The 56,418-nt window shown below is 70.0% G+C and carries 53 protein-coding genes (2 of these 53 cut by a window edge); 37 read left to right on the top strand and 16 right to left on the bottom strand.

The features are described 5' to 3' along the window. From ACIP6U_RS06000 to ACIP6U_RS05975, 6 genes are all read left to right on the top strand, one after another. Window positions 1-663, top strand: partial view of a hypothetical protein gene (locus tag ACIP6U_RS06000; protein WP_401713583.1) — the 3' portion only. 72 nt of this gene lie to the left of the window's left edge; 663 of the gene's 735 nt are visible here — the last part of the coding sequence; the start codon falls outside the window, past its left edge; its stop codon occupies window positions 661-663. Window positions 664-693: 30 nt separating this feature from the next. Beyond that, entirely contained in the window at window positions 694-2,727 is a 2,034-nt protein-coding gene (locus ACIP6U_RS05995) for a thioredoxin domain-containing protein (RefSeq protein WP_401713581.1), read from the top strand. A 191-nt stretch (window positions 2,728-2,918) separates the two neighbouring features. Next, window positions 2,919-4,196, top strand: coding sequence for a glycosyltransferase (locus ACIP6U_RS05990; protein ID WP_401713579.1), 1,278 nt, complete (start codon window positions 2,919-2,921; stop codon window positions 4,194-4,196). Next, window positions 4,193-5,842, top strand: a complete 1,650-nt coding sequence (locus ACIP6U_RS05985) for an ArnT family glycosyltransferase (RefSeq protein WP_401713577.1) — start codon at window positions 4,193-4,195, stop codon at window positions 5,840-5,842. Before ACIP6U_RS05990 ends, ACIP6U_RS05985 begins: the two co-directional genes overlap by 4 nt. After that, window positions 5,839-7,032 carry a glycosyltransferase gene (locus tag ACIP6U_RS05980; protein WP_401713575.1) on the top strand — a complete coding sequence of 398 codons (1,194 nt, stop codon included), beginning with the start codon at window positions 5,839-5,841 and terminating at the stop codon, window positions 7,030-7,032. The genes ACIP6U_RS05985 and ACIP6U_RS05980 overlap by 4 nt, the downstream gene beginning before the upstream one ends. Then, window positions 7,029-9,482: a galactose oxidase-like domain-containing protein gene (locus ACIP6U_RS05975; RefSeq protein WP_401713573.1), complete on the top strand. Its 2,454-nt coding sequence runs from the start codon at window positions 7,029-7,031 to the stop codon at window positions 9,480-9,482. Before ACIP6U_RS05980 ends, ACIP6U_RS05975 begins: the two co-directional genes overlap by 4 nt. Window positions 9,483-9,518: 36 nt before the next feature. On the opposite strand, the gene ACIP6U_RS05970 is transcribed toward ACIP6U_RS05975, so the two are convergent. The 3 genes from ACIP6U_RS05970 to ACIP6U_RS05960 form a co-directional block, all read right to left on the bottom strand. Beyond that, window positions 9,519-10,151 (bottom strand): TetR/AcrR family transcriptional regulator, encoded by a 633-nt coding sequence (locus ACIP6U_RS05970; RefSeq protein ID WP_401713571.1) that lies wholly within the window; start codon window positions 10,149-10,151, stop codon window positions 9,519-9,521. Next, a complete protein-coding gene (locus ACIP6U_RS05965; protein WP_401714401.1) occupies window positions 10,148-11,698 on the bottom strand; it encodes a DHA2 family efflux MFS transporter permease subunit in 1,551 nt (516 codons plus the stop codon). The genes ACIP6U_RS05970 and ACIP6U_RS05965 overlap by 4 nt, the downstream gene beginning before the upstream one ends. Window positions 11,699-11,853: 155 nt before the next feature. Next, window positions 11,854-12,567: a hemolysin III family protein gene (locus ACIP6U_RS05960; protein ID WP_401713569.1), complete on the bottom strand. Its 714-nt coding sequence runs from the start codon at window positions 12,565-12,567 to the stop codon at window positions 11,854-11,856. Between the two features lie 340 nt (window positions 12,568-12,907). Between ACIP6U_RS05960 and ACIP6U_RS05955 the strand changes: the two genes are divergently transcribed. The 7 genes from ACIP6U_RS05955 to ACIP6U_RS05925 all read left to right on the top strand — a co-directional run bounded on the left by ACIP6U_RS05955 (window position 12,908) and on the right by ACIP6U_RS05925 (window position 20,283). Continuing rightward, window positions 12,908-14,740 (top strand): phosphoenolpyruvate carboxykinase (GTP), encoded by a 1,833-nt coding sequence (locus tag ACIP6U_RS05955; protein WP_401713567.1) that lies wholly within the window; start codon window positions 12,908-12,910, stop codon window positions 14,738-14,740. A 307-nt stretch (window positions 14,741-15,047) separates the two neighbouring features. Beyond that, window positions 15,048-16,034: a serine/threonine-protein kinase gene (locus tag ACIP6U_RS05950; RefSeq protein WP_401713565.1), complete on the top strand. Its 987-nt coding sequence runs from the start codon at window positions 15,048-15,050 to the stop codon at window positions 16,032-16,034. Then, a complete protein-coding gene (locus ACIP6U_RS05945) occupies window positions 16,021-16,476 on the top strand; it encodes a hypothetical protein (RefSeq protein ID WP_401713564.1) in 456 nt (151 codons plus the stop codon). Before ACIP6U_RS05950 ends, ACIP6U_RS05945 begins: the two co-directional genes overlap by 14 nt. A 92-nt stretch (window positions 16,477-16,568) precedes the next feature. Next, window positions 16,569-17,522 (top strand): hypothetical protein, encoded by a 954-nt coding sequence (locus ACIP6U_RS05940; protein WP_401713562.1) that lies wholly within the window; start codon window positions 16,569-16,571, stop codon window positions 17,520-17,522. A gap of 26 nt (window positions 17,523-17,548) precedes the next feature. After that, a complete protein-coding gene (locus tag ACIP6U_RS05935; protein ID WP_401713560.1) occupies window positions 17,549-18,310 on the top strand; it encodes a hypothetical protein in 762 nt (253 codons plus the stop codon). A 3-nt stretch (window positions 18,311-18,313) separates the two neighbouring features. After that, complete coding sequence (locus tag ACIP6U_RS05930) at window positions 18,314-19,114, top strand: PP2C family serine/threonine-protein phosphatase (RefSeq protein ID WP_401713559.1); 801 nt, start codon at window positions 18,314-18,316, stop codon at window positions 19,112-19,114. Beyond that, window positions 19,111-20,283, top strand: coding sequence for a hypothetical protein (locus ACIP6U_RS05925; protein ID WP_401713557.1), 1,173 nt, complete (start codon window positions 19,111-19,113; stop codon window positions 20,281-20,283). The genes ACIP6U_RS05930 and ACIP6U_RS05925 overlap by 4 nt, the downstream gene beginning before the upstream one ends. A gap of 8 nt (window positions 20,284-20,291) precedes the next feature. Here the strand turns inward: ACIP6U_RS05925 and ACIP6U_RS05920 are convergent, their stop codons facing one another. The 6 genes from ACIP6U_RS05920 to ACIP6U_RS05895 all read right to left on the bottom strand — a co-directional run bounded on the left by ACIP6U_RS05920 (window position 20,292) and on the right by ACIP6U_RS05895 (window position 26,876). Next, window positions 20,292-20,900 carry a hypothetical protein gene (locus ACIP6U_RS05920; protein ID WP_401713555.1) on the bottom strand — a complete coding sequence of 203 codons (609 nt, stop codon included), beginning with the start codon at window positions 20,898-20,900 and terminating at the stop codon, window positions 20,292-20,294. Continuing rightward, complete coding sequence (locus ACIP6U_RS05915; RefSeq protein WP_401713553.1) at window positions 20,887-22,428, bottom strand: substrate-binding domain-containing protein; 1,542 nt, start codon at window positions 22,426-22,428, stop codon at window positions 20,887-20,889. The genes ACIP6U_RS05920 and ACIP6U_RS05915 overlap by 14 nt, the downstream gene beginning before the upstream one ends. Continuing rightward, window positions 22,425-23,624 (bottom strand): toxic anion resistance protein, encoded by a 1,200-nt coding sequence (locus ACIP6U_RS05910; protein WP_401713551.1) that lies wholly within the window; start codon window positions 23,622-23,624, stop codon window positions 22,425-22,427. Before ACIP6U_RS05910 ends, ACIP6U_RS05915 begins: the two co-directional genes overlap by 4 nt. 13 nt (window positions 23,625-23,637) lie before the next feature. Then, complete coding sequence (locus ACIP6U_RS05905; protein WP_401713549.1) at window positions 23,638-24,702, bottom strand: hypothetical protein; 1,065 nt, start codon at window positions 24,700-24,702, stop codon at window positions 23,638-23,640. Window positions 24,703-25,194: 492 nt separating this feature from the next. Further along, complete coding sequence (locus ACIP6U_RS05900) at window positions 25,195-25,608, bottom strand: hypothetical protein (protein ID WP_401713548.1); 414 nt, start codon at window positions 25,606-25,608, stop codon at window positions 25,195-25,197. Window positions 25,609-25,664: 56 nt separating this feature from the next. Further along, window positions 25,665-26,876 carry a pyridoxal phosphate-dependent aminotransferase gene (locus ACIP6U_RS05895; RefSeq protein ID WP_401713547.1) on the bottom strand — a complete coding sequence of 404 codons (1,212 nt, stop codon included), beginning with the start codon at window positions 26,874-26,876 and terminating at the stop codon, window positions 25,665-25,667. A gap of 206 nt (window positions 26,877-27,082) precedes the next feature. Here ACIP6U_RS05895 and ACIP6U_RS05890 point away from each other — a divergent pair, with 206 nt between their 5' ends. Further along, window positions 27,083-27,949: a serine protease gene (locus tag ACIP6U_RS05890; protein WP_401713545.1), complete on the top strand. Its 867-nt coding sequence runs from the start codon at window positions 27,083-27,085 to the stop codon at window positions 27,947-27,949. A gap of 32 nt (window positions 27,950-27,981) precedes the next feature. Here the strand turns inward: ACIP6U_RS05890 and ACIP6U_RS05885 are convergent, their stop codons facing one another. Beyond that, complete coding sequence (locus ACIP6U_RS05885) at window positions 27,982-29,610, bottom strand: amidohydrolase family protein (RefSeq protein ID WP_401713543.1); 1,629 nt, start codon at window positions 29,608-29,610, stop codon at window positions 27,982-27,984. 8 nt (window positions 29,611-29,618) lie between these two features. Beyond that, window positions 29,619-30,884 (bottom strand): amino acid deaminase, encoded by a 1,266-nt coding sequence (locus ACIP6U_RS05880; RefSeq protein ID WP_401713541.1) that lies wholly within the window; start codon window positions 30,882-30,884, stop codon window positions 29,619-29,621. Between the two features lie 134 nt (window positions 30,885-31,018). Between ACIP6U_RS05880 and ACIP6U_RS05875 the strand changes: the two genes are divergently transcribed. From ACIP6U_RS05875 to ACIP6U_RS05855, 5 genes are all read left to right on the top strand, one after another. After that, entirely contained in the window at window positions 31,019-32,062 is a 1,044-nt protein-coding gene (locus tag ACIP6U_RS05875) for a sugar kinase (RefSeq protein WP_401713539.1), read from the top strand. Further along, on the top strand, window positions 32,059-32,844 hold the full coding sequence (locus ACIP6U_RS05870; RefSeq protein WP_401713538.1) for an IclR family transcriptional regulator: 786 nt from the start codon (window positions 32,059-32,061) through the stop codon (window positions 32,842-32,844). The genes ACIP6U_RS05875 and ACIP6U_RS05870 overlap by 4 nt, the downstream gene beginning before the upstream one ends. Next, window positions 32,841-33,251, top strand: coding sequence for a RidA family protein (locus tag ACIP6U_RS05865; protein ID WP_401713536.1), 411 nt, complete (start codon window positions 32,841-32,843; stop codon window positions 33,249-33,251). The genes ACIP6U_RS05870 and ACIP6U_RS05865 overlap by 4 nt, the downstream gene beginning before the upstream one ends. A gap of 110 nt (window positions 33,252-33,361) precedes the next feature. Then, window positions 33,362-34,837: a GntP family permease gene (locus tag ACIP6U_RS05860; protein WP_401713534.1), complete on the top strand. Its 1,476-nt coding sequence runs from the start codon at window positions 33,362-33,364 to the stop codon at window positions 34,835-34,837. Between the two features lie 217 nt (window positions 34,838-35,054). Beyond that, complete coding sequence (locus tag ACIP6U_RS05855; protein ID WP_401713532.1) at window positions 35,055-35,741, top strand: hypothetical protein; 687 nt, start codon at window positions 35,055-35,057, stop codon at window positions 35,739-35,741. Here the strand turns inward: ACIP6U_RS05855 and ACIP6U_RS05850 are convergent. Beyond that, entirely contained in the window at window positions 35,738-37,090 is a 1,353-nt protein-coding gene (locus ACIP6U_RS05850; protein WP_401713530.1) for a M14 family metallopeptidase, read from the bottom strand. The genes ACIP6U_RS05855 and ACIP6U_RS05850 overlap by 4 nt on opposite strands. A gap of 370 nt (window positions 37,091-37,460) precedes the next feature. Between ACIP6U_RS05850 and ACIP6U_RS05845 the strand changes: the two genes are divergently transcribed. Then, window positions 37,461-38,384 carry an anti-sigma factor RsbA family regulatory protein gene (locus ACIP6U_RS05845; protein ID WP_401713528.1) on the top strand — a complete coding sequence of 308 codons (924 nt, stop codon included), beginning with the start codon at window positions 37,461-37,463 and terminating at the stop codon, window positions 38,382-38,384. 54 nt (window positions 38,385-38,438) lie between these two features. Then, the gene (locus tag ACIP6U_RS05840) at window positions 38,439-39,761 is read left to right on the top strand and encodes an Nramp family divalent metal transporter (protein ID WP_401713526.1); all 1,323 of its coding nucleotides are present in this window, start codon (window positions 38,439-38,441) and stop codon (window positions 39,759-39,761) included. Between the two features lie 48 nt (window positions 39,762-39,809). Here the strand turns inward: ACIP6U_RS05840 and ACIP6U_RS05835 are convergent, their stop codons facing one another. The 3 genes from ACIP6U_RS05835 to ACIP6U_RS05825 form a co-directional block, all read right to left on the bottom strand. Further along, on the bottom strand, window positions 39,810-41,063 hold the full coding sequence (locus ACIP6U_RS05835) for a hypothetical protein (protein ID WP_401713524.1): 1,254 nt from the start codon (window positions 41,061-41,063) through the stop codon (window positions 39,810-39,812). A gap of 104 nt (window positions 41,064-41,167) precedes the next feature. Further along, entirely contained in the window at window positions 41,168-41,680 is a 513-nt protein-coding gene (locus ACIP6U_RS05830; protein WP_401713522.1) for a SigE family RNA polymerase sigma factor, read from the bottom strand. Between the two features lie 110 nt (window positions 41,681-41,790). Then, a complete protein-coding gene (locus tag ACIP6U_RS05825) occupies window positions 41,791-43,482 on the bottom strand; it encodes a chitinase (RefSeq protein ID WP_401713520.1) in 1,692 nt (563 codons plus the stop codon). A gap of 266 nt (window positions 43,483-43,748) precedes the next feature. Between ACIP6U_RS05825 and ACIP6U_RS05820 the strand changes: the two genes are divergently transcribed. From ACIP6U_RS05820 to ACIP6U_RS05750, 15 genes are all read left to right on the top strand, one after another. Next, the gene (locus ACIP6U_RS05820; protein WP_401713518.1) at window positions 43,749-44,600 is read left to right on the top strand and encodes a hypothetical protein; all 852 of its coding nucleotides are present in this window, start codon (window positions 43,749-43,751) and stop codon (window positions 44,598-44,600) included. A 64-nt stretch (window positions 44,601-44,664) separates the two neighbouring features. Further along, window positions 44,665-45,372: a Flp pilus assembly protein CpaB gene (gene cpaB / locus ACIP6U_RS05815; RefSeq protein WP_401713516.1), complete on the top strand. Its 708-nt coding sequence runs from the start codon at window positions 44,665-44,667 to the stop codon at window positions 45,370-45,372. Between the two features lie 9 nt (window positions 45,373-45,381). Further along, window positions 45,382-46,665 (top strand): CpaE family protein, encoded by a 1,284-nt coding sequence (locus ACIP6U_RS05810; protein WP_401713514.1) that lies wholly within the window; start codon window positions 45,382-45,384, stop codon window positions 46,663-46,665. A 65-nt stretch (window positions 46,666-46,730) separates the two neighbouring features. After that, on the top strand, window positions 46,731-47,057 hold the full coding sequence (locus ACIP6U_RS05805) for a pilus assembly protein (protein WP_401714400.1): 327 nt from the start codon (window positions 46,731-46,733) through the stop codon (window positions 47,055-47,057). 1 nt (window position 47,058) lies between these two features. Continuing rightward, window positions 47,059-47,424 carry a TadE/TadG family type IV pilus assembly protein gene (locus tag ACIP6U_RS05800; protein ID WP_401713512.1) on the top strand — a complete coding sequence of 122 codons (366 nt, stop codon included), beginning with the start codon at window positions 47,059-47,061 and terminating at the stop codon, window positions 47,422-47,424. A 12-nt stretch (window positions 47,425-47,436) separates the two neighbouring features. Beyond that, window positions 47,437-48,774, top strand: coding sequence for a CpaF family protein (locus tag ACIP6U_RS05795; protein WP_401713510.1), 1,338 nt, complete (start codon window positions 47,437-47,439; stop codon window positions 48,772-48,774). 9 nt (window positions 48,775-48,783) lie between these two features. After that, window positions 48,784-49,728, top strand: coding sequence for a type II secretion system F family protein (locus ACIP6U_RS05790; protein WP_401713509.1), 945 nt, complete (start codon window positions 48,784-48,786; stop codon window positions 49,726-49,728). A 24-nt stretch (window positions 49,729-49,752) separates the two neighbouring features. Next, on the top strand, window positions 49,753-50,640 hold the full coding sequence (locus ACIP6U_RS05785) for a DUF5936 domain-containing protein (protein WP_401713507.1): 888 nt from the start codon (window positions 49,753-49,755) through the stop codon (window positions 50,638-50,640). Window positions 50,641-50,654: 14 nt separating this feature from the next. Beyond that, window positions 50,655-52,226 (top strand): histidine kinase, encoded by a 1,572-nt coding sequence (locus ACIP6U_RS05780; RefSeq protein WP_401713505.1) that lies wholly within the window; start codon window positions 50,655-50,657, stop codon window positions 52,224-52,226. Between the two features lie 34 nt (window positions 52,227-52,260). Further along, entirely contained in the window at window positions 52,261-53,028 is a 768-nt protein-coding gene (locus ACIP6U_RS05775) for a response regulator (protein ID WP_401713503.1), read from the top strand. 148 nt (window positions 53,029-53,176) lie between these two features. Further along, complete coding sequence (locus ACIP6U_RS05770; protein WP_401713501.1) at window positions 53,177-53,371, top strand: Flp family type IVb pilin; 195 nt, start codon at window positions 53,177-53,179, stop codon at window positions 53,369-53,371. Beyond that, a complete protein-coding gene (locus ACIP6U_RS05765; protein ID WP_401713499.1) occupies window positions 53,371-54,033 on the top strand; it encodes a pilus assembly protein TadG-related protein in 663 nt (220 codons plus the stop codon). The genes ACIP6U_RS05770 and ACIP6U_RS05765 overlap by 1 nt, the downstream gene beginning before the upstream one ends. A gap of 30 nt (window positions 54,034-54,063) precedes the next feature. Continuing rightward, complete coding sequence (locus ACIP6U_RS05760; protein ID WP_401713498.1) at window positions 54,064-54,654, top strand: hypothetical protein; 591 nt, start codon at window positions 54,064-54,066, stop codon at window positions 54,652-54,654. A gap of 8 nt (window positions 54,655-54,662) precedes the next feature. Beyond that, entirely contained in the window at window positions 54,663-55,310 is a 648-nt protein-coding gene (locus tag ACIP6U_RS05755) for an OmpA family protein (RefSeq protein WP_401713496.1), read from the top strand. A gap of 23 nt (window positions 55,311-55,333) precedes the next feature. Next, entirely contained in the window at window positions 55,334-55,699 is a 366-nt protein-coding gene (locus ACIP6U_RS05750; RefSeq protein WP_401713494.1) for a hypothetical protein, read from the top strand. A gap of 8 nt (window positions 55,700-55,707) precedes the next feature. On the opposite strand, the gene ACIP6U_RS05745 is transcribed toward ACIP6U_RS05750, so the two are convergent. After that, on the bottom strand, window positions 55,708-56,103 hold the full coding sequence (locus tag ACIP6U_RS05745; RefSeq protein WP_401713492.1) for a DUF192 domain-containing protein: 396 nt from the start codon (window positions 56,101-56,103) through the stop codon (window positions 55,708-55,710). A 90-nt stretch (window positions 56,104-56,193) separates the two neighbouring features. Between ACIP6U_RS05745 and ACIP6U_RS05740 the strand changes: the two genes are divergently transcribed. Continuing rightward, window positions 56,194-56,418, top strand: the 5' portion of a protein-coding gene (locus ACIP6U_RS05740) for a hypothetical protein (RefSeq protein ID WP_401713490.1). 231 nt of this gene lie beyond the right edge of the window; the window shows 225 of its 456 coding nt (coding positions 1-225); its start codon is at window positions 56,194-56,196; the stop codon falls past the right edge of the window.

The raw sequence follows: 56,418 nt of genomic DNA, 5'->3' as shown, positions 1-56,418 counted from the left end.
AACCCGTACCCGGTCCCGCCGCAGGGACCACCGCCCTCGCACCCGCCGCGCTGGGCGTGGTGGGTGGTCGGGATCGTCATCCCGGTCGTGGGCATCCTCATCACGATCATGGTGGGCCGGCCGAACTCGTCGGACGACGACGGCGACCGGAACGTGCAGTCGGGGCCCTCCGCCTCCGTGCGGTCCAGTGGTGCCGGTGCGGGACAGGGCGGCGGCAAGACGCAGAGCAGCCCGCCGCCGGCGGCCGACGCGGAGAAGTGGCAGAAGCTCTACGGGCCCGCCAAGGTGACGGCCGAGCAGAGCATCGCGGGGACGTACGTCGAGCTGGACTCCCCGAAAAACCCCCTCGTGCTGAACGTGGGAGCCAAAGGCGCGGACCTCATCTTCGGGTCGGCGAACGGCGACCCGTCGATCAACCTCCCCGCCAGCGCGGACAACCTGGCTCCGTTGCCCGACACCGGTGCCGCCCCGACGGCCGAGGCATGTCTGGAGAGCGTGGACCGCAACGGCAGCTACACCGTGTCACCCGTGAAGCGGGGCGAACGGTACTGTCTGCTGACCGGCGAGGGCCGCATCGCCTACCTGAAGGTCGTCACCATGCCGGACGGCGGCGTCGGCGGCGGAATCCTCGACGTGACCGTCTGGCAGACGCCTGGCGCGTGACCCGGGGGGTCCTGCGGCAGGATGGACTCCATGCCGAACCGACTGGCCCATGAGACGTCGCCGTACCTCCTCCAGCACGCGGACAACCCGGTCGACTGGTGGCCGTGGTCGGCCGAGGCCTTCGAGGAGGCCCGCAAGGCGGGCAAACCCGTTCTGCTGAGCGTCGGTTACTCGAGCTGTCACTGGTGTCACGTCATGGCGCACGAGTCGTTCGAGGACCGGGCGACCGCCGAGTACCTCAACGAGCACTTCGTCAGCGTCAAGGTCGACCGCGAGGAACGCCCCGACGTCGACGCCGTCTACATGGAAGCCGTCCAGGCCGCCACCGGCCAGGGCGGCTGGCCCATGACCGTCTTCCTCACCCCCGAAGGCGAACCCTTCTACTTCGGTACGTACTTCCCGCCCACGCCCCGCCAGGGCTCGCCGTCCTTCCGGCAGGTCCTGGAGGGCGTCCGGGCCGCCTGGACCGACCGGCGGGACGAGGTCGCCGAGGTGGCCGGGAAGATCGTGCGGGACCTCGCCGGACGGGAGATCTCCTACGGGGACTCGCAGGCACCGGGCGAGGAGGAGCTGGCCGGTGCGCTGCTCGGGCTCACCCGTGAGTACGACGCGCAGCGCGGCGGATTCGGCGGGGCGCCCAAGTTCCCGCCGTCCATGGTCGTCGAGTTCCTGCTCAGGCATCACGCGCGCACCGGCGCCGAGGGCGCGCTCCAGATGGCCCAGGACACCTGCGAGCGGATGGCCCGGGGCGGGATCTACGACCAGCTCGGCGGCGGGTTCGCGCGGTACTCCGTCGACCGCGACTGGGTGGTGCCGCACTTCGAGAAGATGCTGTACGACAACGCCCTGCTGTGCCGCGTCTACGCGCACCTGTGGCGCTCCACCGGCTCCGAGCTGGCCCGCCGGGTCGCCCTGGAGACCGCCGACTTCATGGTCCGTGAACTGCGCACGAACGAGGGCGGGTTCGCCTCCGCGCTGGACGCCGACAGCGACGACGGGAGCGGGCGGCACGTCGAGGGCGCGTACTACGCGTGGACGCCACGGCAGTTGACGGCCGTCCTCGGCGCCGAGGACGCCGAACTCGCCGCGCAGTACTTCGGCGTCACCGACGAGGGCACCTTCGAGCACGGCTCCTCGGTGCTTCAACTGCCGCAGCAGGAGGGCGTGTTCGAGGCCGGGAAGGTCGAGTCGGTCAAGCGGCGGCTGCTGGACGCCCGGGCCGAGCGGCCCGCCCCCGGCCGGGACGACAAGGTCGTCGCCGCCTGGAACGGCCTCGCGATCGCCGCGCTGGCCGAGACCGGCGCCTACTTCGACCGCCCCGACCTGGTCGAGGCCGCGGTCGGCGCCGCCGATCTCCTGGTCCGCCTGCACCTGGACGAGCAGGCCCGGCTCGCCCGGACCAGCAAGGACGGCCAGGTCGGCGCCAACGCGGGCGTGCTCGAGGACTACGCCGACGTCGCCGAGGGCTTCCTCGCGCTCGCGTCCGTCACGGGCGAGGGCGTGTGGCTGGAGTTCGCCGGCTTCCTGCTCGACCACGTACTGGCCCGCTTCGCCGACCCCGAAAGCGGCGCGCTCTACGACACCGCCGTGGACGCCGAGCGGTTGATCCGCCGGCCGCAGGACCCCACCGACAACGCCACGCCCTCCGGCTGGACCGCCGCCGCGGGCGCCCTGCTCAGCTACGCCGCCCAGACGGGCGCCCAGCCGCACCGCGCCGCCGCCGAGAAGGCGCTCGGCGTGGTGAAGGCGCTCGGCCCGCGGGTGCCCCGGTTCATCGGCTGGGGCCTCGCCGTCGCCGAGGCGCTCCTCGACGGGCCGCGGGAGGTCGCGATCGTCGGTCCCGCGCTGGACGACGAGGCGACAAGGGCCTTGCACCGCACGGCACTTCTGGGTGCCGCGCCGGGTGCCGTGGTCGCTCTCGGGGTGCCGGAGAGTGACGAGTTCCCGCTGCTGGCGGACCGACCGCTGGTGGACGGGGCACCGACCGCGTACGTCTGCCGTAACTTCACCTGTGACGCGCCGACCACCGATGGTGACCGCCTGCGAGCCGCACTGAACAGCTAAAACGACAGAAACAGAACGAGTGCGCACGGACCCTGTGTGGGGATTGTTCACAGGGCGGGCCCGTTGTGACGAAACGCGCTCTTCATCGAAAGATCGTGCGCACTTCACAGATCCCCCCTAATGTCTGCACAGTGACGCGGCGGGTGTGACTCACCGTCGCGACAGGGGGTTTTGGGATCTGGGGGGATCTGTTGCTCACGTCCATTTTTGTCGCTGTCGTTTCGCTTGCCCTGTTCTGGATGGCGGCCTTCACTCTGTGGTGGCAGATGCATGCCTGGCGTACGCCGGAAGTGCTCGCCTCCACCCGCTTCAGCAGACCTGACGGCGACGAACACGTCAGCTTCTCGCTGCTGGTCCCGGCACGGCACGAACAGGCCGTCCTGGACCACACCATCCAGCGGCTGCTGGAGTCCACACACACCGACTTCGAGATCATCGTCATCGTGGGGCACGACGACCCCGAGACCACGGAGGTGGCCGCATCGGCCGCCGAACGCGACCCGCGCGTCCGTGTCGTCGTCGACACCCACGAGAAGAAGAACAAACCCAAGGCCATGAACACGGCGCTGCCGCACTGCCGCGGCGATGTCGTGGGGGTCTTCGACGCCGAGGACCAGGTCCATCCGGAGCTGCTCGCGCACGTCGACCACGCTTTCCGCACCACCGGCGCGGACGTCGTCCAGGGCGGTGTCCAGCTCATCAACTTCCACTCCAGCTGGTACAGCCTGCGCAACTGCCTGGAGTACTTCTTCTGGTTCCGCTCCCGACTGCACCTGCACGCGCAGAAAGGGTTCATCCCGCTCGGCGGGAACACCGTCTTCGTCCGCACCGACGTGCTGCGCGAGGCCGACGGCTGGGACCCCAACTGCCTCGCCGAGGACTGCGACCTGGGCGTACGCCTGTCCAGCGTCGGCAAGAAGGTCGTCGTCGCCTACGACTCCGACATGGTGACCAAGGAGGAGACCCCGGGCTCGCTGATGTCGCTGCTCAAGCAGCGCACCCGCTGGAACCAGGGCTTCCTCCAGGTCTACCGGAAGAAGGACTGGAAGCAGCTGCCGGGCTTCGGGCAGCGGCTGCTCGCCCGGTACACGCTGATGACGCCGTTCCTACAGGCGATCTCCGGCGTGATCATCCCGCTCAACGCGGCCGTCGCGCTCTTCCTCGACGTGCCCGTCGGGATCGCCTTCCTCACCTTCCTGCCGCTGGTCACCGCCGCCGTCACCTTCGTCTTCGAGGTCGTCGGACTGCACGACTTCGGCAAGCAGTACGGACTGCGCGTCCGTGCCGTCCACTACCTCAAGCTGATCGTGGGCGGTCCCTTCTACCAGGTCCTCCTCGCCGGGGCCGCCATCCGCGCCGTCTGGCGCGAGCAACGCGGCCGCAACGACTGGGAGTTGACCAGCCATGTCGGCGCACATCTGAACCACGCCGAAGCGAACCGTGACCTCCGAGAGGATGTCCCTGCGTGACCTCCACCCTTCCCGCGGTGACCACGACCGAGGTCCCCGCGCAGCGGCAGCCTGCGCCTGAAACCGGTTCGCCCCGTCGAACACCCCTTCCGGCCCGGCTGCGTTCCTCCCGACCGGACCTCCTCCTGTGCGGCGCGCTCCTCGTGGCGATCCTCGTCGTGCAGGGCTGGAACATCGCCGACTACCCGACGCTCAGCGACGACGAGGGCACCTACCTCGCCCAGGCCTGGGCGGTCCAGCAGGGCAAGGGCCTGGCCCACTACACCTACTGGTACGACCATCCCCCGCTCGGCTGGATCCAGTTGGCGCTGCTGACCTGGATCCCCTCGCTGCTCAGCCCCGAGTCGATGACCGTCGGCAGCATGCGCGTGGTGATGCTGCTGGTCAGCGCGGTCAGCGCGGTCCTGGTCTACGTCCTGGCCCGCCGGCTCTCGCTGCCCCGCTGGGCCGCCGGGCTCGCCATGGTCCTGTTCGGTCTCTCGCCGCTCTCGGTGGTCCTGCAACGGGAGATCTTCCTCGACAACATCGCGGTGATGTGGACGCTGCTGGCGTTCACCCTCGCCGCCTCCCCGAGCCGTCATCTGTGGCACCACTTCGGGGCGGGCCTCGCGGCGGCGACCGCGGTGCTCACCAAGGAGACGATGCTCGTCATCCTGCCCGCGGTGTTCCTCACGATGTGGCGCCACAGCCACCGCGACACCCGCAAGTTCGCCCTCACCGGCGCCATCACCGCCTGTGTCCTGATCGGCTTCGCCTACCCCCTGTTCGCCCTGCTCAAGGGCGAGCTGATACCCGGCGGCGGACACGTCTCCCTGTGGGACGGCGTCAAGTACCAGATGACCAGGCCGGGTTCGGGCTTCATCCTGGACAGCGCGTCCGGCTCGCACGGCGTGCTCCGGTCCTGGCTCTACTACGACCGGATCCTGCCGCTGGGTGGCCTCGCCGGCGCGCTCCTGCTGCTGGCCACCTGGCGCTGGTCGGTCACCGCCCGCTCACTGGCGGGACCCGCCCTGACGGTCGCCATCCTCGCCCTGCTGGCCCTGCGCCCCAACGGCTACCTGCCCGCGATGTACGTCATCCAGGCGCTGCCCTTCCTCGCCCTGGTCCTCGCCGGCGGCACCGCCTCCGTCGCCCACGCCGTGCTGCGCAGAGGGCGGGCAGAGGGGGAGAAACGGTACGTCACCGGCGGCCGGTACGCCCTCGCGGCCGTCCTCGCGGTCGCCGCGGGCGCCTATGTCGTCCCGCGCTGGTACGACGGCGCCCACACCGCCGTCACCACCGACGCCAACGCCCCCTACCGGGCCGCCTCCAAGTGGCTGGCCTCCGAGGTCGAGAACCCCAAGGGCACCCGTGTCCTGGTCGACGACGCGCTCTGGCTGGACCTGGTGCACGAGGGGTACCAGCCAGGGCTCGGCGTCATCTGGTTCTACAAGGCCGACCTCGACCCGGCCGTGACCAGGACGATGCCGCACGGCTGGAAGGACATCGACTACGTCGTCGCCTCCCCGACCGTGCGGCGCGACGCGGTGGACCTGCCCAACGTCAAGGCCGCCATCGAACACTCCACCCCGGTCGCCACGTTCGGCACCGGGGACGACCGCATCGAGATCCGCCAGATCCAGACGGCCTCCGGAGGTGCCCGATGACCCACGAATACACCGCCCCCGGTGAACTCAACGATCCCGCCGTACGCGCGGCCGAGGTGGCCGAGCCCGGCGCGGTCACCATCGTCGTGCCGACGTACAACGAGTCCGCGAACGTCCGTCAGCTCCTGCACCAGATCACCGAGTCGGTGCCCGCCCGGCTGCCGTGCGAGGTCGTCTTCGTGGACGACTCCAGCGACGACACCCCCGAGGTCATCCGCGAGGCCGCCAAGGACTGCCCCTTCCCGGTGACCGTCCTGCACCGCGAGGAGCCGGTCGGCGGCCTGGGCGGCGCGGTCGTCGAGGGCATCAGGGCGGCCGGCTCCGACTGGATCGTCGTCATGGACGGCGACTGCCAGCACCCGCCGTCCCTGGTACCGGAGTTGGTCGCCACCGGCGAGCGCTCCAACGCCGGGCTCGTGGTCGCCTCCCGGTACATCAAGGGCGGCAGCCGGGCCGGCCTGGCCGGCAGCTACCGGGTGGCCGTCAGCCGCGCGGCCACCTGGCTGACCAAGTCCCTCTTCCCGCGCCGGCTGCGCGGGATCAGCGACCCGATGTCCGGGTTCTTCGCGATCCGCCGCAGCGACATCACCGCGGACGCCCTCAAGCCGCTCGGCTACAAGATCCTGCTGGAGCTGGCGGTCCGCAGCCGGCCGCGCCAGGTCACCGAGGTGCCGTTCGTCTTCCAGGACCGGTTCGCGGGGGAGTCCAAGTCCAGTGCGCAGGAGGGCTTCCGCTTCCTGCGCCACCTGATCGGGCTGCGCACCGCCTCGCCGGTCGCCCGCATGATCGGCTTCGGGCTGATCGGCGCGACCGGCTTCGTACCGAACCTGCTCGGCCTGTGGGCGCTGACCAAGGTCGGCATGCACTACGTACCGGCGGAGATCCTCGCCAACCAGCTCGGCGTGGCCTGGAACTTCGTACTCATCGAGCATCTGCTCTTCCGTGACCGTCGTGGGCACCGCCGTTGGTGGGACCGTGTCGGCCGGTTCGGGCTGCTCGCCAACGCCGACCTGGTGCTGCGGATCCCGCTGATCGCGCTGTTCGTGCACCGGTTCGGGATGGGCGCGCTCGGCGCCACCGCGCTGGCGCTGGTGACGACGTTCGTCCTGCGCTTCGTGGGGACCGAGGCGCTGGTCTATCTGCCGCGCAGGGGGCGCGGGGGGAGTACCGCAGCAAGGAGAGCCGTGTGAACAGAGCGAGTCTCACCAAGAATCTCAACAGGCACCGAAGAAGGACGGCACTGGTCGGGGTGGGGGCCCTGACCGCCGGTCTGCTGCTCACCTCGCCGCAGTCCGCCGAGGCCGCCAACCTCGTCAAGAACCCGGGCTTCGAGACGGCCGGCACCGGCGACATGCCGTACTGCTGGGAGAAGTCCGGCTGGGGCGACAACGACTTCACCTTCGAGACCACGAGCGACGCGCACAGCGGGTCCAAGGCGATGAAGGTGTCGCTGACGCGTCGGGTCGAGGGCGACCGCAAGGCGCTGATCACCGAGACGACGGACTGCGCGCCGGTGGTGAGCGCGGGCAAGCAGTACGACCTCGGGCTCTGGTACAAGTCGACGACACCGGACGCCAACGTCACCCTCTTCCGGCACGACACCACCGCCGGCTGGCAGTACTGGACCGACCTCAAGACCCTGGAGATGCAGGGGAGTTGGACGCAGGCCACGGTCCGTACGCCCGAGGTCCCGGCCGGTACCGACCGGATCACCTGGGGGGTCTCGGTCTACGGCACCGGCTCGGCGACCACCGACGACTACACGATGGAGCAGGTCCCGGACGTCACCCCGCCGGCCACCTGCACGGGCACCGCCGACCAGTGCGCCAACGGGCGCTGGGACGTGCTGCCCACGCAGAACCCGGTGCGCTCGATGCACTCCGTCGTCCTCAACAACGGCAAGGTGCTGCTGATCGCGGGCTCCGGCAACAGCGAGGAGCAGTTCAACGCGGGCACCTTCACCAGCGCCGTCTACAACCCGGCGGACGGCTCCTACAAGGTCATCCCGACGCCGAAGGACATGTTCTGCTCCGGCCACATCCAGTTGCAGGACGGCCGGGTGCTGGTGATGAGCGGCAACCAGGCGTTCCCGGCGGCGGACGGTTCGCACGGCTACGAGGGCTACAAGGACTCGTACATCTTCGATCCGGTCACCGAGACCTACAGCAAGACCAACGACCTCAACGACGGTCACTGGTACCCGTCGGCGACGGAACTCGGCAACGGTGACGTCATCTCCTTCGGCGGGCTGCGCGAGGACTCGACCGGCTCGGTGACCGCCGAGTACTGGTCGGACGCCGAGCAGAAGTGGCTGGCGCTGTGGCAGGTCAACCAGACCTGGTCGTACTGGGGTCTGTACCCGTCGATGATCCTGATGCAGGACGGGCGGCTCTTCTACTCGGGCAGCCATGTCTTCGGCAACAACATCCCGGGCACGGGCTCGGCGATCTACGACTACAACGCGAACACGGTCACGCAGGTCCCGGGGTTGCAGAACAAGGACCAGCGGGACCAGTCGGCGAGCGTGCTGCTGCCGCCGGCGCAGGACCAGAAGGTCCTCACCATCGGCGGCGGCAACATCGACTCCAACCCGGACGGCAACCGGCTGACCGACGTCATCGACCTCAAGGCCGCCAGCCCGTCCTACGTCGCCGGACCGCCGCTGCCGCAGGGCACGGTCGACCTCGGCAACGGCCCGGTGCCCGAGACCGGCAACCAGGGCAAGATGTACGTCTCCGCCGTACTGCTGCCCGACGGCAAGGTGCTGGAGACCGGCGGCGCGCTGCACAACCGGGCCAACCCCGTCTTCGAGTCGTCGATCTACGACCCCGGCACCAACACCTTCGACCCGGTGGCCGCCGACCCGCAGGCCCGCGGCTACCACTCGTCGTCGTTCCTGCTGCCGGACGGCCGGGTGATGTCGACCGGTGACAACCCGGGCAACGGCACCTGGAACCACAACGTGTCGATCTACACGCCGCCGTATCTGCTCAAGGGCACGCGCCCGACGATCACTTCGGTGATCGACACCGAGTGGACCTACGGCGACACCCAGCGGATCACGGTCGACCGGCCCATCGCCAAGGCCGAGTTGATCCGTCCGGCCGCGGTCACGCACTCCTCCGACCCCAACCAGCGGTTCGTGGATCTGCCGCTGTCGGTGGACGGCAACAACGTCGACCTGAACGTGACGAACAACCCCAATGTGGCGCCGCCGGGTTGGTACATGCTCTTCGCGGTGGACGCCAACGGTGTGCCGTCGGTCGCCAAGTGGGTGCATCTGCAGGGTCCTTCGGCCCTGAGCGCCGCCTCCGAGGACACGGCCTCGGCGCACGTGCACTCCTTCGCGGACTCCCTGGAGGGCAAGGTCGCGAAGCCCGGCAAGAAGCGCACCTCGCAGAAGGTCCCCGTGACCATCTCGGGCTGCGACCGGCACTACGGCTCGATCAACGTGTGCGTGCCGACGGCCTTCCCGAAGACCGTGAAGAAGACCGCGGAGGCGCGGTGCAGTTGGCTCAAGAAGAACGACTACGGCCGGCTCAAGGTCAACGGCAAGGACGACCCGCTGGGCCTGGACCGCAACAAGGACGGCCTCGCGTGCGGGAAGGGTGATGTGAAGACCGTGCTGACCAAGCGCTGACGGTTGGTACGGACCGGTACGGACCGGAGCACGGGCTCACTCGGTGAGTCCGTGCTCCAGCACGTTCAGGGTGCGGTCCACCAGGTCCTTGAACTCGTCCTGGTGGCCGTTCTCCGCCCAGTACAGGGACGTCTCCATCAGGCCGCCGATGATGGCCATGGCGTAGACCCGTACCTCCAGGCTGCCCGGGTCCCGGCCGGTGCGCTCGCCGATGGCCTGGCAGAGCATGTTGCCGGTGACGGACATGCTCTCCATCATCCGCGAGCGCACCGCCGGGACCTGGACCATGAGGTGGGTCCGCAGGCGGGCCACCTCGGGGTCCTCCTTGATGCCGAGGCGGATGGCCTTCTGCATGACGTACCGCAGGGTGGTCATCCAGGGCTCGTCGGCGGGCCGCTCCCGCAGTTCCTCCATGATGATCGGGTCGAACTCGTCCGTGAGGACGATGTCCTCCTTGGTGGGGAAGTAGCGGAAGACGGTCGACGGCGACACCTCGGCGCGCTCGGCGATCTGCTCGATCGTCGTCGCGTCGTACCCCTGCTCCTCGACCAGTGCGTACGTCGCGGTGCGGATCGCCTCGCGGGTCTTGATCTTCTTCCGCTCGCGCAGGCCCAGCTGGGGGCGGTCGGCGGGGCTGAAGGGGGAGGGTGCGGCGGTCATGCCGCTCATTGTCCGGCATCCGCCGACGCGGTGGCCATGTCCGGGGTCCCGTCCCCCTCCTTCCCGGTGCGCGTGACCGGGGTGTTCGGCAGGAAGGCCGCGGCCAGCAGGGCGGTGACGAGGGCCGCGGCGCCGCACACCAGCAGGACCAGGCCCATGCCGTGGACGTACGCGCTGTTCGCGGAGGCCACGAGGTCGGCCGAGCCCGCCTGCCGGCCGATGATGTGGGCCGCGACCACGGAGTCCCCGGCGGTGTCGGCGGCCTTCGCGGACAGCCCGGTGGTGTCGAGGCGGTCGCGGAAGGTGCTCGCCAGCAGGCTGCCGAGCAGGGCGATGCCGATGGCGGCACCGACCTGGCGCGTCGTCATGAGGAGACCGGCGCCGCTGCCGGCCCGGTCGCGGGGCAGCGCGCCGAGGGCGCCGTCCATCGCCGGGACGACCGAGAAGCCGAAGCCGAAGCCGGTGATCGACAGCCACAGCGCGGTGAAGCCGTAGCCCGAGTCCACGCTCGTACGGCTGCCCAGGAACGCGGCGAAGGCGAGGACCACCAGGCCCGCGGTGACCACCGCGCGGGAGCCGAACCGGGCGACGACCGGCTGCGCGGCGCGGGCCGCGACGATCAGGCCGCCCATCATGGGCAGCAGCCGGACGCCGGTGCCCAGGGCGTCGTTGCCGAGCACCGCCTGGAGGTACTGCGGCAGCACGAACAGCAGGCCGGACAGGACGAACATCACGAGGGTCGCGGCCATGGTGTTGAAGAGGAAGCCGCGGTGGGCGAGCAGTTCCATGTCGAGCATGGGGCGTTCCATGCGCCGTTCGCGCAGCACCAGGGCGGCGATCAGGATCGCGGATCCGATGAGCATGCCCACGATCAGCGGGTCGCCCCAGCCGCGGCTGGGCGCCTCGATGATGGCGTAGATGAGGGCGCCGAGGCCGGCCGCCGTGAACGCGGTGGAGAGGGCGTCGACCCGGGGCGAGGCGGGGTCGCGGGTCTCGGGGAGCAGGAAGACGCAGGCGGCGATGCCGATCGCGGCCATCGGGATGTTGACCAGGAAGACCGAGCCCCACCAGAAGTGGTTGAGCAGCCAGCCGCCGATGATCGGGCCGAGCGGCAGTCCGAGCGAGGAGGCGGCGGAGATGATGCCGACGGCCTTGGTCCGCTCGTCCGGGCCGAAGAGCGAGGGCAGCACGGACAGGGCGAGCGGGGTGATCAGTGCCGCGCCGATGCCCATGACCGTGCGGGCCGCGATGACCCAGTTCACGTCGTTGGCCAGGACGCCGACCACGGAGCCGGCGAGGAAGATGCCGAGCCCCACGATCAGCATGCGGCGCCGTCCGAAGCGGTCGCCGAGCAGTCCGGCGGGGAGCATCAGCGCGGCGAAGACGATGACGTAGGAGTCCGCCATCCACTGCTGCTGGCCGGTGGTGGCGCCGAGGTCGCCCGCCATCGTCGGCAGGGCGACGTTCAGGATCGTCGTGTCGAAGCCGAGGGTGAGCATGCTCGCGACCAGGGCGCCGAGGGCCCACCAGCGGCGCGGGTCGCGCCGCGCGCCCATGTTCTGAGTGACAGTAGCCACGAAATGAGAGTAGCTCTCAAAAGATGGTTGATGTCAACAGGGAGTTGCTGTCAGGAAGCTGCGAAGCAGGTCGTGGCATACGGAAAATGGCCACGGCTGAGGAGCCGTGGCCATGAAGGGGAGTGCGTCAGGAGCTATCCGTGCTGGTACGCCACCAGGGAGATGCCGACGTAGTGCGTGAGGAAGGCCGCCACGGTGAGCGAGTGGAAGACCTCGTGGAAGCCGAACCAGCGCGGGGACGGGTTCGGGCGCTTGATGCCGTAGATCACTCCGCCCGCGCTGTAGAGGAGGCCGCCGACGATCACCAGGACGAGGACCGCGATGCCGCCGGTGCGCATGAAGTCGGGCAGGAAGAAGACGGCCGCCCAGCCCATCGCGATATAGCAGGGGGTGTAGAGCCAGCGCGGGGCGCCGACCCAGAAGACGCGGAAGATGATGCCGGCCGTCGCCGCGGCCCAGATGCCCCACAGCAGCACCTGCCCCTTGGCGCCAGGCAGGAGCAGCATCGTCAGCGGGGTGTAGGTGCCGGCGATGATCAGGAAGATATTGGCGTGATCGAGCCTGCGCAGGATGCCGTCCATGCGGGGGCTCCAGGTGCCCCGGTGGTACAGCGCGCTCACGCCGAACAGCAGGCAGGCCGTCAGCGCGAAGATCCCGCACGCGATCCGGCCTCTTGAGGAGTCGGCGAGAGCGGTCAGTACCAGGCCCGAGACGAGTACGGCCGGGAACATGCCGAGGTGCAACCAGCCGCGCAGCTTGGGCTTCACGTGGTCGGGCAGGGAGAGCGCCTCGGCGACGCGGCCGGCGGCCGTCGTGTCCGTGTGCGCGTCGGGGACGGACGCAGTCATGCCCGGCATCGTACCTACGGACCCGTAAGTTACGTGTCAGTAGGAGCTGAGGAACAGCCAAGAGTGGCCATCGTCTCACGGGAGTTGGTGGTCTGTACCGCCGCGCAAAAGAACCGTCAGGTGAACCCAACGTGCACGTAAAGACACGCTCGGAAACACGGCGATGCGTGGCGATCCTCACTCCGCTCATCCGTGAGGCCCTCTGGACATATGGGCACTCGCGTCGGATGATCAAATGAGTGCGGTCGGCACCGGATGAGCGCTGAAGATCAGCCGTGCAGCATCCGGGCCGCAGCCCCCACGGGGCCTCCAACAAAAAATCCCTCATTTAGGAGCAATCGTGGCGCGCGACATCGCGGCTCCCCCCGTCATCCCCACAAAGCACCCAGAACTGATCTCGTGGGTGAACGAGATCGCCGAACTGACCCAGCCGGACAGCGTGGTCTGGTGTGACGGATCCGAAGCCGAGTACGAGCGACTGTGCGAAGAGCTCGTCGAAAAGGGCACCTTCAAGAAGCTCGACCCGATCAAGCGCCCCAACTCCTACTACGCCGCCTCCGACCCGACCGATGTCGCGCGGGTCGAGGACCGGACGTTCATCTGCTCCGAGAAGGAAGAGGACGCGGGCCCGACCAACCACTGGAAGGCACCCGCCGAGATGCGGCGGATCTTCTCGGGGGAGAAGGGCGAGGGGGGCGTTTTCCGTGGCTCCATGAAGGGCCGGACGATGTACGTCGTCCCCTTCTGCATGGGCCCCCTCGGCTCCGACCTCTCCGCGATCGGCGTCGAGATCACCGACTCCGCCTACGTCGCCGTCTCCATGCGCACCATGACCCGCATGGGACAGCCCGTCCTGGACGAACTCGGCGAGGACGGCTTCTTCGTGCGTGCTGTGCACACGCTCGGAGCGCCGCTGGCCGAGGGCGAGGCCGACGTGCCGTGGCCGTGCAACTCCACCAAGTACATCTCGCACTTCCCCGAGAGCCGCGAGATCTGGTCCTACGGCTCCGGCTACGGCGGCAACGCGCTGCTGGGCAAGAAGTGCTACGCCCTGCGCATCGCCTCCGTCATGGCGCGCGACGAGGGCTGGCTCGCCGAGCACATGCTGATCCTCAAACTCACGCCCCCGCAGGGCGAGTCGAAGTACGTCGCCGCCGCCTTCCCGAGCGCCTGCGGCAAGACCAACCTCGCCATGCTGGAGCCCACCATCTCCGGCTGGACCGTCGAGACCATCGGTGACGACATCGCCTGGATGCGGTTCGGCGAGGACGGCCGGCTCTACGCGATCAACCCCGAGGCCGGCTTCTTCGGCGTCGCGCCCGGCACCGGTGAGCACACCAACGCCAACGCGATGAAGACGCTGTGGGGCAACTCGGTCTTCACCAACGTGGCGTTGACCGACGACAACGACATCTGGTGGGAGGGCATGACGGAGGAGACCCCGGCCCACCTCACCGACTGGAAGGGCAACTCCTGGACACCGGAGTCCGGGACGCCCGCCGCCCACCCCAACGCCCGCTTCACCACCCCCGCCGCGCAGTGCCCGATCATCGCGCCCGAGTGGGAGAACCCCAAGGGCGTGCCGATCTCGGCGATCCTCTTCGGCGGCCGGCGCGCCACCGCCGTACCGCTGGTCACCGAGTCCTTCGACTGGAACCACGGCGTCTTCCTCGGCGCCAACGTGGCCTCCGAGAAGACCGCGGCCGCCGAGGGCAAGGTCGGCGAGCTGCGCCGCGACCCCTTCGCCATGCTGCCGTTCTGCGGCTACAACATGGGCGACTACATGGGCCACTGGGTCGATGTGGCGAAGGGCCGCGACCAGGCGAAGCTGCCGAAGATCTACTACGTCAACTGGTTCCGCAAGAACGACCAGGGCAAGTTCGTGTGGCCCGGCTTCGGCGAGAACAGCCGGGTCCTGAAGTGGATCGTGGACCGCCTCGACGGCCGCGCCGAGGGCGTCGAGACCCCGATCGGCGTGCTGCCGGCCAAGGGCGCCCTCGACACCAAGGGCCTCGAACTGGCCGAGTCCGACCTGGACTTCCTGCTCACGGTCGACAAGGAGATCTGGCGCGAGGAGGCCTCACTCGTGCCGGACCACCTCAACACCTTCGGCGACCACACGCCGAAGGAACTGTGGGACGAGTACCACGCGCTGGTGCAGCGCCTGGGCTGAGTCCCGCACCCGAAAGACTCCGCGGCCGGCAACGGTGCCCTGACCAGCGATCGTCACGGCCGGCCGCGGTGCCGACCGGCGAGGTCCCGCACAACGGCGTGCGGGACCGTGGGCCCGTCGTCACCGATCCCGTCCGCCCCGACGGGAACGGCGGCGGCGGGCCTTCGCCTTGTCGCGAAACCGACGGCTTCCACTTCTCGTAATTTCTCGCGTCTTCTCGCGTCTTCTCGCATCACCTCTGTGCGCACCCGGATTTCGCGGGACACTCGGGACATCCTGCAACGAACCCCGAAATGAGGTGAGCGGGGTGCGCACACCGGTCAGCGATCCCCTGAAGGTGGGGCCCTACCGGATCGTCGGGCGGCTCGGGTCCGGCGGCATGGGATGGGTGTATCTCGGCCGTTCGCCGGCCGGGCGTGAGGTGGCGGTGAAGGTGGTGCGCCAGGAACTGGCCGCCGAGCCCGAGTTCCGGGAACGCTTCGCCCGCGAGGTCGCCGCCGCCCGGGTGGTCAGCGGCGCGTACACGGCGGCCGTGATCGACGCCGACACGGAGGCCGAACTGCCCTGGCTGGCCACGATGTACGTGGCGGGCCCCTCGCTCACCGAGGCCGTCCGCACCGACGGTCCGCTGCCCGAGGCACAGGTCCGCAAGCTCGGCGCCTTCCTGGTCGAGGCCTTGCAGGCCGTGCACGCGGCCGGAGTCGTGCACCGCGACCTCAAGCCGTCCAACGTGCTGCTGGCGGCCGACGGCCCCCGCGTCATCGACTTCGGCATCTCCCGCGTCGACGGCGCCCCCGGCCTCACCCAGGCCGGACTCATCGTCGGCACCCCGCCGTTCATGTCCCCCGAGCAGATGAAGGGCGCGCGGGTCGGCCCGCCGAGCGACGTCTTCTCCCTCGGCGGAGTCCTGGTGTACGCGCTCACCGGCCGCCCGCCGCACGGCACCGGCGAGTCCGTGCGCTACCAGGTCGTCTGCGGCGAACCCGAACTCGACGCCGTACCGCCGAACATACGTCCGCTGATCGCCCGGTGCCTCGCCAAGAAACCCGAGGACCGGCCCGCGCTCGACGTGCTGCTGACCGAACTGCTGGAAGAGACCGGGCAGTCGCCGTCCTGGCCCCCGCCCAAGGTGAGACGGACGATCGAGCTGCGGGTCAGCGAGCTGGCGGCCCGCCGTTCCTCCGGTACGAGCGTGTCCGTGCCGTCCTGTCTGCTGCTGCACGCCCAGGCGCTGCTGGACGCCGGCCTGACCGACGCGATGGTCACCCGGGCGGTGCACCGTGGCTCCCTCTGAGTCCTTTCCCGCCCCGGTCCTCGAAATCGGCACGCACTGGCGCCAGTTGGTGCAGCAGTGGGGCGCCGGGCGGAACTACCACGCCCTGACGGACACCGACTCCGTGTCCCTGCGCTTCGATCTGGAGGAGACGGGCCGCACGCTCACGGTCCGCTTCATGACCACCAAACGGCTGCTCGTCGCCTTCGTCACCGACGGCCAGTACCTGCGCCACGATCAACTCGCCCTCGCCGCCGCCGCGTCGAACGCCTGGAACACGGAACAGCTCAATCCGATGCTCTCCGTCTGGGACGTCCGCGGGCCGCGGCCGTGTCTCGCCGGGGTGTGCGATCTCCCGCTGATCTGCCGGGTCACCCAGCCGGATTTCGATGCTCTGGCCAGTGATTGGGTGGAACGGGCGCGGCAGATGTTCATCCGCTGCCACCAGGTGTTCCAGTTGTAGAAGTGACAGGTGTGAGGGGGCACAGCCCCTTTCGGACGCGGGCCTGTTGGCTCCACTATGGGCGGGGGTCTTTTCGGGCCACGGGGGTGCCCATGGGGCGATCGTTGCGTTTCACCATCTTTCTGGGAATTCTCCTCGTCCTGACGTCGGTCGCTCCGAGCGCCGGGGCGGACGAGGAGTGCGGTGGGGACTTCTCGGCCAGGCTGAAGTGCTGGTCGAGTGAACTCGACGACGGGAGCGTCACCGTCACCCTGGACCGGGCGCTGCTTCTCGACGGCTCCAAGACCCAACGGGCCGACCTCATCGAGGACATCGAGGGGAAGAGCGACAAGCTGAACGTCCAGGTGCCGGCCGACGTCTCCACCGGCGAGGGCGGCACGGTCCTGCTCCTGCTGGCGGAACAACGCGGCCGGCTCGTCGACCAGAGTGCGAAGATCGACCGGTTGGCGCAGGGCACGCGCAAGGAACTGGACAGTCTCTGCGGGTCGACGCGCAAGGACCTGTGCGCGCTGGTCGGCCCCGGCAAGTCCCAGGTGTCCGGCGACAAGTTGATCACCGAGGACGAGGTCACCGAGCAGCACGCCTACGTCGTGGGCCGCATCGGCGACCAGGGCGACGGCCGTACCCGATGGCTTCTCCCCGCCGTCGCCACCGTCCTCGTCCTCCTCCTCGGCGCCTTCCTCCTCCTCGTCCGCCGCACCCGAACTCCCGCCCCCGCCACGGCCGGTCAGACCTCTCGATCCGCCGACGCCGACGAACCCACCCGTGCCCTGCGCGCCGGCCCCGCCCGCCCCGCCCGCTCCGGCGGCCGGCACCGGGCCCGCGACCGCGGCGGGCCCACCCGGTCCGCCGTCGTCCGTACCGATCTGCACCCGCAGGGATACGTCGAACTCGACCGCGTCCTGTACCGGGCGGTGTGGGCGGAGCCCGGACAGGCGCCGCCCGCGCCCGGCTCGCCCGTCGACGTCACCGACGCCCAGTCCGCGCTCACCGACGCGGACGTCCTGCACGCCTTCCCGCCCGCCGCGGGGCGACCCGCCCGCTGACGTACCGGTTCCACCAGGAGAGGCCCATGTCCAGCGAATACCCGCCCACCCTGCCGGCGGAGTACGCCGACATCGAGTTCGAGAACAACGCCCAGCGGCTGCCGCTGGTGCTGTGCCTCGACACGTCCAGCTCGATGGCGGGCCCGCCGATCCAGACGCTCAACGACGCCCTCGTGGAGTGGACCCGCGAGCTCCACGACGACGTGGCGCTCAGCTACTCCGTCGAGGTCGCGCTGGTCACCTTCGGAGGACAGGGCGTCGCCGCCTGGCGCGGCCCGCAGCCGCTGCCGCCGGGGACGCCGGTGAGCCCGTTCGTGCCCGCCCACACGTTTAGGCCGCCCCGACTGGCCGCCGCCGGCGTGACGTTGATGACCGAGGCGCTGGAACTGTCGATGCACGTGGTCGCGGCCCGCAAGGCCGAACTGCGCGCCTCCGGGCTCCAGTACTACCGCCCGCAGATCTGCCTGGTCACCGACGGACTGCCCACCGACGGCACCGGCCGCCGCACCGACTCCTGGCAGCGCCTTGTCCCCGTCCTCGCCGAGGAGCAGCGCGCCCGCCGCTTCCGGCTCTACGCGATCGGCGTCGGCGGGATCACCGACGTCGGCGAACAGGTGCTGCGCGCCTTCGCGCCGACCTTCAACGCCCGTATCCAGGGCTTCCCGTTCCGCGAACTGCTCCAGATGATGTCGGCGAGCGCGAACGCGGAGCAGAAGGGCGCGGGCGACGAGGTCTTCGAGAAGATCTTCAGCCAGTTCAAGACCCAGCGCCCGGCCTGGGAGAGCTAGGCGATGGGCGCGGGCCGGGCCGGCTGGCGGATCCACGGCATGAGCGTCGAGGGCTACCGGCACCGCAGGGACGGCAAGCCCTGCCAGGACGCGTGCGCGCACACCGTGTCGGGGCAGGTCGCGGTGCTCGCCGTCGCGGACGGCGCGGGCAGCCGGCCACGCTCGGAGGAGGGCTCCCGGCTCGCGGTGGACCTGGCCGTCGAACATTTCGTACGAAGGTCATCGGCCGCTGCCGACACCCCGCCCGGCGAGGCCGTGCACGACCTGCTCACGGACGCCTTCCACGACGTCACCAAGGTGTTCCTGGACACCACGGGAGCCTCGGCCACCGACTTCGCGACCACCCTCACCGTCGTGGTCCTGACCCCCGGCTGGCTCGGTCATCTCACCGTCGGCGACGGCTTCGTGGTGCTGCGGGCCGGGACCGAGGACGGGGAACGGCAGTTCCACGCGCTGCCGCAGCCGGCCGCGGTCAGCGAGTACAGCAACGAGACGGTCTTCCTGACCTCGCCGGACGCGGGCCGCCGGATCCACACCGACTGCGTGTGCGACCCGCGCGTCGACGGCGTGCTGCTGTCCACCGACGGCCTCGCGCAGGCCGCCCTGTCCCGCTCGGCCGGGGGCGCGCCCACGCCCAACGCCTCCTTCGTGGACGCCGTCTTCCGCTCCCTGGACACCACGCCGGGCCCGGTCTCCGACAGCGCGCACGAGAACCTGGCCGCGCTGCTCAGGTCGGACCGGCTGACCGCGCTGAACGCCGACGACAAGACGCTGCTGCGGGCCGTGCGGGAGGTACGGGGATGAGCGGCCGGGTGGTCTACCTGGACGGCAAGCAGGCCCAGCTCGCCGAACTCCCGCTCAAGGGCGGCGGTCAGGCGGCCGTCTTCCCGGTCGAGGGCGACCACGGCACGGTCGTCAAGCTCTACCGGGAGGCGCCGGGACCCGACCAGGAACGGCGGTTGGCCCGGATGCTGACCATGTCCCCGCTCGCCGCCCGCCCCACCGACCGGTCCCAGCCACCCGAACTGGCCTGGCCGACCGCGATCGCCCGGGGCGCCGAGGGCGAGTTCCTCGGCTACGCCATGCACCGCTTCGGCGAGCCCGAACACGTCCAGCTGGTCGGCCTGTTCACCCGCGCCCAGCGGCTGCGGCTGTTCCCGGAGCGGGCGGACTGGCGGTTCCTGCTCGGCGTCTCCTGGAACCTCGCCTTCATGACCGCCCGCATGCACCACGACCACCTCGTCATCGGCGACTTCTCCAGCAGCAACGTGGTCGTCGACGCCAACGGCTTCGTCACCTTCCTCGACTGCGACTCCATCGCCTTCACCGACGCGGTCACCGGCGAGCCCTTCCCGTGCCTGATGCACACCACCGACTACTCGTCCCCCGAGCGGCAGTCCGGCGCTCCCGCCACCCGCGCCAGCGACGACTTCGCCCTCGCGGTCCTCGTCTACCAACTGCTGACGGCCGGAAACCACCCCTTCGGAGGCGTCCCGCACGAGAGCACCTCCGAGTCCACGGTCAAGGACAACATCGCCGCGAGCTGCTCCTACGTGGTGCGCCCCGAGTCGGTCGTCATCCCGCGCGGCACGGTCGACCCGTCCGTCCTGCCACCGGAGTTGCTCACCCTGGCCCGCGCCGCCTTCGGCCCCGGCGTGCACGCCCCCGCGGCCCGCCCTCCGGCGGAGGCCTGGCTACGGGCGCTCGACCGGGAACGGGCCCGCCTGCGCAGCTGCCCGAACCGCCCTTTGCACACCTACGGTTCCCACCTGCCGACCTGCCCGTGGTGCACGCGCGCGGCCGTGACCGGACACGACGTGTTCAACGGCCCGCCACCGGTCCCGCTGCCGCCACCGGTTCCGGCGCCGGTCGCGCAACCTGCTCCGGGCGGCGGCCGGTTGAGGTCGGCGGCGAAGGTGGTGGCGCTGCTGCTCGTGGTGCTGGTGCTGATTGCGATACTGGCCCGTCTCTGACGGGTACGTCAGACTCCGCGACCCCGCTCCTCCAGATACCGCGTGTGCGACTCCTGCCGCCGGGCCTCCGTCTCGCGCAGGGACGAGGCCAGCCGGTCCGCCTCCTCCTGGAGGAGCGTCAACTGCCGTTCCAGATGGCGTTCCGGCGGTTCCTGGCCCGGCGCCATCCGACTCCACCACCGGGTGCGTACGAAGGTGTCGACAGCCTCGGGGATGTCCTGGCGCACCGCCCGGGAGAGGGTGTGCAGGCCTTCGGGATCCTGGCCCAGCAGCTCCGGGGCCCAGCCCGGGTCGAGCAGCGCGGCCAGCAGCTCGGTCAGTTCGGTGAGCCGGCCCGCGGCGGCCGGCGGCAGTTCGACGCCGGCGAGATAGCCGCCGAGTCGCTCGAAGTCCGCACGCACCTCGTCGAGTTGGGCGGACGGGTCCGGGAAGGCGGGCGGCGCCGGGCGTTCCGGTGGGGCGATGAGCGCGCCCGCGCCGTACAGGCCGACGACCACGACGGGCCAGTACGGTCCCGCCGCGCCGACGAAGGTCAGCGCCAGGCCGGCCAGTCCGCAGGCGCTGCCCGTGATGTTCTTGCGGGACTCCAGGAACCCCACGAACCTACTGGTAGCCACGGATCTCCTCGAAGGCGCCGTCCAGCGAGCCCTTTTGGGCGTCGAAGAGGCGGCCGCCGGTCAGGTCGGCGATGTGCTCCAGCTCCGCCCGGTCGGAGTCGCCGAAGAGGATCGGGAAGACGGGTGTCCGCCGCTGCTGCGCGCCGAGCCCGCGGTAGAAGGCGTCGAAATCACCGGACTTGGCGCCGGTCGTGTTCTCGCCGTCCGTCATCATCACGATCGACGTGAACGTGTCGTCGTCGGCGCCGAGATGGTCGTACGCCTTCTCCAGCGAGGAGAAGATCGCGGTGTCGCCCTGGGCGCTGAGCGCCTTGGTGTCCGTGCGGACGCCGTCGAGGCCGGACTGCGGGTCGGCCGGGTCGATGACGTGGGTGCGGACGCTCTTCACGTCCGAGCCGAACGGCATCAGCGTCACCTCCTCGCGGTCCCGGAAGTCCGCGGTGAGGTCGGTGAGCGCCTTCTTCAGCCGGTCGAGGCGGTCGCCCTTCATCGAGCCCGAGGTGTCGAGGACGTAGACCGTGCGGGAGGGGCGGCGCAGCTTGTTCTCGTAGGCGTCGAGCAGTCCGTCGGCGACGGATCGGCTGCCGGGGAAGGGCAGTTCACGGCGACGGCTGGTGTCGAGGCCCGCCGCGGGGTGCACCGAGGGGACGACCGGGCGGCGGTGGGTGCGCTCGGTGATCTGCCGCTGGATCGCCGGGGTGCGCAGGGCCTCGGTCAGGCGGCGGACCTCCTCGCGGGTCGCGGCGCTCGTGGCGGCGAGGGAGGAGAGCGGGTAGTCGGCGGTGACCACGCCGTCGGTGGGGCGGATCACGGTCAGACCGGGGACGCCCTTGAGGACGGACTCGTAGTTGAGCATCGCGTCGACGTCCCCGCGCCGCTCGTAGGCGGTCGCCAGCCAGCCCGACGAACCCGAGGTCAGCTGCTGCCCCTTGAAGAACTCCTTCAGCTTCGGCGTGGCCTCGGTGACGTCCGCGTCGGTGAGCGCGGACTGGGCGCCGGAGAGGGCGGAGGCGACCGAGACGAGTGTGGCGAAACCGGAGTTGGAGCGCGCCGGGTCGGTCATGCCGTAGCTGAGCCGGCCGTCCTGCACGGCCCGCTCGACCTGCGACCAGGTGACGTGATCGGGCTGCCAGCCCAACTCCTTCACCACGGCCGTCTTCACCCCGATCGCGACCGGGCTGGACATGATCGACGTCTCCGACACGACCCTCTTCGCCGCCTCGGGCCGCAGCCGCAGATAGTCGTCCGACGACAGCCACACCGCGTCGTACAGCCCGTCGGTGCCGCCCTTGGCGAGCAGGTCCACGGCGTCCAGGGTGCCCATGTAGGTGGGGCGGACGGTGAGCCCGGTGTCCTTGCGGACCTGGTCCAACACCGGCGTCATGTCGGCGAGTTCGCTGGAGGCGAGGATGCGCAGGGTGCCGGGCTGCGGGGAGCGGTCGTCGGCGGGGTCGGCCGCCTCGGGCGCAGCCGTGCAGGCGCTCAGCAGGGTGGCCGACACGGCGAGAAGGGCGAGACCCCGTCTCATGAGAGCCCCCCTTCGAGCGCGCTCCGGGACCGGCTGCGCGCCAAGTAGCCGCTCGCGGACTGGAGTTCGGTGGTCAGGGACTCGACGGTCGAGGCCATCACCTCGGTCGCCTGGACCTTGTACGTGTCGATCGCGTCCAGCGTGCGGTAGATCTGCTGGAAGGCGGAGCGCAGCGTCTCGGCGCCCACGGCCGGGTCGGCGGCGATCCGCTGGATCTCCCCGCTCTGCGTGGCGAGCATCTCGGCGTTGCCCCGGATCAGGTCCTCGGTGGTCCCGCGCAAGGCGTTGACCTGCTCGACGACCTTCTTCTGGTTGTCCAGCGCGGAGGCCAGCATCACGGAGATCCGCAGCGCCGACACGGTGGTCGTGGCCGCCCGGTCGACGCCCTTGATCAGCTCCTCGTTGTTGCGGCGTACGACGTCCATGGCGAGGTAGCCCTGGGCGCAGACGGCGAGTTGGGTGAGGAGGTCCTGGTGCTTCTGCCGGACGGGGAAGAGCACGTCGGCGCGGAGACCGTCGGCGGCCTCCGGCTCGGCGACGCCGGCGATGTGCTGCTCGACGGCCGCGTCGAGGGCCTCGGTGAGCACGACGTACTCCTGCAGCTTGCCCATGGTTTCCCACAGGCGGACCCGCTCGGTCTGCAACGCGGCGTTGTCGCGCCGCAGTTCGTCCTGGCCGCCGCGCAGGGAGCCGACGATCTTGTTCAAGGTCCCTTGCGCGGAGGCGTACTTGGCGACGTGGTCGCGCAGCTTGTTGCCGCCGGGCAGCCGGGACAGGAACTTCCGCCCCTTGCCGGCGGGCACGTCACGCGGATCCAGGTCCTCGACCACGCGCCGGAGTTCGACGAGCGAACCGGCGACCTGGGACTGCGCGTCCCCACCCTTGTCCGGCAGGGAGCGGACGGTCCGCTCCAGCATCCGGTTGGACTGCGCGGTCGCGGTGCGCATCTCGCCGGCGCCCAGGGCGGTGATCTCGCCGACCTTGCCGGCGAACTCGGGCGAGCGGGCGTCGAGTGCGGCGAGTCCGTCGACGTACGCGGTGGCCTTCTGCGCCATGTCGGTGCGGACGCTGTCGGCGACGGGCACGAGCCCGCCGGCCTTCTCCCGCGGCACGGCGGCGACGGGTTCGGGCGGGGTGAGGGTGAAGGTGTCGTCGCTGCTGTGGCTACTGTTCTGACTGGTGTTGTGAGCGTTCATGTCTCTTCCCCCGTTATCCCTTCGCCCGGCGGGCCATCTCGTGCAGCACCGCGGAGGTGGGCACGGGCGCCTGCCGGACGCCGGTCAGTTCCTGCTTGAGATAGGTGCCGGCCGAGGCGAACTCGGTGGCGGATCCCTGCGGCCGAAAACCGTGCCGGACGGCGAGCTTGCGCAATTCCGGGTCGGTGGACAGGAGTTGGGCGAGGGCCTGGCCGTTGTCGGTGAGCGGTACGACGGTGTGGTCGCTGTTGACGGTGGTGTCCGGGTAGAGCACGACGAGGTCGCCGGGCTGCTGTCCGTCCGCCAACAGGGCGGCGACCTGGGACTCGTAGACCAGCACGAGCGGATTTCCGGCCCCGCTGACGAAGTCCCGGAAGACGGCGTCCGAACTGGACTGCTGGGCGCCCTGCACGGTGACGAGCTCTTTGAGCAGGGGCTCGGTCCGGTCGAGGTCGCCCGCACTTGCTACGACCCGCCCGCCGTTGGCCACGTAGGAGGCGGCGGCGAGGTAGAGGGCGCCGGAGTTGGAGGAGGCGGGATCGGTACTGGAGATGAAGAGAGTCCCGCTCAACTCCCCGTACTTGGCGGCCCCCTTGAGCTGCTGCCAACTGCGGTCATGCTTGGCGGCGTCGAGGTAGGCGGCCATCTTCAGGGTGCCGCGGTGCTCGGTGTCGAGCGTGGCGAGGCCGTTGGCGGCGAGCACCTGAGCTGCGCTGCGGTGGGCCACGACGACGAGGGGCGAGTAGAAGGGGCGGGGGAGGGTGCCGCGCACTTTATAGCGGGCGGCGAGTTCGACGGCGGGTGCCTGGCTGGAGGGAAAGGCGAAGTCGTACCCCTCCAGGTCCAGCCCCTCCATGGCCCAGGACCCGGAGGTCTCGGCCTTCACGGTGTAGCCCTTGGCGGCGAGGGCCTTCACCACGTCGGGATCGGCGAAGAAGTCCGCCTTCTCCGACCCGATCACGCCACGCACGGTCTTCGTTGCCGTGCCCTTGTCCTCCGTGTGCCGCCCCGCGACGACGGCTGCCACCACGCCGCCGATCAGCAGAACAGCGAGGACGATTCCTGCGATTCGTCTCACGCCGGGGAGCGTGCTCCCGGAACCCCATGTTCCAGGGCTTACCGGGTGAACGGGGGGTGAAGTGGCGGTCCCGGTACACAACGGAGCGGCGGCCGAGGCCGGTTCGGCGCCGCCGGGGTGCGCCGCGGTGGTTGATCGCCGTTGCGGCGGAGAAAAATTTGGCGGGGACAAGAGGGGGCGGCGGGAAGCGGGGCGGGGAGGAGAGAGTGCGGCGGAGAGTAGTGGATGGGAGGGACGCGCGCGGGAGGGGCGCGAGGGGTTGGTTCGGCACCGCCGGGGTGCGCCGTGGTGGTTGATCGCCGTTGCGGCGGAGAAGGGTCAGCGGGCGTGAGAGGGGGCGCCGGAAGAGATTCGGCGGGGACAAGAGGGGGCGGCGCAATGCGGCATCCGGTGCTGCAACGTCCTCAGGGGCGCGGGGAACTGCGCGACCGGCCACGACGCACCCGCAGCCGCAACGCGACCTCGATCCCTACGGCGATACCGCGCCAACGCTCAGTGCGACGCCAGTTCCGGCGAGGCCAGCGCCAGCGCATGCGCATCCATCCGCTGGGCCGAAAGAATCGCCGCCGCCGTGTCCGCCCGGGACGCCGCCACCACCAGCGCCCGCCCCGCAAGGGCATGCGCCCGCCGGTGCAGGACCGTGAGGTCGTCGTCGGGCGCGGTCACGGACAGACGGACCGGCGTCACCCCGCCCCGCAACCGACCCACCTGCGCGGCAAGCCTCTCCGCGGCCTGGTCGAGGTCACTGGAGGGCTCCAGCCCACGCAACTCGTCCGTCACCGCCAGCAACGCGCCCAGATGCCCCGCCAGTTGGATGTCCAGCTCGTCCTCACGCGACCGGTGAGGGAAATCGGCCGCACCGGCCACCGTGCTGTGGACCGACTTCGTACGGATCGGCTCGTACATGGGATGGCCTCCAGTGACTGTCAGGAAGCCATCCTACCTTAGATCTCGTCTAAAGTTTAAAGTTGACCGTACCCGTCGAGGAAGTTCCCGATCCGCCCCATCGCGTCCCGCAGATCCCCGGCCGTCGGCAGCGTCACCACCCGGAAGTGATCCGGCTCGGGCCAGTTGAACCCCGTGCCCTGGACGACCATGATCTTCTCCTGGCGCAGCAGATCCAGGACCATCCGCCGGTCGTCCTTGATCTTGAACACCTTGGGATCGAGACGCGGGAACAGATACAGCGCGCCCTTCGGCTTCACGCAGCTCACCCCTGGAATTTGCGTGAGCAGCTCGTACGCCACATCCCGCTGCTCCCGCAGCCGCCCACCCGGCAGCACCAGGTCGTTGATCGTCTGCCGCCCACTGAGCGCGGCAACCACCCCGTGCTGCCCCGGCATGTTCGCGCACAGCCGCATGTTCGCGAGGATCGTCAGACCCTCGATGTAGGAGTCGGCGTGCGCGCGCGGCCCGGAGATCGCCATCCAGCCCACCCGGTAGCCGGCCACCCGGTACGCCTTCGACATGCCGTTGAAGGTCAGCGTCAGCAGGTCCGGGGCGACGGCCGCAGTCGGCGTGTGCGTGGCGTCGTCGTACAGGATCTTGTCGTAGATCTCGTCGGAGCAGACCAGCAGATTGTGGCGCCGGGCGATGTCGGTGAGCCCCTTGATCATCGCCTCGTCGTACACCGCCCCCGTCGGGTTGTTGGGGTTGATGATGACGATCGCCTTGGTGCGGTCGGTGACCTTCCGCTCCACGTCCGCGAGGTCCGGCATCCAGTCGGACTGCTCGTCGCAGCGGTAGTGCACGGCGGTGCCGCCCGACAACGACACCGCGGCCGTCCACAGCGGGTAGTCAGGGGCGGGGACCAGCACCTCGTCGCCGTCGTCGAGCAGACCCTGCATCGCCATCACGATCAGCTCGGACACGCCGTTGCCGATGAAGACGTGCTCGACGTCCGTCTCGATGCCGAGGGTCTGGTTGTGCATGACGACCGCCCTGCGAGCTGCCAGCAGGCCCTTCGCGTCGCCGTACCCGTGCGCCGAGGAGACATTGCGGAGGATGTCCTCCAGGATCTCCGGCGGGCACTCGAAGCCGAAGGCGGCGGGGTTGCCGGTGTTCAGCTTGAGAATGCGGTGCCCGGCCGCTTCCAGCCGCATCGCCTCCTCAAGAACCGGACCCCGGATCTCGTAACAGACGTTGGCGAGCTTGGTCGACTGGATCACCTGCATGTCTGGGAGCTTACGGCCCGGTAAAGGCACGCGGGTCGTGCTTTCCACCACATGAGACGTGGCACGTGTCGCGCGTAGATCAGCTGTACACAACTCGCGCATGCCTTCTTGTCGGGACACGCCCCAGTCGTGAAGATGTCCATGACAAAAACGTGAAAGCGACCGGAAGATCTCCGGGCGCTCGCGTTTCCAGAGGGGACCCCCACATGAACAAGCCTCTCCTTGCCACGCTCTTCACCCTGGCCATCGCCGGGGCGGGCATGGCACCCGCAGTCGCCGCGCCCGACACGGCGCCGGTCGCGAAGGCGGCCGTCGAGAAGGCCGCCGCGCCCACCATCCAGGCCGTCAACTTCGCAGGCACCGTCTCGCTCAGCAACTGCTCCGGGTCCGTCATCCGCTTCCCGAACTCCGTGTCCACCGACCCGGCCCTGGTGCTGACGAACGGCCACTGCCTGGAGACCGGCTTCCCGGAGGCCGGCGAGGTCATCGTCGACCAGGCCTCCACCCGTACCTTCGGACTGCTCAACGCCTCGGCGACCAGGGTCGGGACGCTGCGTGCCAGCAAGGTCGCCTACGCGACCATGACCGACACGGACGTCACGATCTACCAGCTCACCACCACGTACGCGTCGATCCAGAGCACCTACGGGATCAGCCCGCTCACCGTGCAGAGCACCCACCCGACCGCCGGTACCGCGATCACCGTCGTCTCCGGGTACTGGAAGCGGACCTACGCCTGCAACATCGACGGGTTCGTCTACCGCCTCAAGGAGGGCGACTGGACCTGGAAGGACTCGGTGCGTTACACCTCCGCCTGCCAGACCATCGGCGGCACGTCCGGTTCGCCGGTGCTCGACAACGCCACCGGGCAGGTCGTCGCCGTCAACAACACCGGCAACGAGGACGGCCAGCGCTGCACCGAGAACAACCCCTGCGAGGTCGACGCGAACGGCACCGTGACCGTCCGCCAGGGCATCAACTACGCGCAGGAGATCTACAACATCCCCGCCTGCTTCACCACGGGCAACAAGCTGAACCTGAGCGCCGGTTCCTGCACCCTGCCCAAGCCGTGAGTCCCGAGTCGTAGGCCCCAACCCGTAAGCGGTCAGGGGCGGGTGGTCCGCCGCACCGCCCGCCCTGCCAGTACGTCCGTGCGCCGCCCGTCCTCGATCACGAACCGCCCGTCGACCAGGACGTGCGGAATGCCCGTCGGGAGCCGGCGCGGGTCGGCGAAGGTCGAGCCCGCCGCCACCGTCGCCGGGTCGAAGAGGACGAGGTCCGCCCGGTAGCCCTCGCGGACCAGGCCCCGGTCCGGCAGCCGCAGCCGGGCCGCCGGGCGCGAGGTGAGGTGCGCGACGCACTCCTCCAGCGACAGCACACCCAACTCCCGTACGTACCGCCCGAGATACTGCGGGAAGGTCCCGTACGCCCGCGGGTGCGGCTTCGCGCCCCGGAGGATGCCGTCCGAGCCGCCGGTGTGCACCGGGTGGCGCATGATGGCCCGCACGTTCTCCTCGTGGCCCACGTGCTGGAGGATCGTGGGACCCAGGCGGTCCGCGAGGAGCAGATGGCGGGCCACCGTCCACGGGGTCTCGCCGCGGGCGTCCGCCGACTGCTGGACCGTGCGGCCCACATGATCCGCCAGGGCGTCCGTGCCCACGCCCGAGATCTCGATCGTGTCCCACTCGATGGGCACGCCGTGGCAGCCGTCCGAGCCGACGACCTCCACGTGGTGCCGGATCCGCTCGGCCGTCCCGTCGTCCGCGAGGCGCTCGAGGATCGCCTCCGGGCCGCCCTCGCTCGCCCAACTGGGCAGCATCGCCACGAGGGTGGTGCAGCCGGGGGTGTAGGGGTACGTGTCGAGGGTGATGTCCGCCCCGGACGCCAGCGCCTCGTCGAGGAGCGTCAGCAGCTCGGGTGCTCGGCCCTTGTTCACGCCGAAGTTCATGGTGGCGTGGGCGAGATGGAGCGGGCAGCCCGCCTCGCGGGTCAGCTCCACCATCTCCTCGTAGGCCTCCAGGGCACCGGCTCCGTACGAGCGGTGGTGCGGGCAGTAGTAGCCGTCGTAGGACGCCACCACCCGGCACAGCTCGGTGAGTTCGGCGTCCTTGGCGTACATCCCGGGGGTGTACGTCAGCCCGGACGACAGGCCGACCGCGCCCTGCTCCATGCCCTCCGCCACCAACTGCCGCATGCGGTCCAGCTCCTGGGGCGTGGCCTCGCGGTCCTCCCAGCCGACGGCGAGCATACGGACCGTGCCCTGCGGGATCAGATAGGCCGCGTTGACCGCGATCCCGCGGCCCTCGAAACCGTGGTCAAGGCGGTCCAGGTACTCGCCGACCGACCGCCAGTCGAAGTCGATGTCGTCGCCGTACCCGTTCCACCCGCTGATCGAGCGGCGGACCTCGGCGAGCGTGCGGTCGTCGACGGGGGCGTACGACAGCCCGTCCTGGCCCAGGACTTCGAGCGTGACCCCCTGCGCGGCCTTCGCGCTGTGGTCCGGGTCGCGCAGCAGGGCCAGGTCGCTGTGCGCGTGCATGTCGATGAAGCCGGGGGAGAGGACCAGACCCTCCGTGTCCAACTCCCTTACCGCCTTCGGGCGTTGGCAGCCCGCCGCCGCGGCCTCCTGGACGATCGAGACGATCCGGCCCTCGTCGATCACCACGTCGGCGCGGTACGAGGGTGCGCCGGAACCGTCGACGACGTCCGCGTCCCGGATGACGAGCTGCTCCACGAACCCTCCTAGAAGAACGTGCGGATGTAGTCGACGACCGTCCCGTCCGCCTCGGCCAGCGGGATCAGCGGCCACTTGTCGAAGGTCGTGCACGGGTGGGACAGACCCAGGCCCAGCCAGTCGCCGACCCGCAGATCCGCCTCGGGGGTGGTGGTCAGCCAGGTGTGCTGGTCGGACAGGGCGGGCACCGAGATGCCGGTGGCCGGGTGTTCGGTGCCGTCCCGGCGGACGACCTGGGGGAAGGGCAGGTCGAGGTCGTAGGCCGCGTCGCGCTTGCCCCCGTTGGCGAAGGCCTGCTCGGGGGAGGGGCGGGAGACGACCTGCGTCCACAGGCGGAACGCGGGCTCCAGCGCGCCCTCCTCGGGGACCCGGTTGAAGGGGGTCAGTTTGCGGTAGTGGCCGTCGTCGTGCGAGACGTAGGCGCCCGAGCGCAGCAACTTCAGTACGGGCACGGAGAGTTCGGGGATCTCGGCGAACACGTCGGCCACCGCGTCGAACCAGGCGCTGCCGCCGGCGCTGACGACGATCTCGTCCAGACCCGCGAAACGCCCCGCCTTGTCGAAGTCGGCGGCGAGGGCGACCAGCCGGCGCAGATAGCCGCGTACCCGCTCCGGGTCGGCCCCCGGGACCTCGCCCTCGTAGCCCGCGACGCCGGCCAGCCGCAGGGTGCCGGTGGCGGCCACCGCGTCGGCCACGGCCGCGCACTCCGCCTCGGTACGGACGCCGGTGCGGGCGCCCTCCCCTGCGGCGAGTTCGACGACGACGTCCAGCGGGCGCGTGGATCCTTCGAGCGCCGCGGCCATCAGCTCGACGCCGGGTACGGAGTCGACGTAGCAGATCAGGCGGAAGTCCGGGTCGGCCGCCAACTGACCGGCGATCCAGCGCAGGGCCGCCGGGTCGAGGAGCTCGTTGGCGAGGAAGAGCCGCTGGAAGCCGTAGGCGCGGGCCACGCGGAGCTGGTGCGGGAGGGCGAGGGTGATGCCCCAGGCACCGCGGTCGAGCTGGCGGCGGAAGAGCTGCGGGGCCATGGAGGTCTTGCCGTGCGGGGCGAAGGCGAGGCCGTGCCGTGTCGCGTACGTCTCCATCAGCGCGAGGTTGTGCTCCAGGCGCTCGGCGGACAGGGCGAGCAGGGGCGTGGTGAAGCCGCCGGTGAAGAGGTTGCGGCGCTCGGCGGTCAGCTCGCCGACGGTCAGCCCGTCCGCGTCCGGCGGAAGGCCCTTGAATCGGTGGTCGACGCGTTCCTCGGCGAGTCGGTCGAGCGCCTCGGTGCCCATGGGGCCTCCCTGATCTGGTCTGTTGCGATATCTGCAATGGCCATTGCGTATAGCGCTTACGGCTGTCTAACATCTCGGCCAACGCGGGGTCAACGGAGCCGCCGGAACCCTTTCACCCAGGAGCTACGACGATCGTGACCGTCACCGGACCCGGCAAGGCCCCCGACGTCGTGGACGTCGTAGCGCTCGGCGAGTCCATGGTGACCTTCCTGCCCACCCGGCCGGGCCGCCTCGCCGACGTGCCCTCCTTCGACCGGGCCATCGGCGGCGCGGAGTCGAACGTGGCCTGTGTCCTCGCGGCGGCGGGGCACTCGGTCCGGTGGGTCAGCCGGGTCGGGGCCGACGGGTTCGGCGACCACCTGGTCGAGACGATCGGCGCGTACGGCGTCGACGTCACCGCCGTGGGACGGGACCCCGAGCGGCCGACGGGCGTGTACTTCCGCACGGCCGGCGACCGGGCCACCGACGCCCACGAGGTCGCCTACTACCGGGCCGGTTCCGCCGCCTCCGCGATGACCGTGGACAACGTGGACCTGGCCGCCGTACGCGCCGGACGCGTGCTGCATCTGTCCGGGATCACCGCGGCCCTGGCCGAAGGCTGCGCGGACCTCATGCGCGAGCTGACCGTCCTGCGCCACGGCCGCCCGCTCGTCTCCTTCGACGTCAACCACCGGCCCGGGCTGTGGCGCACCGCCGACGGCCCGCAGACCACGCTGGAGCTGGCCCGCGCCGCCGACCTCGTCTTCGTCGGCGAGGACGAGGCACAGGACGTGTGGGGGCTGGTGGGCCCCGACGCCGTGCGCGCCGCGTTCCCCGACCCCTCGGTGCTCGTCGTCAAGCAGGGCGGGCAGGGGGCGACCGTCTACGACCGGACCGGCGCCACCTTCGTCCCCGCCCCGCACGTCGACGTCGTCGCCGCCGTCGGGGCCGGGGACGCCTTCGCCGCCGGCTTCCTCTCCGCCACCCTGCGCGCACTGCCCGTCCGCGACCGCATCCGGCACGGCCACCTCATGGCCGCCGCCGCCCTCACCGTCCCCGGCGACCTCGCCGTGCCCCCCTCCCGCGACCACGCCGACCGGCTGGTCGCCCTCGACGACACGGCGTGGGAGAGACTTCGACTCGGCCCCGGCTGGACAGCAGCCGCAGAGCGGGCCGACGAGGAGGTACGTACGCCATGAGCCAGACCGTCGACCGTGCGCTGAGCATCCTGCCGCTGCTCGCCGAGGGGCCCGCCGACCTCGGCCAGGTCGCCGAGCGGCTCGGCGTCCACAAGTCCACGGCCCTGCGGCTGCTGCGCACCCTGCACGAACACGGCCTGGTCTACCGCCAGTCCGACCAGCGCTACCGCCTCGGCGCCCGCCTCATCGCGCTCGCCCAGGAGGCCATGGAGAACCTCGACATCCGCGAGATCGCCCACCCCCACCTCGTACGCCTCAACGAGCAGTGCGGACACACCGTGCACCTCGCCGTGTACGAGGAGCACGAGGTGCTCTACATCGACAAGGTGGAGAGCCGCTACCCGGTGCGGATGTACTCGCGGATCGGCAAGCCCGTCGCGATCACCGTCGCGGCCGTCGCCAAGCTGCTCCTGGCCGATCTGCCCGAGGGCGAGCGGCGGGTGCTCGCCGACGAGCTCGAATACCCCATGTACACGGCCCGGTCCACGCCCAACGCCCCTGCTTTTCTGAAGGAGTTGGACAAGGTGCGCGACCAGGGCTGGGCCACCGACCTAGGCGGCCACGAGGAGTCCATCAACTGCGTCGCCGCACCCATCCGCGGCGCGGACGGCAAGGTCGCCGCCGCCATGTCGGTCTCCGCGCCCAACGTCGTGGTGACGGCCGACGAACTCCTCACCCTGCTACCGCTGGTGCGCCGCACGGCCGACGCGATCAGCGGGGAGTACTCCGGAAGAACGCCCGCAACAGCACCGGCATCACCGCCAGACAGGAACACCGTATGACCGACAAGATCGCCCTCACCCCCAAGACCCACACCGCTCCGCCCGCGAAGTTCTCGCACGGCGTGAGGAAGGGCAACATCCTCCAGGTCGCCGGCCAGGTCGGCTTCCTCCCCGCCGAGGAGGGCAAGCCGCCCACGCCGGCCGGCCCCACCCTGCGCGAGCAGACCCTCCAGACCCTCGCCAACGTCAAGGCGATCCTGGAGGAGGGCGGCGCGAGCTGGGACGACGCGATGATGATCCGCGTCTACCTCACCGACGTCGACCACTTCGCCGAGATGAACGCGCTCTACAACGCCTACTTCGAGGAGCAGGGCCTCACCGCGCCGCCGGCGGCCCGTACGACGGTCTACGTCGGCCTCCCCGCCGGGCTGCTCATCGAGATCGACGCGCTCGCCGTCCTGAGCTGACGGCTCCTCAACTCCCGCACGCCGTACACGGCATGGCACCTCCCCGGGTGCCGTGCCGCGATCCCCCATGCCCCGAAAGTCCCGTGTACTTAGCCAGAGGACCCCCACCCATGTCCCATCCGCTCGCAGCGACAGCCCCCACCCCGCCACCCCACACCGGCGGTCTGCTCCTTCTCATCGACGGCACCGCCGGTCTGCTGACCGTCGCCGCCATCGGCATCGCGCTCCTGCTCTTCCTGATCATCAAGGTCAGGCTCCAGCCGTTCGTCGCCCTCCTCGCGGTCTCGATAGCCGTCGGCCTGCTCGCCGGGCTCTCGGTCACCGAACTCTTCGGCACCGTCCAGAAGTCGGACGCCGTGTCGACCATCGAGGCCGGGATGGGCGGCATCCTCGGCCATGTCGCGATCATCATCGGCCTGGGCACGATGCTCGGCGCGATCCTCGAAGTCAGCGGCGGCGCCGAGGTGTTGGCGTCCCGGCTGCTCAACCTCTTCGGCGAGAAGCGCGCACCGCTCGCCATGGGTCTGACCGGCCTGATCTTCGGTATCCCGGTCTTCTTCGACGTCGGCATCTTCGTCCTGGCCCCGATCGTGTACGCGGCGGCCAAGCGGGGCGGCAAGTCGATCCTGCTCTACTGCCTGCCGCTGCTGGCGGGCCTGTCGATGACCCACGCCTTCCTGCCCCCGCACCCCGGCCCGGTGGCCGCCGCCGGTCTGCTCCACGTGGACCTCGGCTGGGTCATCCTGATGGGCATCGTCTGCGGGCTCCCCGCGGTGCTCGCCGCCTGGGTGTACTCCGCGTGGATCGGCAACCGGATCTTCGTCGCCGTACCGCAGGACATGGTGGAGGCGGCAGCCGAGGCCAAGCAGGCGGTCATCGACGAGCAGCGTGAGTCGGGCGTGGAGCCGCGCGAGACGCCGGTGCCGCTGGGCACGGTGCTCGGCATCATCGGCACCCCGCTGATCCTCATCCTGGCGGCGACCTTCTCCTCGATCGCCCTGGACCCCTCCACGGGCCGCTCGGTGATCGAGTTCTTCGGCCACCCCTTCGTGGCGCTGACGATCGCCCTGGTCCTCGCGTACTACCTGCTGGGCATCCGGCGCGGCTGGTCCCGCAAGTCCCTGGAGACCGTCTCGACGGCCTCCCTGAAGCCGGTCGGCAACATCCTGCTCGTCGTCGGCGCGGGCGGGATCTTCGGCGCGATCCTCAAGGCCAGCGGGGTCGCCCAGGCCCTCTCGGACACCTTCAACGACGTCGGCCTCCCGGTGCTCGTCCTCGCCTACCTGATCTCGCTCGTCCTGCGCGTGGCCCAGGGCTCGGCGACGGTGGCGATCGTGACGACGGCGGGCATCGTGGCCCCGCTGCTGGCCGAGGGCGACCACTCCCAGGCCTTCGTCGCCCTCGTCATCATGGCGATCTCGGCCGGCTCCATCTTCGCCTCGCACGTCAACGACGGCGGCTTCTGGATGGTCGCCAAGTACTTCGGCATCACCGAACGGGACACCCTCAAGACATGGACGGTCCTGGAGTCGGTCCTGTCGGTGGCGGGCTTCGCGGTGGCGGCGGTGGTGAGCTTGTTCGTGTAGGGGGCGGGTGGCGGTGACCGTCGCGGCCGGCCGGTGAGGGTTGCCGGTCGGCCGTCGGCGGTCGGCGGTCGCTGTCGCGGTGTCGGGCGCCGCGGTGGTGGGCTTGTTCGTGTAGGGGCCGCCGTGTCCGGTGTGTTCGGTGCGTTCGTGTAGGCGTCCGATAACAAAGTCGGGGCTGGCTGTGTCCACCACAGGATCGTCGACCATACTTCCCGCTGTGGAGCAGCGCATAGGTTCGAGCAGCCAGCCCCTGGAGGGCGCCGGGTTCGACCCGGCATTCATCCCCGGGCTCACGTCGCCCGTGTCCGATGAGCCGGCGAAGGCGAAGGAGCCGGACGAGGCCGAGGACGCGGCGGCGGAGCAGCCCGGGACCGACAACGAGGCGGACACCGAGGCGGAGGCCGAAGCCGACGCCGGGTCCGACGACGACGCCGACGGCGAGGACGCGGAGGAGTCCGTCGACGGGCCCGTCTTCGAGGCCTCCGACCGGCGCGCGCGGATCGTCGCCGACGAGAAGGGCGTCCGGCTCAGCCTGGACGACCAGCAGTGCGAGTTCCGCTGGGACGAGATCGGCGCCGTGGAGACGGAGACCCCGCGCTTCGGCAAGCGGTTCACCATCACCGTGCACACCCCCGAACGCCGCTGGTACCCGATCGAGATCGAGGCCGCGTCCAGGGCACGCTTCGGTGAGTGGGAGGAGCAGCTGGACGCCGTCCTCGACGCCTACTTCGAAGAAGGCGACGCCGAGGACGAGGTCGAGGTCGAGGGCCAGGCGGAGGACGAGGCCCAGACCGAGGTCGAGGCCGCGACCGAAGCCGAGGACAAGGACGAGGCCGCGACCGAAGCCGAGGCCGACGCCGTGTCCAAGACCGACGTCAAGTCACCGGCCAAGGACGTCGACTAGGAGCAGTACTGCGCTTCCTTGCCGATCGAGCGGTACATGCAGTCCGAGTTCTCCAGCAGTTGCAGCACCGCGTCCCGGTTCCGGGAGGTCTCGCGTTCGATGACCTCGTCGGGCGGATAGAACCCGCCCCCGGAACTGGACGCCGGGTACATCTCGAAGGTGTACGAGAAGATCTTCTGCGTACCCCAGAGATAGTCGTCGATCGACCCGTCCGTGATGTACAGGTCGCTCGACTGCTCGGGCGTGTACCCGTTGCTCGCCGCCATCTTCTGGCCGACCGTCTTGAAGGCGTTGTAGTCGTCCGCCGTCATCCCGGTCGTCGTGTCCGAGTACGTGTACCCGAACGGCCAGAGCACCAGCTGGCTGTAGGTGTGGAAGTCGATCCCCGCGGTGATCTGCTGCTTGCCGCCGACGACCCGGCCGCGGACGAAGTTCGCGACGACCTTCACCTCGGGCGCCGACTCGGCGGACGCACCCCGATAGGTCTCGGACGAGGTCGAGCCCGAGGACCCGCCGCAGCAGCCGAACCTGTAGTCCCAGTTCCGGTTCAGGTCCGTACCGACGTACGAGGAACCGGAGTTGGGCTGTCGGTTCTTGCGCCATGAGCGGTAGGAGCCGGTGGCGATGTCGTACTCGCCGCCGTCCGGGTTGAGGTCGGGGACGATCCAGATCTCGCGGTTGTTGACCATGTTGGTGATCCGCGAGTCGCTGCCGTAGCCGGCCCCCAACTCCCGCAGCAGATACAGCGCCATCTCCACCGTGAGGTGCTCGCGCGCGTGCTGGTGGAAGGTGAAGAGGACCTCGGGCTCGCTCTCGTCGGTCGCCACGTTGTCGCTGATCTTGATCGCGACGATGTTCCGGCCCTGGTACGACGTGCCGATCACCCGCTTGCTCATGATGTTCGGGTAGGCGGCGAGGCGTTGGTCGATCTCCGTGTTCGTCTCGGCGTAGTTGTGGTACTTCGAGTCGGCCGTGGGGAAGTCGAACAGCCGCGCCTCACCCGCGGAGCGGTCCGGTGCCGAGCCGAGCGGCGTGACCTCGTAGCCCTGCGCGCGCAGCTTCTTGATCTGCGCGGTCCGGCCGGAGACGACCACCGTCTCCTCGTCGGCCTCGTCCACGCTCACCCCGGCCGCGGCGATCGCGGTGCGGGTGACCGGGGTGTTGTGGTCGACGTGGATCTCGTACTGCCGGATGTCGTCGGCGGCGGGTGCCGCCTTCGCCGAGCCGGGACTGTCGGCGCTGTCGGCGTTCGCGGAGAGGGGTGCCGCGAGGGTCAGCGCGAGGAGGGCGGCGAGAGAGGCGGTGCGTCTGCCGCTCCGGGCGCCTGAGCCTCGTATCCGAAGTCGCATGAAGTCTCCTGGTTCTCCTGGGGTTCCGGGGTCTCCGGAAGTGGGGGAGTGGAGCGGGGGGTGGTCCAGGGACGTGCTGGTGCGGGTGCCGTTGGCTGTACGAGTGCTGTACGCGAGCTGTGCGCGCGGCGGGCCCATCGTGGTCGTATGTCATGAGCTGGTCAAGTGCGGCCCAAGAATCCTTGGCGTGAACCGTTCGGAAAACGGCCGCGCAGTGTACGCGCGAGGGTCCTCGCCGGCGCGGTCCCCGGCGAAGTGCACTCGCGGGTGTGAGCGGGAGCTGCGCAACTGCCGGGCCGGGAGGGACAGTTGGACATGGCGGAAGGGGAGCCGCAGCCCACCGGTCAGACCCCCCAGCCGGAGGAGAACCATGACCCGCACCTCCTCGTCCGATCAACGCCCGCCGGACCACGGCCCGTTCGACCACCGCATGGCCGTGTTCGCCGCGGACGACGCGTTCCTGGCCGCCGCCCTGCCCTTCCTCGCCGAAGGCCTCGCCGCGCCGGGCGAACCCCCGCCGGTGGCCGTCGCCGGCCCCGAACGGCTCGACCTGTTGCGCGACGCCCTCGGCGGTGACGCCCGGCACGTGCGCCTGGTCCCGCACGCGGACTGGTACACCGGCTCGGCCGCCAACGCCGTCGCCCAGCTGGCGAGTCACCTCGACTCCCGGGCCGCACCCGAGGGCCACTGCCGGCTCCTCATGGAGCCCGACTGGGGCGGACGCGCCGGACGCTCGACACGTGAGACCGCCGAGTGGATCCGCTACGAGGCCCTCGCCAACCTCCTGTTCGCGCCGACGGCCGCGACGGTCCTGTGCGCGTACGACACCCGCACCGCCGGTGCCGCCATCGTCGGAGCGGCCCGCCGCGCCCATCCGGACACCGGTGTCTACGCGGACCCGGTCGTCCTCGCCGCCGAACTCGACGCCGTGGCACAGGGACCGCCCACGGCCTGCGCGGCCCTGCTCCCGCGGCCCCACCCCGCCGCCGTACGCACCCGGGCCGCCGCCCTGGGGCTCGCGCCCGCGGACGCGGAGCTGTTCGCCGAGGCCGTCGCCGCCGCGCTGGCCTCGCTCGGGCCCGTGACCGGCGCGCTGCTGTGGGGCCGGGCGCCCGCCGTCGTCTGCGAACTGCGCGCCGAGCGGCGGGTGGAGGACCCCCTCGCGGGCTTCGTGCCGCCGCCCGGCGGCGAGTTGGACCCCGGGCAGGGACTGTGGTTCACCCGCCAGGTCTGCGCGTACGTGGACGTGCGCGACGACTCGAAAGGGGCCACGGTCCGACTCCAGTACGGATAGCCGTACGTGCAGGCCCTCTTGCCCCAGGCGCCCCTTTGCGCTTTCTTGACCCACATGACGGACACCACGGGAAACCCCACTGACACCGAGGCAGCATCCGGCATCGACTCCACCCCACGTAAATCGAGTTGGCGGTACATCGGACCCGGGATCGTGGTCGCGGCCACCGGCGTCGGCGCCGGTGACCTGGTCGCCACGCTCATCGCGGGCAGCAACTTCGGCTACACCCTCCTGTGGGCGGCGATCGTCGGCTGCCTGGTCAAGATCTCCCTCGCGGAGGCGGCCGGACGCTGGCATCTGTCCACCGGCCGCACCCTGTTCGACGGCTGGGCGAGCCTCGGCCGCTGGACCACCTGGTTCTTCGTCGTCTACGCCGTGATCTGGGGCTTCGTCTACGGCGCGGCGGCGATGTCGTCGAGCGCGCTGCCCCTTCAGGCGCTGTTCCCGCACGTGATGGACCTCGAATGGTGGGGCATCGCCTGCGGGCTGGTCGGACTCGTCTTCGTCTGGTTCAACAAGTACGAGGTCTTCGAGAAGGTCATGACGGTCCTGGTGGGCGTCATGTTCGTGGTGACCGTCTACCTCGCGATCCGGGTCACCCCGAACCTCGGCGACGCCTTCGCCGGGCTGCTGCCCGTCCTGCCCGACGAGAAGGACTCGATCCTCAACACCCTGGGCCTGATCGGCGGGGTGGGCGGCACGATCACGCTGGCCGCGTACGGCTACTGGGTCAACGCGAAGGGCTGGACCAACACCGGCTGGATGAAGGTGATGCGGTTCGACAACCGCGTCGCCTACGCCACCACCGGCATCTTCGTGGTCGCGATGCTCTTCGTCGGCGCGGAACTGCTGCACTCCGCGAACGTGGCCATCGCCAGCGGCGACAAGGGCCTGATCCAGCTGAGCGACATCCTGGAGGCCGAATACGGTTCGGCGACGGCCAAGTTCTTCCTGATCGGCTTCTTCGCCACCTCCTTCACCTCACTGATCGGCGTCTGGCACGGCGTGAGCCTGATGTTCGCCGACTTCGTGGCCCGCTCCCGGGCACGGTCGACGGTCCGCGGCGAGGAGGTCGCCTCAGGCGCCCGCGAACGCTCCTGGCCTTTCCGCGCCTATCTGCTGTGGCTGACCTTCCCGCCGATCGTCCTGCTCTTCCAGGGCCAGCCCTTCCGCCTGATCATCCTCTACGGCGTCCTGGGCGCGGCCTTCCTGCCCTTCCTCGCCGCCACTCTCATCTGGCTCCTCAACTCCAGCCGCACCCCGGCCGAATGGCGCAACGGACCGCTCAGCAACGCGATGCTGGCACTGGCCGGGGTGCTGTTCCTGGTGCTGTGCGTGAAGCAGGTCTGGGACCAGCCGTGGGCGGACTTCTTCTGACGCGGAGTCTCCCGGCACGCCCCGGACTCCGGCCCGGGGCGTGCCCGGCTACAACCACGTGGTGTCGAGCGCGATCGCGCGGAGCTGCGCCATGGTCAGGGCCGGGGTCGCGCGGGTCGCCGGGGTGTCCTGGGCACCGGAGTTGAAGGCGCTGATCACCACCCGGTAGCCGTCGGGCCGCATCGTGTCCACCGTCCACATGACGACCCCTTCGCCGCCCTTCTCGCCGGGCCCCTGGTGCTCGGCGACCTTGGTGCCGTCCGGCAGGGTCTCGGAGCCGGCGCCGAAGAGGTCGTCCGCGACATCGGACATGTCGGGCTGGACGTTGACCTGCACGAAGGTCTTGCCCTTGCCGTCGTCGACCACGAGGTAGCCGTACCCGACGTCCTCACCGGGGCCGGTCTCGGTGACCTTGAACCCCTTCGGCAGCAGGCTCTTGAGCGTCGTGACGACCGGCTCGCCCTCGACGACGGTGGCCGTCGGGCCCGACGGGGTCGCGGGCTTCGTGGAGCCCGCGGGCAGCGAGTCCACGGCGTCGCGCCAGACGGACGCGGTGACGATCTTCTTCAACTGTGCCGGGGACAGCGGTGGTTGGGGCCGGGTGATCGGCGAGTCCTTCTCGGCGGCGGAGTTCCACTCGTTGAGGGTGACGTGGTGTCCCTGGGGTGTGACGAGTTCGGCGGACCACCACTTGGTGTCCACGCGCCGGTCGGGATACTCGTAGCCCTGGTAGATCATGAGCCGTGAGCCGTCGGCCAGCTTCTCGGTGCGGCAGGCGTCGTAGTGCGTCAGCGCCTTGCCCGGGCACTGGGTGAACTGGGCGGCCTCCTGGCTCTCCGGGTCGACACGGCCGATGGTCAGCCCGATGGCCGACGCCCCCTTGCCGTCGTCGTAGACGATGCCCGTGAACGCCGACGACCCCTCGACGCCCCAGGTCGCCATCTGGTCGAACTCGCCCTTCGGCAACAGCCCTTCGAGCGTCTTGGCCAGTGAGGAGCCGACGTCCAGACCGCGCGTGTCCTTGCCGGGAGTCGCGGTCGTGGAGACCGGCGAGGTCGCCGAGGCCTGGTTCTGGAGGGTGGTGCCGGCGTCGGGCAGGAGCAGCGCTCCGCCCACGCCGACCAGCGCGATGCCCGCGACGCCGCCCGTCACGGCGGCCCGGCGCAGCAGCAGACGCCGGCGCCCGCGCACCGAACCGGCGGCGACGAGCGCGGCCCGGTCGGTCTCGAAGGCGTCGCCGGCCTCTCTCAGACCGGCGGCGAGGATCTCCTCGAAGGGATCGCTGTGCTGTTCGACGGGCATGGCGGAACCACCGTTTCGCGAAGGGGGTGAAGTGAAGAAGCTTGAAGTGAGGGGGTGTTCGAGAACGCCGGTGTTCATGGACGTGGTGTTCATGGACGCGGTGATCAGGGGCGCGCGTACTCGCCGAGGTCCTTGCCGAGCAGCTCCCGCAGCTGCCCGAGCGCCCGGACACAGCGCGTGCGGACCGCCGCCGAGCTGGTGTTCATCACGTCGGCGGTCTCCTCGATCGAGCGGTCCTCCCAGTAGCGCAGGACGACCACGGCCCGGTCCTTGGCGGGCAGCCGGCCCAGCGCCTCCAGCAGGGTCAGCCGCAGGGAGGTGTCCCCGTCGAAGGCGCGCCCCGGCAGGTCGGGGAGCACGTCGGTGGCCCGCTCGGTGCTGCTGCGCCGCCGCTGGTGCGCGAGGAACGTCCGCGTCAGGACCGTCTGCGCGTACCCCGCCGGATTCCCGACCCGCGACACCCGTCCCCAGCTGATGTACAGCCGCCCGAGGGTCTCCTGCACGAGATCCTCGGCGAGATGGGTGTCCCCGGCGGTCAGCAGACAGGCGGACCGGTAGAGATGCCCGGCACGCGCCGAGGCGAACTCCGCGTACTCCTCCGCCCGGCGCTGTCTCATCCGAGCCCCCCTCCCACGGCGCCGTTCGGCACCGTACTCACTTCATTGATGCGGTGGGCCGGGGGAAATGTTTCATCCCCCGGCCCACCGTTTTCGTTCTTCTCTTCTCCTTACGGCATGGCGTGCACGTGCGCGCCCACCGAGTTGGACCACGCGTTGCCCGCCGAGGCGTCCCAGTTCGTCGACCAGGTCATCGCACCCCGCAGGTCGGGATACGTCTTGGACGGCTTGAAGGAACCGCAGTTGGTGCCCTTGGCGAGGCAGTCCAGCGCGTTGTTCACGATCGTCGGCGAGACATAGCCGCTGCCCGCGCCGCTGGTCGAGGCCGGCAGGCCGAGGCCCACCTGCGAGGGGGCGAGGCCGCCCTGCAACTGGATGCAGGCCAGGGCGGTGAGGAAGTCCACCGAGCCCTGCGAGTAGACCTTGCCGTCGCAGCCCAGCATCGAACCGCTGTTGTAGTACTGCATGTTGACGACCGTGAGGATGTCCTTGATGTTCAGGGCCGTCTGGAAGTAGGCGTTCGACGTCGACTGCATGTCGATGGTCTGCGGGGCCATCGTGATGATCAGCGACGAGCCCGCCTTGGCCGACAGCGAGCGCAGCGCCTGGGACATGTAGGTCGCGTTGAGGCCGTTCTCCAGGTCGATGTCGACGCCGTTGAAGCCGTACGTCTGCATCAGCGAGTACACCGAGTTGGCGAAGTTCGTCGCGGAGGTCGAGTCGTTGATCGACACCGTGCCGTTCTGGCCGCCGATCGAGATGATGACCTTCTTGCCGGCCGCCTGCTTCGCCTTGATGTCGGCCTTGAACTGGTCGACCGTGTAGCCGCCCAGACCCGCCGAGTCCAGGTTGAAGGTCACGGCGCCGGGCGTGCCCGTCGCGTCCGCGAAGGACACCGCGATAATGTCGTACTGCGACTGGACGGCGGAGATCTTCTGGACCGTCGCCCCGTTGTTGAAGTTCTGCCAGTAGCCGGTGACGGCGTGCTTGGGCAGGGTGCCGCCGCCCCCGCCGCCGGTCGCGGTGGTGGTACCGGTCACGGTCGCCGACTTGGTCGACTCACCGGCCGAGTTGGTCGCGGTGACCTGGAAGGAGTACGAGGTGGAGGCCGCGAGGCCGGTCACGGTGGCCGAGGCGCCGGTCACCGACGTCACCTTCGTACCGCCCTGGTAGACGTTGTACCCGGTGGCGTTGGAGACCGCGTTCCAGGCCAGGGAGACCGACGAGGACGACGTGCCCGAGACCGCGAGGCCGGCCGGCGCCGCGGGGATCGTCGGGGCCGGGTCGCCGCCACCGCCGCCGTCGGGGCCGAACACCGAGAGGTCGTCCGCGAAGTAGGCGGCCTGGCCGTACCAGCCGTGCGTGTAGACGGTCACCGAGGTGGTGGAGCCACCCGTGGTGAAGGTCGTCGACAGCTGCTTCCAGGACGTGGAGTCGGGCGTCCAGGTCGACACGTCGGTGGTGCCCGTGCCGGTCACGCCCAGGTAGGTGTAGCCGCCCTGCACCCAGGCGCTCAGCGTGTACGTCGAGTTGGGCTTCACGGCGACCGACTGGGTGCACTGGGCGTTGTCCTGCCCGGCGGGCGTCGCCTTGAGCGCGGCCGCGCCGCCGTGCACCGGCGAGGAGACGGTGGTGCCGCTGCCCGCCGAACAGGTCCAGTTGCTCAGGCCGGACTCGTAGCCGGCGTTCTTGGCGTTGTTGACGTCCGCGGCGGACGCCTGGCCCGCGCCCGCGAGGGAGAGGGCGAGGGCAGCGGTGACGACTCCCGACCAGAGCCGTGCCGATCTTCTAAGTGGGGACATGACAATAAGCTGGTCCAGACCAATCCGGCTGTCAAGAGGTCCAGACCAACTTGGGGGAAGGTCGACTCGCTCCACAGGGAGCGGCAAGATGACCAACCTGCTCCGTTTTGGCGCGTCTTGTGCATGGCGAGTTCCCTACCAGCTACAGAAACGCTGTTCTCCGGTCACAGAGGCGTGGTTACAGTGCTGAGGTAGTCACGCAGTGAAGTCAACTCGGTGTATCGGAGTGATCTCGGTCCGCCGACGGCGTAACACGGGGAGCGGGCGTGCCAACTGCCATTGCCGTGACCGGCGCAGACCTCGCGCTGCCGCCGCACGACGACCGGACGCTGCCCGCTGTCGTCCTGCCGGACCTGGACAAACAGCCCCTCGACCAGGCGCTGTTCACCGTCCAGTCGCTGCTGGACCAGCACGGGCATCTCATCGTGGTGTACTCGCAGGCCACCCCGCACGCCGTGGTGCGGCGACTGCTCACCATCCGCGGTCTGCTGGAGAGTGACCGGATCGCCCTGTTCCGTCCCGAACTGCCCCCGCTCGGACTCGCCGTCCTGGCCCGTCAGTTGAGACAGCTGGCCTCCTGCGACCTCAGTCCCGGGGTGCTCGCCTCCGCGGGCCGGCTGCTCACGCACTACATCCACGCGGGCGCGCTGCTCGGCTCCGTCGCGCGGCTCGACCGGGTCCCCGTCCCGCTGAAGTCGCACGCCAAGTCGTGGGTGCCGGGCAGCCAGTTCGCCGCCCTCGCGCATCCCGAGCCGCAACTGGTGAAGATCGGTCCCGGGGCCACCCTCGCCGGCCCCGAGTTCGGCACCTGGATGCAAGTGGCCAAGGGACAGCTGCAGTCGGACTGGGTCACCGCGACCCTGGCCAAGCAGTGGAGCGTGCAGGGGCTTCGGGAGACCGCGCTGCCCGCCGAGTCCGCGGTGTGGTGGGAGACCGGGAAGCTGGTCGAGTTCGCCGCCTATCTGCCGGATCTGTCGGTGCTCTACCAGCTGGTCACGTCGGTCCGGCAGGGCAGCTGTCACTGGTGCGGCATCGACGTCATCGGCGACCGCTGCGTCTTCTGTTCCGCCACCGCGCCGGTCTCACCCGTCCACGAGAACCAACTGCCCGCGGGCTGAACCGCCCCCGGCCTCCCGTCCCCGATTCCGCTCGACCGAGCCCCCCAACGAGGTTGTACGGTTCATGAACTCCCGTCAGCGCCGCGGCGTGCTACTCCTGCTTCTGTCGGTCCTCTGCGCCCTGGGCGCGTTCGCCGGCGTGCTGTCCGTCATCAACGACGTGAAGTCCAAGGTCGGCCCCGAGGTCACGGCGTACGAGGTCAAGAAGGACATCAAGCCGTACACCCGGCTCACCTCGGCCCAGTTCGAGAAGACCGAGATGCCCAAGCGGTGGCTGTCGGAGAACGCGGTCACCGATCTCGCCGACATCCGCGACAAGATCGCCGTGACCACGCTCAAGCAGGGCTCCCTGCTGCAGAGCGACATGATCGTCGACCAGCCCGCCCTCCAGCCCGGGCAGCAGGAGGTCGCCATCATGATCGACGCGGCGACGGGCGTGGCCGGCAAGATCACGGCGGGCTCCAAGGTCAACGTGTACGCCACCTTCGAGGGCCAGCGGGAGGGCGATCCCGACCTCTCCAAGATCATCGTGACGAACGCGTCCGTCCTCGACGTCGGCGACCTCACCCCGCTCCAGCCCGACGCCGACGACCGCACCCGGGACGCCACCGAGGCCGTACCGATCACGTTCGCGCTCTCCGCGCTGGACGCCCAGCGGATCACGTACGCCGAGTCCTTCGCCAAGCGGGTACGGCTCGCGCTGGTCGCGCCGGGGGAGACCGGCACGGTGCCCGAGCAGGACCGCACCTACGAACTCGCCAAGGACAAGTGAGAGGCCGCCATGCCCACGAGGATCCTCCCGGCAGTCGGCGACGTGGACGCGGTCCGCTCCCTCACCACACTGCTGAGCCAGCTGCCGGACGCCGAACCGGTCGCCCCGGTGACCGACTCCACCCAGCTCATCGACACCCTCGCCCGGCTGGCCACCGAGTCCATCGACGAACTGCCCGAAGTCGTCGTCGTGCACGAGCGCATCGGGCCCGTCCCCGCCCTGGAACTCGTCCGAGAGGTCAGCCTGCGCTTCCCGGCCGTCGGCGTCATCCTCGTCACCTCCGACGTCAGCCCCGGCCTCTTCCAGGCCGCCATGGACTACGGCGCCCGCGGCCTGATCGCCCTGCCGCTGGGCTACGAGGAACTCGCCAGCCGGGTGCACGCGGTGGCCCAGTGGTCGGTGGGCGTACGCCGGCATCTGGGCGCCGCCGGCGACGTGTTCACCGGCGTCGGCGGCACGGTCGTCACGGTCAGCGGCGCGAAGGGCGGAGTCGGCACGACCACCACCGCCATCCAGATCGCCCTCGCCGCCCAGGCGTCGGGCCGCGGCGCCGTCCTGCTCGACATGGACCTCCAGACCGGGGACGTCGCCTCCTACCTGGACGTCCAGTTCCGCCGCTCGGTCGTCGACCTCGCCACCATCACGGACATCACCCCGCGCGTCCTCGCCGACGCCGTCTTCCGCCACGACACCGGCCTCACCCTCCTGCTGGCCCCCGCCGACGGCGAACGCGGCGAGGAGGTCACCGACCGCGCCGCCCGCCAGATCGTCGGCGCCCTGCGCTCCCGCTACGAGGTCGTCGTCGTCGACTGCGGCGCCCAACTAAGCGGCGCCGGCGCGGCGATCGTGGAGATGGCCGACACCGCGCTCCTGGTCACCACCCCCGACGTGGTCTCCGTCCGCGGCGCCAAGCGCGCCGTCCGCATGTGGGACCGCCTCCAGGTCCGCAAGGCCGAGGAGACCACCGTCGTCGTCAACCGCCACACCCGCGGTACGGAGATCCAGCCGCCGCTGATCCAGAAGATCACCGGCACCGGCCTCGCCGCGACCGTGATCCCCGCCAACTTCAAGGAACTCCAGAGCGCGGTCGACGCGGGCCGCGTCCACGAACTGGACAACAGGAGCACCGTCAAGCAGGCCCTGTGGACCCTGGCGGGCGAACTGGGCCTGGTCAAGGGCTCCGAGGGCCCCCAACACCGCAACGGCCGCTCCCGGGGCGGCTCCAAGGGCGGCTCCCGCGGCGGCGACCGGAGCGCGCTGACGCTGCGGCGACGCAAGGAGCTGGAGCGGTGAGGGGGCCGGCGGCGCTGTCGACGGTCCGGCGGGACGCGGGTCAGGTGAGCGTCGAACTGCTCGGCATGACCCCGCTGATCATCGTCACGCTGGTGCTGGTGTGGCAGTTCGTCCTGTTGGGATACACGTTCACCCTGGCGGGGAATGCTGCGGACGAGGCGGTACGGGCGGGGACGGAGGTCGCGCCGGGCGGTGCGAGGGATGCCGCCTGTCAACAGGCGGGTCTGGACAAGCTCCCGAACGCGTGGGGCGGCGAGGTGCAGTGCGAGACCAGTGGCGGCTATGTCAGGGCCACCGTCATCCTTCACGTCCCGGTCCTCTTCCCCGGCGCGATCGGCTTCCCCTTCGACGTGACGGGCCACGCGGGTGCGGTGGAGGAGGTGAAGGACTGAGATGTCGTACGGCCATGAACACAAGGGCAGGCGTGACCTGGGCCAAGTCGCCATCGAGTACCTGGGTTTCATCCCGGTCCTGATCCTGGTCGCGATGGCCGGCGTACAGATCGGGCTCATCGCCTACACCGCGCAGCAGGCGGGCACCGCGGCCCGGGCCGGGGCGCGGGCGGCCTCGTTGCGGGAGAGCGCGCAGACGGGGTGCGAGAACGCGGTGAGCAGTTGGCTCGCGGACCAGATCAACTGCGGTGAGGCGTACGGCGCCGACACGGTCACCGTCACCGCCACCGTCCAGATCCCGTCCATCGTCCCGGGCTGGGACTTCGACCCCGCGCAGAAGACCGCCACCATGCCGCTCGACCACTGAACGAGGTGCACCATGAGTCTGCGGTCCCGCATCAACACCCCGGAGGAGAACGGCAGCCGGGGCGAGGACGGCCACCTGGTGGCGTCGTACCGGGCCAAGCTCCTTGAGGAGATCGACCTCGCGGAGATGAGTTCGCTGGCGGCGGCCGAGCGAAGGGCCCGCCTGGAACGCGTGCTCGGGCACATCATCAGCCGCGAGGGCCCGGTCCTGTCGACGGTCGAACGCTCGCAGCTCATCCGCCGGGTCGTGGACGAGGCACTGGGCCTGGGCATTCTCGAACCGCTCCTGGAGGACGCGTCGATCACCGAGATCATGGTGAACGGCCCGGACGCGATCTTCGTCGAGCGAGGCGGCCGGGTCGAGCAACTCCCGCTGCGCTTCCCGTCCCACGACCAGCTGATGCAGACGATCGAGCGGATCGTGTCGACGGTCAACAGGCGGGTGGACGAGTCGAATCCGATGGTCGACGCCCGTCTCCCGTCCGGTGAGCGCGTGAACGTGATCATCCCGCCGCTGTCCCTGACCGGCGCGACCCTCACGATCCGCCGCTTCCCGCGCTCGTTCACGCTGCACGAGATGGTCGGCCTGGGCTCGCTCGACGAGCACATGGTGTACCTGCTGGCGGGCTTGGTGCAGGCGAAGTTCAACGTCATAGTCTCCGGCGCGACAGGCACCGGCAAGACAACTCTCCTCAACGCCCTCTCGGGCCTGATTCCCGAGTCGGAACGCATCATCACGATCGAGGACTCGGCCGAACTCCAGCTCCAGCAGGCCCATGTGATCCGCCTGGAGTCCCGCCCGCCGAACGTGGAGGGCCAGGGCCAGGTCACCATCCGCGACCTGGTCCGCAACTCCCTCCGCATGCGCCCCGACCGGATCGTGGTCGGTGAGGTCCGCGGCGGCGAGTCCCTGGACATGCTCCAGGCGATGTCGACGGGCCACGACGGTTCGCTGGCCACGGTGCACGCCAACAGCGCGGAGGACGCGCTGATGCGTCTGAAGACGCTGGCGTCGATGTCGGAGGTCGAGGTCCCCTTCGAGGCGCTGCACGACCAGATCAACAGCGCGATCGACGTGATCATCCAGCTCACCCGGTTCGCCGACGGCGCCCGCCGGATCACCGAGATCGCGATCCTCGACAGCCACGGCAGCGAACCGTACCGACTGGCCACCGTGGCCCGCTTCCACGCGCAGCCGATGGCGGCGGACGGCCGGGTCTACGGCGTCTTCGAGTACTCCCCCCTGCCGCGCCGCACCGCCGACCGCCTCTACATGGCGAGCCAGCCCGTCCCGCAGGCGTTCGGAGTGGCCAACTCCGCGGCGCAGCTGACCACCCGAGAAGCCAGGTAGGACCGACCGATGGAACTGGACCAGCTCGTCACGCTCACCACCGGCATCACGCTGCTGACGTGTGTCCTCGCCGTGGTGGGCCTGCACGTCTACACAAAGGGCAGGGCCCAGCGCCAGGCCCTGGTCGACCGCCTCTCGGCCACCGGCCAGATCCCGGCGGGCGTCCGACGCCGGCGCTTCGTGAACGTGGACCGCCGGGTGCGGCGTACGCGACTGGGCCGCAAACTCGAACTCCGCCTGGCGGCGACGGGCTTGGACGTCACGCCGGGCGAGTTCTTCGTCTACATGCTCGCGGTGGTCGTCGGCCTCTTCCTGATCGGCCAGGCCTCCCTGGCTCCCTTCTTCGGCCCGATCGCCGGCCTCCTCGGCATCTGGGCGGCCGTCCAGTTCCTCAACTGGCAACGCCAGAAACGCATCGAGAAGTTCATCAACCAACTCCCCGAACTGGCCCGCATCATGGCCAACGCGACCCAGGCGGGGCTGGCGCTGCGCACGGCGATAGGCATGGCGGCGGAGGAGCTGGAGGCTCCCGCCGGTGAGGAGTTGGCCAAGGTGGCGAACCAATTGGCCCTCGGCGTCTCGATGGACGACGCGCTCGGCGAAATGGCGGAGCGCCTCCCGTCCCGCGAACTGGTCGTCCTCGTCACGACGCTGGTCCTCTCCAACCGGGCGGGCGGCCAGGTGGTGACGGCCCTGCGGAACCTCACGGAGACGCTGGAGGAGCGGAAGGAGACGCGACGGGAGGTTCGGACGCAGTTGTCGCAGGTGAATATGACTTCTTATGCGGTGCCTGTGCTGGGTCTCGGGTCGTTGCTTCTGATGGACAGCATCAAGGCCGGAGCCCTGGAGCGCATGACGGGATCGCCTGTCGGCCAGGCTGCCGTGATCATCGCGTTCTCGATGTATGCCGTGGGCTTCATCCTGATCCGTCGCATGTCCCGTATCGACGTCTGAGGAAACCGGGAAGGAGGACAACCGATGGCACTACTGCTCGCACTGGCGATGGGTCTCAGCGTCTGGGGCGTCTTCGCGGGCATCCGTATGTACCGGGCCGACGTGAAACTGCCGAGCGACCTGGTACTGGCCCTCGAGGTCGGCTCCACCCGCACAGGCGCGGTCGACTCGGTCGTCGACCGGCTCGGGATGCGGTACGCGCCGGCGATCCTGCGGCTGATGGGCCCCAAACTGGTCGCCAAGTACCGCAGCAAGATCGACCTCGCGGGAAACCCCGGCGGCCTGACGATCAACCGCTACGCGGCCCGCCGCGCGGTCTACGGTTTCCTGGGCGGATTCGGCGCTCTGGTGATGATCACGAAGGGGCACCTCCTCCTGGCGCTCCTCCTCCTCGCCTTCGGCGCGTTCTGGACGGAGGTCGGCATCTGGTCGGCGATCCGCATCCGCAAGGACGTCATCGAGCGCACGCTGCCGGACTTCCTGGACGTCCTCGCGGTCGTGGTGAGCGCCGGCCTCGGCTTCCGGCAGGCCTTGGACCGGGTCTCCATGAAGTACGAGGGTCCCTGGGCGGACGAACTGCGCATCACCCTGCGTCAGATGGACCTAGGCATGGGCCGCCGCGAGGCCTTCGCGGAACTGCGCAAGCGCAACGACTCCGAGCAGGTGGCGATGTTCGTGACGGCGCTGCAGCAGGGCGAGGAACTCGGCGCCCCCATCGTCGACACGCTCGTGTCCCTGGCGAAGGACATGCGCCGCACGGACGCGCAGAACGCCCGCCGCAAGGCGGCCCGGGCGGTCCCCAGGGCCACCTTGGTGATCACGACCTTCATGGTCCCGGCCACGATGATCCTGCTCGGCGCGGGTCTGATCCTCGGCTCCGGTACGGACTTCGGCACGATCACGGGCAACTAGGGGGGACGACAGCCATGGCGACGAAGGAGCATACCCGCCTGCGGCGACGGCGCCCGCGGACACCGGAGATCACGACGCCCCCCACGGGCACGGTCCTCGCGCCCGAGGTGCGCTCCGGCGCCGCCGACATCCCGGCGACGTCGGTGACTCCGGCGCCGCCTCCGGGCTGGGAGAGGTCCAACGTCCTGATCGGGGCGGTGCCGTCCCAGCCGGGACCGCGGCGGGAGACGTGGCCGCCCGCGACGGCAGCCGTCCCAGGGCCCGTTCCGGCGACCGCCGACGCCGCTCGGCCGCCGCAGGGCCCACTCGCGCCTGACGACGGGGGAGGCGCGGGTGGCGTGGGCTCCGACTCAGCCGCACCGCCGATCCCCATCCAGATCAACGCCCTTCAGGCGATGTGCCGCCAGGTCTTCGGCTTCCGCCTGGCCATGATCGCGCTGGCAGCCCCGGCCGCCCTCCTCAACGCGGCCCCCGGCCTCGGGGCCCATCTGGTGGCGGCGGCCGTGCTGGTCACCTTCATGGGGTCGTACGTCCTGTTCCGCGACTGGGAGCGCTTCGGCTCCCTCCTGCTGCGGCACCCGACCCTGCTGGCCGTGGACACGCTCTTCGCCGCGCTGCTCCTGGTCGCCGCAGGCCCCGACAGCACCCTCGCGTACGTCAGCGTCTGCACCCCGCTGCTCGCGGGCCTCGTCTACGGCTGGCGAGGCGCCGGTCTCTTCGCGTCCCTCCAGGGGCTCATCCTCGTGACGGTCTACGCGAGTTCGAAGGACCTCCACCCGACGGTCACCGAGGCCCTGCTCATGCCGGGCTTCTGTGTCATCACCGGGGCCGTGGGGGTCACCCTGCGGCTGCTGATGCTCCGTTTCGGTGCCGCCACCCAGGCACTGACCACGGTCCAGGCCCGTCTCGCCGTCGCCGAGGCGGTCAGCGCCGAACGGGCCCGCCTCGCCCGGGAGATGCACGACTCGGTGGCCAAGACCCTGCACGGTGTGGCCCTGGCCGCGGAGGGTCTCGTGGCGTCGGCGGGCGCCGACCGCGTGGACCCGGCGCGGGTCAAACAGCAGGCGGAACTGGTGGCCCGCTCGGTCCGCAGAGCCGCCGCCGAGTCCCGGGAACTCCTCGCCGACCTGCGCCGGGAGTCCGACCCGGAGCACGCCACCGACGTCCTGGTCGAACTGGCCGCCCGCACCCGGGACTTCGGCGCTCGCACCGGAGTGACGGCCCACTACCGCCCCACCGGCGACCACTGTGTGCCGCCCGTGCCGCCCGCGGTGGCCCGCCAACTCCTCACCATCGCCTCGGAGGCGATGGAGAACGCCCACCGGCACGGGCGCCCCACCCGTGTCGACGTGAGCGCGGGCGTGCACGGCGAGTCGCTGTGCGTCAGCGTGTACGACGACGGGCGCGGCTTCCCGCCCGACGCCTCCCTCGAACAACTCCGCAGAACGGGCCACTTCGGCCTGGTCGGCATGGTCGAGCGGGCCGCCTCGGTGGGCGCCCGCATCCGCATCGGCCGGGGCGACCACGAACGGGGCACGGAAGTCCGCCTGGAACTCCCGCTGGCCGCCCTCACGGCCTCGCCCTAATAACTCCCCCCACGACACGAAAGGAGGCCGCCCCATGCCGGACGACACGACTCTGCGCGTCGTGGTGGCCGACGACAACCCGGTGGTCCGGGCGGGCCTGACGGCCCTGCTCACCGGCCGCGCGGACATCACGGTCGTGGCCGAGGCCGCCGACGGCCGTGAGGCGTACGAGGCGGCACGTCAACTCCGCCCGGACGTCGTCCTCCTGGACGTCCGCATGCCCGGCGTCGACGGCCTCTCGGCGCTTCCGTACCTGGTCGGGATCGCTCCGGTCATGATGCTCACGTACAGCAGCGAGCCGGAGATCGTCCAGGAGGCCCTGCGCCGGGGCGCTGCCGGCTACCTGGTCCACGGCGAGTTCACGGTGGACCAACTGGTCGAGGCGGTGCGGGACATCGTAGGAAGTGCGATTGCATACGGATCAAGTCGCCCCGTGGTCATCCACTCTCCACCTCAAGAACCCCTCCCCGCAGGCAGTTTCAGGTACTCCTCGCCGCTTGTCTCCACTATTTCTTCAGAAAACCTTTCGCAAGTGCAACCGGATGTGGGACAGTCGTCGTCTGGATGGTCGAGCGGCCGTCCGGCAGCTCCCGACCGGTCGAGGTACCAACTGAGCACGAGGGAGGCGGAGATCATGGAACTCATCGCGTCCGGCATGAACAACCAGCAGATCGCCGCCATGTGCTTCATCAGTGAGAAGACGGTCAAGAACCACATCAACCGCATCTTCGCCAAGCTCCACAGCAGCAGTCGCTCCGAGGCCGCCGCCAAGTGGCTCGGCACGGCACGGGGATTGGGGTGACCGGTGGGGACGAAGGGGAGCAAGACATGGGTCCCGAGCCTGGAGCGGATCCGGATTTGGGCCCTGGGGCCCTCTGACGGGCGGGGTGTTCCGTCGTACGTTTCTCGTGACGACAGCGCCACCGGCACCGAACCCGGAGGGGAACACCATGAGCAACTGGATCAACACCACCGTCGCGTACCTGCGGACCCGCGCCGCTCGCGACGACAAGGGCCAGACGGCGGTCGAGTACCTGGGCATCATCGCGGTGGTCGTGGCGATCATCCTGGTGCTGCTCAGCACGGACTTCGGCGGCACGATCGCCGACGCGATCACCACGCAGATCGGCCGCATCACGGGCTGATGCGCAGGCGCGACCTCGGCGACGCAGGGCAGGCGTTCCCCATCTACATCACGGTGGTCGGGGGCCTGCTCTTCCTCGCGTTCGCGTACCTTGCGGTCGGCCAGGCCGCGGCGAATCGGAACGGAGCCCAGACGGCCGCCGACGCGGCGGCCCTCGCGGCGGCCCAGGACAGGCGGGACCAGCTCGCGGACCTGTGGGTGGCGGACGTCCTCGACCCGACGAAGTGGCAGGACATCTTCGACGGCGACGTCGGGGGCCTCGCACCCTCCTGCGGGCGCGCGGACCAGCTCGCGGCACAGAACGACGCGACCGTGCTGAGCTGCCTACCGCAGGGACTGCTCGGTTTCACGGTCCAGGTGAGGACCAACCGGACCGTCGGGAAATCCGTCATCCCCGGTACGGAGGACAAGCAGTCCACCACGGACGCCACCGCCGTCATCCAGTCCCTGTGCACCTTCGACCCCCCTGCCACGGAGCCCCCTGCCGAGGACCCCGGGGACGACGATCCGGGAGAGGGCGAGCCGGGGGACGGTGACGCGGAAGACGTCGTGCTGCCACGGCTCACCTGTGACGACGGCGCGTTCTGGGACCTGGACCCGGAGCACCTCACCGGACTTCCCCACCCCGAGGACCTGTTCGACGTCCATCTGGCCGACCAATAGCGAACGACGAGTGACGAAGGAAGCAGAAGCATGAGCATTCGGTTCACTGCGCGGGCTCGCAGGGGGATGGTCGCACTGACCGTCGCGGCCGGCCTGGCCGTCGGCATGGCGGGCTGCGGCGGCAGCGGTGACGACAAGAAGCCGGAGACAACGGCTTCTGCTTCCAAGGGTGACACCAAGGACGACGGATCCGACCCCAGCGCCCAGGAAGGCCAGTCGGACGACCCTCTGGCCGAACTGAAGGGCTCGGACGGCCTGTTCCTCCAGGTCACCTCCGCGGACCGCGACTCCGGCGGATTCGTCACCGTGAACGGCACGTTGAAGAACGACAGCGCCAACTCGGTGACCGTGCCGTCCGCACTGCGCGGGGACGAGACCGAAGTCGTCGCGCACGGCAGGTCGTTGGGTGGCGCCACCCTCGTGGACTCCAAGGAGAAGAAGCGCTACTACGTCCTACGGGACACCGAGGGCCGCCCGCTGACGACCACGGGCTTCTCGATCCTGAAGGCGGGCGAGGAGCTCTCGGTCTTCATGCAGTTCCCGGCGCCGCCGGCGAGCACGACCGAGGTCTCCCTCCAGCTCCCGACGTTCTCCAGCGCCACGATCAAGATCTCCGGGTGAGGCCGGCAATGACCCGTACCCACACCCGTTCGACGGCCCCACGGCTGCTGGTGGCCGTCACCGCGGCCACCGTCATGGTCGCCGCCAACGTCTACGGCGCGGTGGGGGCCCACGCGGACGACACCCCCAGCGTCCCCCCAGGCACCGAACCCTCCGCCTCCGCCCCCGTCCAGGTCGACCCCAACGACCCCGACCTCAAACTCCCCGAAGGCGCCACCCTCGCCACCCCCAAGGTCCTCGACATCAAATCCGTCGTGGAGGACCAGAGCGGCGACGAACGCCGCGAGGACACCAACTCCGACGTCAAGTTCGCCCTCCAGGCCGAGGTCCTGTTCAGCAAGAACAGCGCGAAGTTGAGCGCCGACTCGAGAGCCCGCATCTCCTCCATCGCGACGGAGATCAAGAACCAGAACGCCACAAAGATCCGAGTCTTCGGCTTCACCGACAACCTCGGCTCCTCGGCCCACGGCGACGTCCTCTCCCGCCAACGCGCCAACGCCGTCCAGGACGTCCTCGACCAGGAACTCAACGACCCCAACATCACCTTCGAGGTCCGCGGCTACGGCGAGCAGTACCCGATCGCCGACAACTCCACGGAGGACGGCCGTAAGAAGAACCGCCGGGTGGAGGTGTCGTTCCCGCGGACGGAGAGCTGAGCTGACGGAGAGGCGACCGGGAGTTGAGATACCAGACGCTGGACGGATTCGCGGACGTCTACCTGGAGGACAGCTTCGTACTGGAGATCCGCGCCACTCCCGGCGCGCTCACCTTCGAAGCCGAACTGGTCCTCACCCCTGGACACCCGGCCTACCACCCGCCCGCCCCCACCGAGCAGGCCTGCTATGCGCGAGCCACGATCCAATTCCCCCAAGTACGCGACCTGGTGTGGTCGGGCCAGGGAACTCCGCCGGCGGTGGATGCTTCCGGTTCCAAGGACTACGGCGGTTTCGACACCCTGTTCTGGAACGGCTCGGCCTTCCACGTGGAGGGCGACTGGGGTGTGATCGACGTATCGTCCGCCGCCCCGGTCATCCGGCTCCGGTAAGACACCCCTCAGGACCCGCCCCCCACCCCCTCCACGTCCCCCCGCACCTCGACCGTGCCGCCCACCCGCAGCCCCCACCCCGCCATAGCCCCGGCCTCCGCCTCCAGTACATGCCGGGAACGGAGCCGGGGCAGTCCCAAGCGCCCGGGCTTCATGGTGTGGACGGCGATGACCTTGAGGCGGCGGTCGAGATAGGCGACGTCGATCGGGATTCGCATCCGAAAGGTGTGCACGCCGTTCGCGGGCGACAGCAGAATCGCCCCGTCGACGGAATCCCGCCCCAACAGCCCTTTGGTACGGGCCCGATAGGAGGTCGCGACCTCCAACGGAACGGAGACACCCCCCACTCCGTCGTCCGCCCCCACGACCAACTCCCCACGCCCGTCAGGCCATCGCCGCGCCATCCCCAGAACCTCCACCCAGCCCGCCCGCCTACCGTCCGAACCGAACGTACCCGCACCGAAACGCCCCACAGGAGCCAACCGTGAACCGCCGTGCTCCCAGCGATCACACTGACTGCCGTCGCGGCCCTGTCGCTGTCCGCATGCGGCAACGACGACACCTCCGACACCTCCGACAACTCTGGCAAGGTGCCGTCGGCGTCCCCGACCCCCTCGACGTCGACGGCGTCGGACCGCCCGAGGATCGAGCTGCCGTCGGACCTCTCGTACGCCTTCGATTGGCCGAAGACGGGCGACAAGGACGAGGATGCGGTGATG

The organism is Streptomyces sp. NPDC088794, from assembly GCF_044750545.1.
Classification (GTDB): domain Bacteria; phylum Actinomycetota; class Actinomycetes; order Streptomycetales; family Streptomycetaceae; genus Streptomyces.
The sequence above is the reverse complement of the archived record's forward strand: the minus strand, read 5'-3'. Positions and strand labels throughout refer to the sequence as shown.

Excerpts from the sequence above, each read along its gene's own strand:
- ACIP6U_RS05995 (WP_401713581.1), top strand. The coding sequence starts at position 694 with ATGCCGAACCGACTGGCCCATGAGACGTCGCCGTACCTCCTCCAGCAC.
- ACIP6U_RS05980 (WP_401713575.1), top strand. The coding sequence starts at position 5,839 with ATGACCCACGAATACACCGCCCCCGGTGAACTCAACGATCCCGCCGTA.
- ACIP6U_RS05970 (WP_401713571.1), bottom strand. The coding sequence starts at position 10,151 with ATGAGCGGCATGACCGCCGCACCCTCCCCCTTCAGCCCCGCCGACCGC.
- ACIP6U_RS05965 (WP_401714401.1), bottom strand. The coding sequence starts at position 11,698 with ATGGGCGCGCGGCGCGACCCGCGCCGCTGGTGGGCCCTCGGCGCCCTG.
- ACIP6U_RS05960 (WP_401713569.1), bottom strand. The coding sequence starts at position 12,567 with ATGACTGCGTCCGTCCCCGACGCGCACACGGACACGACGGCCGCCGGC.
- ACIP6U_RS05940 (WP_401713562.1), top strand. The coding sequence starts at position 16,569 with ATGGGGCGATCGTTGCGTTTCACCATCTTTCTGGGAATTCTCCTCGTC.
- ACIP6U_RS05935 (WP_401713560.1), top strand. The coding sequence starts at position 17,549 with ATGTCCAGCGAATACCCGCCCACCCTGCCGGCGGAGTACGCCGACATC.
- ACIP6U_RS05930 (WP_401713559.1), top strand. The coding sequence starts at position 18,314 with ATGGGCGCGGGCCGGGCCGGCTGGCGGATCCACGGCATGAGCGTCGAG.
- ACIP6U_RS05925 (WP_401713557.1), top strand. The coding sequence starts at position 19,111 with ATGAGCGGCCGGGTGGTCTACCTGGACGGCAAGCAGGCCCAGCTCGCC.
- ACIP6U_RS05915 (WP_401713553.1), bottom strand. The coding sequence starts at position 22,428 with ATGAGACGGGGTCTCGCCCTTCTCGCCGTGTCGGCCACCCTGCTGAGC.
- ACIP6U_RS05910 (WP_401713551.1), bottom strand. The coding sequence starts at position 23,624 with ATGAACGCTCACAACACCAGTCAGAACAGTAGCCACAGCAGCGACGAC.
- ACIP6U_RS05900 (WP_401713548.1), bottom strand. The coding sequence starts at position 25,608 with ATGTACGAGCCGATCCGTACGAAGTCGGTCCACAGCACGGTGGCCGGT.
- ACIP6U_RS05895 (WP_401713547.1), bottom strand. The coding sequence starts at position 26,876 with ATGCAGGTGATCCAGTCGACCAAGCTCGCCAACGTCTGTTACGAGATC.
- ACIP6U_RS05890 (WP_401713545.1), top strand. The coding sequence starts at position 27,083 with ATGAACAAGCCTCTCCTTGCCACGCTCTTCACCCTGGCCATCGCCGGG.
- ACIP6U_RS05880 (WP_401713541.1), bottom strand. The coding sequence starts at position 30,884 with ATGGGCACCGAGGCGCTCGACCGACTCGCCGAGGAACGCGTCGACCAC.
- ACIP6U_RS05870 (WP_401713538.1), top strand. The coding sequence starts at position 32,059 with ATGAGCCAGACCGTCGACCGTGCGCTGAGCATCCTGCCGCTGCTCGCC.
- ACIP6U_RS05865 (WP_401713536.1), top strand. The coding sequence starts at position 32,841 with ATGACCGACAAGATCGCCCTCACCCCCAAGACCCACACCGCTCCGCCC.
- ACIP6U_RS05860 (WP_401713534.1), top strand. The coding sequence starts at position 33,362 with ATGTCCCATCCGCTCGCAGCGACAGCCCCCACCCCGCCACCCCACACC.
- ACIP6U_RS05850 (WP_401713530.1), bottom strand. The coding sequence starts at position 37,090 with ATGCGACTTCGGATACGAGGCTCAGGCGCCCGGAGCGGCAGACGCACC.
- ACIP6U_RS05845 (WP_401713528.1), top strand. The coding sequence starts at position 37,461 with ATGACCCGCACCTCCTCGTCCGATCAACGCCCGCCGGACCACGGCCCG.
- ACIP6U_RS05840 (WP_401713526.1), top strand. The coding sequence starts at position 38,439 with ATGACGGACACCACGGGAAACCCCACTGACACCGAGGCAGCATCCGGC.
- ACIP6U_RS05835 (WP_401713524.1), bottom strand. The coding sequence starts at position 41,063 with ATGCCCGTCGAACAGCACAGCGATCCCTTCGAGGAGATCCTCGCCGCC.
- ACIP6U_RS05830 (WP_401713522.1), bottom strand. The coding sequence starts at position 41,680 with ATGAGACAGCGCCGGGCGGAGGAGTACGCGGAGTTCGCCTCGGCGCGT.
- ACIP6U_RS05825 (WP_401713520.1), bottom strand. The coding sequence starts at position 43,482 with ATGTCCCCACTTAGAAGATCGGCACGGCTCTGGTCGGGAGTCGTCACC.
- cpaB (WP_401713516.1), top strand. The coding sequence starts at position 44,665 with ATGAACTCCCGTCAGCGCCGCGGCGTGCTACTCCTGCTTCTGTCGGTC.
- ACIP6U_RS05810 (WP_401713514.1), top strand. The coding sequence starts at position 45,382 with ATGCCCACGAGGATCCTCCCGGCAGTCGGCGACGTGGACGCGGTCCGC.
- ACIP6U_RS05805 (WP_401714400.1), top strand. The coding sequence starts at position 46,731 with ATGACCCCGCTGATCATCGTCACGCTGGTGCTGGTGTGGCAGTTCGTC.
- ACIP6U_RS05800 (WP_401713512.1), top strand. The coding sequence starts at position 47,059 with ATGTCGTACGGCCATGAACACAAGGGCAGGCGTGACCTGGGCCAAGTC.
- ACIP6U_RS05795 (WP_401713510.1), top strand. The coding sequence starts at position 47,437 with ATGAGTCTGCGGTCCCGCATCAACACCCCGGAGGAGAACGGCAGCCGG.
- ACIP6U_RS05790 (WP_401713509.1), top strand. The coding sequence starts at position 48,784 with ATGGAACTGGACCAGCTCGTCACGCTCACCACCGGCATCACGCTGCTG.
- ACIP6U_RS05785 (WP_401713507.1), top strand. The coding sequence starts at position 49,753 with ATGGCACTACTGCTCGCACTGGCGATGGGTCTCAGCGTCTGGGGCGTC.
- ACIP6U_RS05780 (WP_401713505.1), top strand. The coding sequence starts at position 50,655 with ATGGCGACGAAGGAGCATACCCGCCTGCGGCGACGGCGCCCGCGGACA.
- ACIP6U_RS05775 (WP_401713503.1), top strand. The coding sequence starts at position 52,261 with ATGCCGGACGACACGACTCTGCGCGTCGTGGTGGCCGACGACAACCCG.
- ACIP6U_RS05770 (WP_401713501.1), top strand. The coding sequence starts at position 53,177 with ATGAGCAACTGGATCAACACCACCGTCGCGTACCTGCGGACCCGCGCC.
- ACIP6U_RS05765 (WP_401713499.1), top strand. The coding sequence starts at position 53,371 with ATGCGCAGGCGCGACCTCGGCGACGCAGGGCAGGCGTTCCCCATCTAC.
- ACIP6U_RS05760 (WP_401713498.1), top strand. The coding sequence starts at position 54,064 with ATGAGCATTCGGTTCACTGCGCGGGCTCGCAGGGGGATGGTCGCACTG.
- ACIP6U_RS05755 (WP_401713496.1), top strand. The coding sequence starts at position 54,663 with ATGACCCGTACCCACACCCGTTCGACGGCCCCACGGCTGCTGGTGGCC.
- ACIP6U_RS05745 (WP_401713492.1), bottom strand. The coding sequence starts at position 56,103 with ATGGCGCGGCGATGGCCTGACGGGCGTGGGGAGTTGGTCGTGGGGGCG.